Consider the following 57671-nt stretch of genomic DNA (forward strand, 5'->3'; position numbering starts at 1 on the left):
AAACTCAGAGTAGCCATCACAGTTCAGTTTGCGGCAGAAGCGCAGCACCGTGGTGGTCGAAACCCCTGCAGCATCAGCCAGTTCGCGAATGGTCATGTAGACGACGTTATCGCGGTTTTTGATGACATAGTTGTAGACCAACATCTCAAGATTGTTGAGACTGGCGATGGCAGCGTGGGAGAACATACTCACAATGGCAATACTCACTCATCAGACTTCATCTTCAGGAAATAATAACATGCAGCCAAACGACATGACTTTTTTTCAGCGCTTTCAGGATGACATTTTGGCAGGGCGGAAAACCATTACCCTGCGGGACGCCTCAGAGTCTCATTTTAACGTGGGGGATGTTCTGCGTGTGGGACGCTTTGAAGATGACGGCTATTTCTGCACGATAAAAGTCACAGGAACCTCTACTGTGACTCTGGACACGCTCAGTGAAAAACATGCGCAACAAGAAAACATGTCTCTTGATGAGTTGAAGCAGGTGATTACGGAAATTTACCCTGGGCAGTCACAATTTTATGTGATTGATTTTAAATGTCTTTAATTATTGAGAACAACTGTTAGTTGAAAATTTTAATTTAATTGCATGATTTATAATGATTATTTTAAATCAGATATTTATTTGAGCTAACAGGTGTTCACTGGAACCATTCTCAGTTACGCTAAAGAGGCAATCACGAACGTGAACGTTTCTCCGGAGTAGCTCATGGTTGAAAAACCTTCAATAAAACAGGGATATTCTCTGGCAGAAGAAATTGCCAACAGTGTCAGCCACGGTATTGGGTTGGTATTCGGCATTGTGGGTCTGGTTCTGCTGCTGGTACAGGCTGCAGACAGCCATGCCAGCGTCACGGCGATTACCAGCTATAGCCTGTACGGCGGCAGCATGATTCTGCTGTTTCTCGCCTCTACGTTGTATCACGCTATCCCACATCAGCGAGCGAAAGTGTGGTTGAAAAAATTCGACCATTGCGCGATTTACCTGTTGATTGCGGGGACTTACACACCGTTTCTGCTGGTAGGGTTGGATTCACCGCTGGCGCACGGACTGATGATCGTTATCTGGAGCCTGGCGCTGCTGGGAATTCTGTTCAAGCTGACCATCGCGCACCGGTTTAAAGTGCTCTCGCTGGTGACGTATCTGACGATGGGGTGGCTGTCGCTGATTGTGGTGTATCAACTTGCGGTCAAACTGGCGGCGGGTGGCGTGACATTGCTGGCGGTCGGCGGCGTGATTTATTCGCTGGGGGTGATTTTCTATGTCTGTAAACGCATTCCCTATAACCATGCAATCTGGCACGGTTTTGTGCTGGGAGGCAGCGTCTGCCATTTTCTGGCGATTTATCTGTATGTCGGACAGGCATGAGTCGTTTTTGCCGGATAGAGTTTGCGCTTATCCGGCCTATAAAAGCGCATCGTTGGCCGGATAAGGCGTAAGCCGCTATCCGGCATTAATGTTTTACTCTTCCAGCGAATATGGCAGCGGTTCAATGTGCAATGTGTTGGCATCGTCGCGGACGCGAAATACGCTGTCAGCTTCCATGTCGTTATTCATCACGACTTGTACCCGCAACCGGCCATCGTCTAACTGTACCGCAGCGAGAACCGTACCGGTACGACGCCAGTTTTCACCCATCTGCAGTTCAAGATCTTCTCCCGCTTCCGGCACCCGACTGGCAATACCCACCAGAGACCACAGCGCGCGTTTGTTCGCGCCACGGAATTTCGCACGAGCAACCATCTCCTGACCGGTATAGCAGCCTTTCTTAAAGCTAATTCCCCCCAGCGCCTGAAGATTGGTTGCCTGTGGAATAAACTGTCCGCTATTTACCGTGTCAATGATCGGGATACCGGCTTCAATATCCAGAGCAAGCCACTGCTGGCTGTTGTTGAGTGCTGCTTCGCCACGTAACTTTTCGGTCAGCGTTTCTGCCGTGGCGACATCGGTCACCAGCAGGAAGCGCTCCGCCGGATGTTCAAACCACAGTAAAGTAGACGCATCTTTCGTCACCACCGGGTTTTCGGCATCCGGCAGTTCGCTAAAAAGAGGCGCCAGCGCTGCGCGTGCCTGAAACCCCGCAACGCCAAGCAGAACGCGTTCATCATCAGGCGCAATGACGACTTTAGAGAACACGGCGTACTTTTTCAGTTCAGTCAGTTGGGCATCGCGCAGACTGCGGCGCTCAATCCAGGCAAATCCTTCGCCATCACGGAACAAACGAAGATTGCTCCACATCTTTCCTTTGGCATCGCAATGAGCGGCCAGGATATGGTGATGCTCTGTCAGTTGACTTACGTCGGCAGTGACCTGCCCCTGGATATATTTTTCGCAGTCTGCGCCGGTAATGGTGGCCAGCGCCCAGTCATCTAATGTGATCAACGTCAGAGGCAAACGCGCCGACGTTGAAGGCTGACGAGGAGGAAAAGGTGTAAACGCCATAATAATGTCCTGATTTGCTTAACGCCGTAATAATGACTAATGGTAAAAGAGCTATTGCCCATTGCAAGCGCTTTAGACATTCCATTTGTGCCCTTTCGTCTGCTTTGCGAAGCGCCATGCAAAATGGATGAAGCATTTGACTCAATGTCTTTATATTTAGCGATCGTGCTTCCGATGATGGAGATTCCCGCAAAATAACATGAAAAACACGTTACAATAGCCGGGTACTTCATTTTCGCGAGACAGGAAGAAGAACATGGATATTAACAACAAAGCACGTATTCACTGGGCATGCCGTCGTGGTATGCGTGAGCTCGACATTTCCATCATGCCGTTTTTCGAACATGAGTACGATAGTCTCAGTGATGATGAAAAACGCATTTTTATTCGTTTGCTGGAATGCGATGATCCGGATTTATTCAACTGGTTAATGAATCATGGTAAGCCGGCAGATGCAGAACTGGAACAGATGGTGAGACTCATCCAGACACGGAATCGGGAACGTGGTCCTGTGGCAATCTGATTTACGCGTCTCCTGGCGCGCACAGTGGCTGTCCTTGCTTCTTCATGGGTTGGTCGCCGCATTGATTTTGTTGATGCCCTGGCCATTGAGCTATACCCCTCTGTGGCTGATATTGCTCTCACTGGTGGTGTTCGATTGCGTACGCAGTCAGCGACGCATCAATACCCGTCAGGGCGAGATTAAATTGCTGATGGATGGGCGTTTGCGCTGGCAGGGGCTGGAGTGGGCGATTCTGAGCGCACCCTGGATGCTCAAGACGGGCATGATGATGCGTTTGCGTTCGGATAGCGGTCGACGTCAACACTTATGGTTGGCGGCGGATAGTATGGACGAAAAAGAATGGCGTGAGTTACGTCGGGTAATGTTGCAGCAAACGGAACAAGAGAAGCACTGACGAACGGGCGGAATGCCTGATTCGTCAGTGAGAAGCGTCAGAAAGCGCTCTTTTAACCGCGCTCGTTTCAGGAGTAGTGTTCGGCCATCTCACTGAGAATTTGCTCGCACCAGACCTGAATACGTTCGTCGCTAAGATCGTACTGATTGGTTTCATCCAGCGCCAGGCCGACAAACAGTTGCCCGTCGGCAATCACCGGTTTAGGGCTGGTAAACTCGTATCCTTCCGTTGGCCAGTAACCGACAAATGTCACCCCTTTGGTGGCGAGTTTGTCGTGCAGCATGCCAAGCGCATCAAGGAACCATTCACCGTATCCCAACTGGTCGCCCATACCGTAAAGCGCGACGATTTTACCTTCCAGATTGAGAGAGTCCAGCTGTTCCCAGACGGCTTCCCAGTCCTCCTGAATTTCACCGAAATCCCAGGTAGGGATACCTAAAATGAGCACATCGTACTGCTCCATTAAGGTGGGGGCGTCATCCTTGAGGTTGTGCAATGTCACCAGCTCGGGTCCCAGAATATCGCGGATTTTTTCTGCCGCCATTTCGGTGTAACACGTGCTGGAACCGTAAAAAAGACCCATGTTCATTACGTAACATCTCGATTCTGCTGTAGCGTTGCGGGTAGTGTACCAGAATCGCTGCATTCACGGCACAATGAGGCATAATGCATCAAAAATGAGAACGGAATAAGGGGCGAAAGTGGAACAGGATCTGGCACGCATCGAGCAGTTTCTTGATGCCCTGTGGCTGGAGCGAAATCTGGCGGAAAATACGTTAAGCGCGTATCGTCGCGACCTGTCGATGGTGGTTGAATGGTTGCATCATCGCGGGGCATCGCTGGCGACGGTGCAAAGCGACGATCTGCAAGCCTTACTGGCGGAACGGATGGATGGCGGCTATAAAGCCACCAGTTCTGCGCGTTTGCTAAGCGCCATGCGACGTTTTTTTCAGCATCTTTATCGTGAAAAATTTCGTGAAGACGATCCGAGCGCGCAACTGGCGTCACCTAAACTTCCGCAGCGTTTGCCAAAAGATCTCAGTGAAGCGCAGGTAGAGCGTTTGCTACAAGCGCCGCTGATTGAACAACCGCTGGAGCTACGCGACAAAGCCATGCTGGAAGTGCTTTACGCAACGGGGCTACGTGTCTCTGAGCTGGTGGGGCTAACGATGAGCGACATCAGCCTGCGTCAGGGGGTTGTGCGGGTCATCGGTAAGGGAAACAAAGAACGGCTGGTTCCGCTGGGCGAAGAGGCGGTGTACTGGCTGGAAACGTATCTCGAACACGGCCGTCCTTGGTTGTTGAACGGTGTGTCGATTGATGTGTTGTTTCCCAGTCAGCGCGCGCAGCAGATGACACGCCAGACGTTCTGGCACCGAATTAAACACTATGCCGTGCTGGCGGGGATCGACAGCGAGAAATTGTCGCCACACGTGTTGCGTCACGCCTTTGCCACGCATTTGCTCAATCATGGCGCAGATTTACGCGTTGTGCAGATGTTGCTCGGGCATAGCGATCTCTCGACGACGCAAATTTATACTCATGTCGCGACCGAGCGCTTGCGTCAACTTCATCAACAGCATCACCCCAGAGCGTGAATGCTGACAGGAAAGGATAGGCTATGAAAAAAAGTATTATGATGTTCACCCTACTGGCGACGGCGTTTGCGGGTATGGCCCACGCCGATGATGCAGCGATTCGCCAGTCGCTGGCTAAACTGGGTGTTCAGAGTTCGGAGATTCAGTCGGCGCCGGTTGCCGGAATGAAAACGGTGATGACCAATAGCGGCGTGCTGTACGTTACCGAAGACGGAAAACACATTATCCAGGGGCCGATGTATGACGTCAGCGGCGCCCATCCGGTAAACGTCACCAATAAATTGCTGATGAATCACCTGAACGCGCTGGAAAAAGAGATGATCGTCTATAAAGCGGCGCAGGAAAAACACGTCATCACCGTTTTCACCGACATCACCTGCGGCTACTGTCACAAGCTGCATGAAGAGATGAAAGACTATAACGCGCTGGGGATCACCGTGCGTTATCTGGCTTTTCCACGCCAGGGGCTGGCAAGCCAGGCTGAGCAAGATATGAAGTCTATCTGGTGTGCAAAAGACAAAAATAAAGCCTTTGACGATGCGATGGCGGGTAAGAGCGTCACTGCCGCCAGCTGCGATGTGAATATCGCTGACCATTATGCGCTGGGCGTGCAGTTTGGCGTCAGCGGTACGCCGGCAATCGTGTTAAGCAACGGCTATGTCGTTCCCGGATATCAGGGCCCGAAAGAGATGAAAGCGTTTCTTGACGAGCATCAGAAACAGACCAGCGGTAAATAATTCGCGTGAAACAACAGATACAACTGCGTCGGCGTGAAGCCGATGAGACGGCGGACCTTCCAGGCGATTTGCCGCCTTTGCTGCGACGTTTGTACGCCAGTCGGGGAGTGCGCTGCGCGCAGGATCTTGAGCGTAGCGTTAAAGGCATGCTGCCGTGGCAGCAACTGAGTGGCGTCGAAAAGGCCGTTGAGATCCTCTATAACGCCTTTCGCGAGGGAACCCGCATTATCGTCGTGGGCGACTTTGATGCGGACGGGGCGACCAGTACCGCGCTCAGCGTGCTCGGAATGCGCGCGCTGGGCTGTGACAACATCAGCTATCTGGTGCCTAATCGCTTTGAAGATGGTTATGGTTTAAGTCCAGAGGTGGTGGATCAGGCGCATGCCCGTGGCGCGCAACTGATCGTGACCGTGGATAACGGCATCTCCTCCCATGCGGGTGTGGAACATGCGAAAGCGCTGGGTATCCCTGTCGTCGTCACCGATCACCACCTGCCGGGCGACACACTGCCTGCCGCAGAGGCCATCATTAACCCGAATTTGCGGGAGTGTACATTTCCGTCTAAGTCACTGGCGGGCGTCGGCGTTGCGTTTTATTTGATGCTGGCGCTGCGGACTTTCCTGCGTGATAAAGGGTGGTTTGACGAGCGCGGCATTGCGCCGCCGAATCTGGCGGATCTGCTTGATCTGGTCGCGTTAGGAACGGTGGCGGACGTGGTGCCGCTCGATGTGAATAACCGAATCCTGACATGGCAGGGGTTGAGCCGTATTCGGGCGGGCAAGTGCCGTCCGGGTATTAAAGCGCTGCTGGAGATCTCAAATCGCGATCCGCAAAAACTGGCTGCCAGCGACCTGGGTTTTGCCCTGGGACCGCGACTCAATGCGGCAGGCCGACTGGACGATATGTCCGTTGGCGTGGCGTTGTTGCTGTGTGACAACATTGGTGAAGCGCGCGTACTGGCCAACGAACTCGATGCGCTGAATCAGACCCGCAAAGAAATAGAGCAGGGCATGCAGGCGGAAGCGCTGACGCTGTGCGAAAAGCTGGAGCGCAGCGGCGAAACGCTTCCCGGTGGTCTGGCGATGTACCATCCCGAGTGGCACCAGGGGGTCGTTGGGATTCTGGCCTCTCGCATTAAAGAGCGTTTTCACCGTCCGGTGATTGCTTTTGCCCCCGCGGGCGACGGTACCCTAAAGGGGTCAGGTCGTTCGATTCAGGGACTGCATATGCGTGATGCGCTGGAGCGTTTAGACACGCTCTATCCGGGCATGATGCTGAAGTTTGGCGGCCATGCGATGGCGGCAGGATTATCCCTCGAGGAAGCCCAGTTTGAACACTTCCAGCAACGTTTCGGCGAGCTGGTCACCGAGTGGCTGGATCCGGCGCTCTTGCAGGGTGAAGTGGTATCCGATGGCCCACTGAGCGCGGATGAGATGACGATGGAAGTGGCGCAACTGTTGCGCGATGCCGGACCATGGGGACAAATGTTCCCTGAACCGTTGTTTGACGGACGTTTTCGCCTGTTGCAGCAACGGCTGGTGGGTGAGCGCCATCTGAAGGTGATGGTCGAACCCGTCGGCGGCGGCCCGCTGCTTGACGGTATCGCGTTTAACGTCGACACGACGTGCTGGCCGGACAACGGTGTACGCGAAGTGGAACTGGCCTACAAGCTGGATATTAACGAGTTCCGCGGCAATCGCAGTTTACAGATTATCATTGATAACATCTGGCCGATTTAGCATCACTTTCACTGTAATTAAAGGGCGAAATCCGCTAATATTCCGCCCTTATAACCGCATTTTGACTCGTCCAATAAAAGAAATCAGACCATGTTTGAAATTAATCCGGTAAATAACCGCATTCAGGACCTCACGGAACGCTCCGACGTTCTTAGGGGGTATCTTTGACTACGATGCCAAGAAAGAGCGTCTGGAAGAAGTAAACGCCGAGCTGGAACAGCCGGACGTCTGGAACGAACCCGAACGCGCTCAGGCGCTGGGAAAAGAACGTTCTTCCCTTGAAGCCATTGTCGATACGCTCGATCAAATGTTGCAGGGACTGGAAGATGTTTCCGGCTTGCTGGAACTGGCTGTAGAAGCCGACGACGAAGAAACCTTTAACGAAGCCGTTGCTGAACTTGATACGCTGGAAGACAAACTGGCGCAGCTGGAATTCCGTCGTATGTTCTCCGGTGAGTATGACAGCGCGGATTGCTACCTCGACATTCAGGCGGGCTCCGGCGGTACTGAAGCGCAGGACTGGGCAAGCATGCTGGAGCGTATGTATCTGCGCTGGGCAGAAGCTCGCGGCTTTAAAACAGAAATTATCGAAGAGTCGGAAGGCGAAGTGGCAGGGATCAAATCCGTGACCATTAAGATCTCTGGCGATTACGCGTATGGCTGGCTGCGTACCGAAACAGGCGTTCACCGTCTGGTGCGTAAGAGCCCGTTCGACTCCGGCGGTCGTCGCCATACGTCGTTTAGTTCTGCGTTTGTTTACCCGGAAGTGGACGATGATATCGATATCGATATCAACCCGGCTGACCTGCGTATCGACGTCTATCGCGCATCCGGCGCGGGCGGACAGCACGTTAACCGTACGGAATCCGCGGTGCGTATTACCCACATTCCGACCGGGACGGTCACCCAGTGCCAGAACGACCGTTCTCAGCACAAAAACAAAGACCAGGCCATGAAGCAGATGAAAGCGAAGCTTTATGAACTGGAAATGCAGAAGAAGAATGCCGAGAAACAGGCGATGGAAGACAATAAATCTGACATCGGCTGGGGTAGCCAGATTCGTTCATATGTCCTTGATGACTCCCGCATTAAAGACTTGCGTACCGGGGTTGAAACCCGTAACACGCAGGCGGTGCTGGATGGCAGCCTGGATCAATTTATCGAAGCAAGTTTGAAAGCAGGGTTATGAGGAACCAACATGTCTGAACAACACGCACAGGGCGCTGACGCGGTAGCCGATCTTAATAATGAACTGAAAACGCGCCGCGAGAAGCTGGCTGGCCTGCGCGAGCAGGGTATCCCGTTCCCGAATGATTTCCGTCGCGATCACACCTCAGACCAACTGCATGCTGACTTCGACGCGAAAGAAAACGAAGAACTGGAAGCGCTGAACATCGAAGTGTCTGTAGCGGGTCGTATGATGACACGCCGCATCATGGGTAAAGCGTCTTTTGTTACGCTGCAAGACGTCGGCGGCCGCATTCAGCTGTACGTTTCCCGTGACGATCTGCCGGAAGGCATCTACAACGAGCAGTTCAAAAAATGGGATCTCGGTGACATCCTTGGCGCGAAAGGTAAGCTGTTCAAAACCAAAACGGGTGAACTGTCTATCCATTGCACCGAGCTGCGTCTGTTAACCAAAGCGCTGCGTCCGCTGCCGGATAAATTCCACGGTCTGCAGGATCAGGAAGCGCGTTACCGTCAGCGTTATCTGGATCTCATCTCTAACGATGAATCCCGCAACACCTTTAAAGTGCGTTCACAGATCATGGCGGGTATCCGTCAGTTCATGGTGGGTCGTGGCTTTATGGAAGTTGAAACCCCGATGATGCAGGTGATCCCTGGCGGTGCCGCAGCACGCCCGTTCATCACCCATCATAATGCGCTGGATCTGGATATGTACCTGCGTATCGCGCCGGAACTGTATCTGAAGCGTCTGGTGGTCGGTGGTTTCGAACGTGTATTCGAGATCAACCGTAACTTCCGTAACGAAGGGATCTCCGTTCGTCATAACCCAGAGTTCACTATGATGGAACTCTATATGGCGTATGCGGACTACAAAGACCTGATCGAACTCACCGAATCTCTGTTCCGTACGCTGGCGCAGGACGTTCTGGGTACCACTGAAGTGCCTTACGGTGATGAAGTCTTCGACTTTGGTAAACCGTTCGAAAAACTGACCATGCGTGAAGCCATCAAGAAATATCGTCCAGAGACGAATATGGCGGATCTGGACAGTTTTGATTCAGCTAAAGCGATTGCGGAAAGTATCGGTATTAAGATCGAGAAGAGCTGGGGTCAGGGTCGTATCGTGACCGAGATCTTCGAAGAAGTGGCGGAAGCGCATCTGATTCAGCCGACCTTCATCACTGAATATCCGGCAGAAGTTTCTCCTCTGGCGCGTCGTAACGATGAAAATCCAGAAATTACTGACCGCTTCGAATTCTTCATCGGGGGCCGCGAAATCGGTAATGGCTTTAGCGAGTTGAACGACGCCGAAGATCAGGCTCAGCGTTTCCTGGATCAGGTTAACGCGAAAGATGCGGGTGATGACGAAGCGATGTTCTACGACGAAGACTATGTGACGGCGCTGGAACACGGTTTGCCGCCGACTGCGGGTCTGGGCATTGGTATCGACCGTATGGTTATGCTGTTCACCAACAGCCACACTATCCGCGACGTGATCCTGTTCCCGGCGATGCGTCCGGTTAAATAAGCCTCACGCGGTCAGATAAAACCAACCCCGGCAAATGCGTCGGGGTTTTTTATTTTTGGCGGCTGTAATTTAACAATGCTTCACGCGCTGTATTGTCCGATGCCTGCATCACCATCCACGGACTGAAAGCCCACGGCGCGGCGCTAATCCCACCCAGAACACCCTCCAGATCGCTCCACTGGTACTCCATCACCTCATCGTTATTCACGCTGAGCTCGCTGACCATCCGTGCGGCATAGACCGGGCAAACTTCGTTCTCCACGATCCCGTTTGGATCGGTAGCGCGGTAACGAAAGGCAGAATAGACGGGGGTCAGGCTGGAAATCTCCACGCCCAACTCAAAACGGCAGCGTCGGATAATGGCGTCTTCAGTGCTTTCTCCTTGCTGTGGATGACCACAAACCGAATTCGTCCAGACGCCTGGCCACGCTTTTTTTGATAGCGAGCGGCGGGTGACCAGAAACTGCCCTTTCTTGTTGAAGAGCCAACAAGAGAAAGCGAGATGTAAAGGGGTATTGAAGGTGTGGGCCGCATACTTTTCCAGTGTTCCGGAAGGCCGATCCTGCTCATCCAATAAAATAATGTGTTCCTGTTGCATAATGTCTCGTCGTGAATGTTAAGCACACACCATTATAGGGCATGAAATATCGCGACAGAATGATTTCTCAAGAATGTATGTGATGGCGAGGGATTCGACACCAGCGTCATTTGACGCGGGTGTCGGGAGAAAAAGAGGATTTAGAAAAACAGCAGCATGAAATTGAACCGACTTTCAATACCCAGAGCAATACTGTCAGAAATGGCGGGTATCGAGATCAGCATGAGCAGCAGAATACTCAGAATACAGCGCAATAAAATATGCATTTTATTCATCCTGCTGGTTTTTTTTCAGTTTGCGCATCAGCAACCACATACGGACGGTTCTGACCTTTAATTTTTTATCGGAGATCGATTCTTGCGCCAGCTCGGTGTGATGCTGATAGCCGTTAAAGAAAACATTCAGTACGACGGCGCTGACCGTTGCCAGCATAATGCCGCTGTGTAGTAGCGGCTGGAGAACGGCGGGTAACTGGGAGAAAAAGTTATGGGACAGCGTGGGTGTCATGCCGACGCCAAGACTAATCGCCACAATGTAGAGGTTGTAACGATTGGTGGTGTAGTTACAGCGTGACAGAATGCGAATCCCGGTTGCCAGCACCATGCCAAACATCACCAGACCCGCGCCGCCGAGGACAAATTGCGGAATTGAGGCGACCAGTACTGCCATTTTAGGCACCATGCCGAACAGAATTAAAATGATACCGGAAGCAATGCAAACCCAACGGCTGTGCACGCGCGTCACGCTGACCAGACCGACGTTTTGTGAAAATGAGGTATGAGGGAAGCTGTTAAAAAGCCCGCCAATCATCGTTCCTACGCCGTCCACGCGCAGCCCGCGAATAATGTCTTGTGAGGAGAGTTTACGACCAACAATTTCCCCGAGCGCGAGGAACATCCCCATCGATTCAATAAAAACAATGATCAGGACTGCCGTCATTGTCAGAATTGAGACCGGATCAAATACCGGTGTACCAAAGGCCAGCGGCGTCACAATGGCGAACCATGAGGCATCGTGCAGGCCTGACAGATTAACTTCATTCATCATCCACGATAACGCAAAGCCAAATACAATGCCGAGTAAAACGGCAACGTTGGACATAAAACCTTTGGCATAACGGGTAATGAGTAAAATAAAAATTAATACGGCAAAAGAAATGCCTAAATATATCGGGTTGCCATATTCAGGATTTCCTTTTCCTCCCGCCGCCCAGTCGATGCCGACCTGAATAATACTCAGACCAATAGAGGTAATCACCACGCCGGTGACCAGGGGGGGGAATAATGGCATTAAACGCCCGATAAGTGGTGCTAATAGCGTTGTGATAAAACCCGCAGCAATTGTCGCGCCAAAAATACCCAGCAAACCGATATCTGGATTCATACCGATAGCAATCATTGGCGTAACGGCGGCAAACGTCACCGACATAATCACCGGCAGGCGAATTCCCATAAAGCGACCGATGCCGATACATTGCAGAAGCGTGACGACACCACAGCAAAAAAGATCGGAGCTAATGAGCAGAGCGATCTCCGCTTTGCTGAGCCCGAGTCTGTCGCCAATCATCAACGGTACCGCGACCGCGCCAGCGTACATGACAAGGACATGCTGGAGACCGAGTATGACAAGCTTTCCTGGAGATAATATGCGGTCAACCTCATCGCCAGGGCGGTTTTGACCCGAGGAAGAGGGCAATTGAGAATCTATGGCGCTCATGCGTTTTTCTCCTTTAACTCGCCTGAGTAAAAAGCAACCGTTTACGTTTGCTAAAACAGTAAAAGGACATGCTCGTGGAATGCCAGTTTTAGTCTGTGTGGAAAGGTATAGGGTGGAAATGCGGAAGAAATCACACAATTGCTAATTTGGGGAACACCAGGTAAAGAGAGGTGGCCTGGATTTTATCTTTTGTTTTCTCATATTGATAAGTGTTTAATCATTATGGAATGGAGTGATTCATTTTTTATTACCCTGTAAGCATATATTGTTCAGGTTCATTGCTATGAAATTTGAAGAATCCGTAATGAGGTTAATTAAAGAAAAACTCACAGGTGTTCATTTTTTAGTTTGATGTAAGTCGCAAAGTTATAAATAAACTTTCCTGCGCGCAAAGATATGCCCGTTTATTGCATCGCGATATCTGAAAAAAATAACTAACCAGATGAAAAGGACGCAAATGAACACTTTTATTGTTGCCGATGCGATGGAATGTATAGGCTGCCATGCTTGCGAAATCGCCTGCGTTTTGGCTCATCATCAGGAAAACTGGCCACAAAATCGTAGTGACTTTTTACCCCGAATCCATCTTGTGGGGAAAGGAGAGATCGCCCGTACTGTCACATGCCATCACTGTAGTAACGCGCCCTGTGTTGCTTCTTGCCCGGTGGATGCGCTCACCTTTCACTCTGATAGCGTACAACTGGACGAGCGGCGCTGTATCGGTTGTAAAAGCTGCGCAATCGCTTGCCCATTTGGGGTTATCGAGATGGTCGATGCTGTTGCGCAGAAATGTGACCTTTGCCATCAACGTGTTTCGGGTGGACAAGCCTGTGTTGAGGCATGCCCCACAAAGGCGCTGCGCTTGATGGATGACAAGGGCTTGCTGCAATTGCAAAAGGTTCGGCAGCGCAGGAGTGCAGAAGGTGATGCAGCGGGAGGCAGCAGGCTTTCCCGTCGTGAAATGTTACTTTCCGCTGAGCCACGTAAGGGGGCGGAGAAACGTTCCGCTGCGGAGCGGAAAACACATTTTGGCGAAATTTATCTCGGTCTGGATCGGCAGCAGAGCGTTTATGAAAGCGGGCGCTGTGTCTATTGTGCGGAAAACGCGAATTGTAACTGGCACTGCCCCCTGCATAACGCGATTCCCGATTATGTGCGCCTTGTCCGTGAGGGACGCATCATTGAGGCGGCGGAACTCTGCCACCAGACCAGTTCTCTGCCGGAGATCTGTGGTCGGGTTTGCCCGCAGGATCGTCTCTGCGAAGGCGCCTGCACGTTGAAGGATCTCTCTGGCGCGGTATCAATAGGCAACCTTGAGCGATACATTACTGACACCGCACTGGCAATGGGCTGGCGCCCCGATCTTAGCCGCGTCGCTTCTCGCCCGCAGCGTGTGGCGGTGATTGGCGCAGGACCCGCAGGTCTCGGCTGTGCAGACGTATTGACGCGTGCGGGCGTGCAGGTCGATGTTTATGATCGCCATCCGGAAATTGGCGGCATGCTGACCTTTGGTATCCCGCCTTTTAAGCTGGAAAAAAGCGTTCTGAGCCAGCGGCGGGAGATCTTTAGTGCGATGGGGATCGATTTTCACCTGAACTGCGAAATTGGTCGTGACATTCCCTTCCATTTTCTCACTGAAAAGTACGATGCCGTTTTTATCGGGGTGGGAGCTTACGGACTTATGCAGGCCAATTTGGCGCAGGAAGATGCCCCGGGCGTGATCCAGGCGCTGCCCTTCCTGACCGCGCATACCCGACAGCTTATGGGATTGCCCGAGGTTGCGGAGTATCCGCTTACCCCTGTCGACGGGAAACGGGTTGTGGTGCTGGGAGGCGGCGACACCACCATGGATTGCCTGCGTACCTCTATACGGCTGAACGCTGCCAGCGTGACCTGCGCCTACCGTCGGGATGAAGTCAGCATGCCAGGCTCGCGTAAAGAGGTGGTCAATGCCCGCGAGGAAGGCGTCGAATTTTTGTTTAATGTTCAGCCGCAATATATCGCGTGTGATGATGACGGACGGGTCGCCGCGGTGGGGTTGATTCGTACTGCAATGGGGGAGCCAGGTCCGGATGGCCGTCGTCGACCGCGCCCTGTGGCGGGCTCTGAGTTCGAACTGCCAGCCGACGTTCTCATTATGGCGTTTGGTTTTCAGCCGCATGCCATGCCCTGGTTGCAGGGGAGCGGCGTTGAGCTGGATAAATATGGCCTTATCAAAACGGGTGACGCAGGGCGTTTATCCACCCAGACGCATCTGGAAAAAGTGTTTGCTGGCGGTGATGCGGTTCATGGTGCGGATCTGGTTGTCACGGCGATGGCTGCCGGGCGACAGGCTGCACGCGATATGCTGGTCATATTCGAGCAAAAGGAGGCGCGATGAAGGCGTCTATTGTCGTCAATCCGGTTGATTGTATAGGTTGTCGTACCTGTGAAGCTGTCTGTGCGTTGGCGAACTTACCGGCTACGGAGGTGAAGACCCGCATTTCCCTTCCCCGGCTAAAAGTGCGACGCCTGAACCCGGCCAGCGCCGCGAATCCTGTCTGAAATCACTCCGCGCCTTCCGGCGCGGAGCATCTCCTATATCGCCCATCCACCAGCATAAAATGCGACCAGCGCGACGGTGATGATGATGGTTCCGATATTTAGCTTCTGCCACTCACGTGCGAAAACGCGACCCACAACCAGGGTGACAAAACCGAGCATAATCCCCGTGACGATGTTGCACGTCAGAACGATAAAGACGGCGCAAACCAGTCCGGACATGGCATCAATGAAGTCATTGAAATCCAGCTTCGATACGTTACTCAACATCAGTAACCCCACATACATCAGCGCAGGGGCAGTCGCGTAACCAGGGATCAAGTACGAGAGTGGTGATAAAAACAGAATCAGCAGGAACAGACAGCCGACGATAGTGGCGGTTAGCCCGGTTTTCCCACCTGCTGCGGTGCCCGCAGCGGATTCGATATACACGGCAGCAGGCGCCGCGCCCACCAGCCCGGAGAACACGGAGCTAATGGAGTCGCTGGTCAGCGCTTTGCCGCCATTGATTATCTGGTTGTCTTTATCTAACAGATTCGCCTGGCCGGCGACGGCGCGGATCGTACCGGTGGCATCAAACACCGCCGTCATGACCAGCGCCAGCACGCTGGGCAATACTGCTGGCTGTAATGCGCCCATGATATCAAGACTGAAAATCAGTGATTTTCCATCTGCATCGCTCAGACTGGGCATAGCGACCAGACCTTGGTATTTGACTGCAGGATCAAAAATCAGGCCGATAACGGAGATGGCGATAATGACCAGCAGGATCCCGCCAGGGACGCGACATTTCTCCAGACCGAAAATCACCGCCAGTCCCAGCAGACTCATCATGACCGGAAATGAGGTGAATGCACCGAGCGCCACCGGCAGCCCTTCCAGCGGATTTTTAATGACCATGCCGACACCGTTAGCCGCGATGAGCAGCAGGAACAGCCCAATGCCGATCCCCGTACCATGGGCGATCCCCATCGGCAAATTACGCAGGATCCAGGTACGTATGCCGGTTACGGATATGGCGGTAAAAATAACGCCCATCAGGAAGACGGCGCCAAGGGCGACAGGAATACTGATATGTTGTCCCAGTACCAGACTAAACGCGGTAAATGCGGTCAGAGAGATCGCGCAGCCGATCGCCATCGGCAGGTTTGCCCATAGCCCCATCAGCAATGATCCGAAGCCCGCGACCAGACAGGTGGCGACGAAGACTGCGGCAGGCGGGAAACCCGCTTTACCCAGCATTCCGGGGACAACGATGACGGAATACACCATGGCAAGAAATGTGGTTAATCCGGCCAGCACCTCCTGGCGAACCGTGCTGCCCCGGGCTGAAATTTTGAAATAAGCATCCAACGCGCCGTGAGATTTCGGTGAGTCGGTGTTTTGTAGTAGATCTCCAGACATAATAATGTCCTCAGCAGAGAGTAAGTGTTAAATCAGGTCCGTTCGTAAACCAGACGACCGTCGACGTAGGTGCGATAAATTGAGCGGTCGTCGCCCAACGTCATCATCACGAACAATTTGTCGACCAGGGATACCGAGTTGTCATAGCGCAGTTGTTGGAGAGGCGTCGCCGTAGGCTCCAGCACCACGAAGTCCGCCTCTTTGCCCGGCATAAAATTGCCGATAAGGTTGTCGAGCCCCAGCGCTTTCGCCCCGCCCAGCGTGGCAAGGTAGAACGCTTCATAGGCCGAGAGTCGATATCCCTGCAATTGCACGACCTTGTAGGCTTCGTTCAGAGTCTGCAGCATGTTGAATGTTGTTCCTGCACCAATGTCAGTGCCCATGCCGACTTTAATTTTCTTACGCCAGGCTTTTTGCAGATTAAATAAACCGCTGCCGAGGTAGAGGTTGGAGGTCGGGCAGAAGGCGATGCTGGAGCCGGTTTCACTCAGGCGATCCCACTCTTTTTCCTCCAGATGTATGCAGTGGGCAAAAACACAATTTTTACCGGTCAACCCGTACTGGTGATACACATCCAGATAGCCGTCATGGTCAGGATAGAGCGCTTTCACCCAGGCAATTTCGTCTTTGTTTTCACATAAATGCGTATGCACCCAGGTATCGGGATACTCTTCCCGAAGGCGCTGAGCCATCGCCATCTGCTGCGGGGAGGAGGTCGGTGCGAAGCGCGGCGTGATGGCATAGAGCAGGCGACCATTTTTGTGCCAGCGTTCAATCAGCGCCTTACTTTGCAGGTAGCTGCTTTCTGCATCATCCAGCAGATAATCCGGCGCGTTGCGATCCATCATCACTTTGCCGGCAATCATGCGCATATTGATATGACTTGCGGCTTCAAACAGCGCATCGACCGATTGCGGATGGACCGTACCGAAGACCAGAGCGCTGGTGGTACCGTTACGTAATAGCTGCTTGATGAAAAAAGAGGACATCTCGCGGGCATATTCCAGATCCTCATAGCGCCGCTCTGTGGGGAAAGTGTGTTTATTCAACCACTCCAGCAATTGCTCGCCATAAGCGCCCACCATTTCGCTCTGTGGATAGTGGATATGGGTATCGACAAACCCCGGCACGACCAGTTTCCCACGATAGTCGCGGATGCGAATGGAGTCAGGAACCTGGTGTTTTCCCTTTTCCCATTCGCCAAACCACTCGACTTTCCCCTGTCGAATCAGCAACAGTCCGTCTTCAATAAACCGCAGCGCCGACGCTATCTCTTCGGGGTCTTCAACGGTACGGGCGACATCAATAAAGCTGCCTCGTACTGCTTTTAACGTGTGTTCTCCTGACATCGTATACTCCTTTACAGTTAATCCGTCTCTTCCACAGCGGCGATGCCCGATAAGACTTCTTCTTGTCGGTAGCCGCCGGGGAGGATGATATTCAGTAGAATGGCTGTCAGCCCGCCAGCGCAGATGGGGTTTTCCACTAACACGTAAATGGAGGCAGGCAATATTTTGAAAATTTCTGGGTCATAGGAGACACCAAGCCCAAGCCCTAGCGAGGTGGCGACAATGAGCGTTTCGCGGCGTTTGAGCCCGTTGGTGATAATGATGCGGATCCCGGCGATCGCAATCATCGAAAACATCAACGTCATTGCACCGCCAAGCACCGCCGAAGGGATGGTGGTAAAGAACCCGCCGATCATCGGAAATAGCCCGAGGATCACCAGCATCACGGCGATCGCGCGTCCGATATAGCGCGAGGCGACGCCAGTCATCTGAATCACCCCGTTGTTCTGTGCAAAGGTCGTTAACGGCAGAGAACCTACCGCCGAGGCGATGACCGATACCAGACCGTCTGCCAGTACGCCTCCCTTCAGGCGCGACTGATACTCTTCTCCCTGAATAGGGCGTCTGGAAACCATCGCTGTCGCGGTGATATCGCCCACCGCCTCCAGCACGCTCAGTAAGTAGATGGTGCCGACGACCAGGAAGTGATGAAAATTGAACTGAAAACCATATTTGAAGGGGATCGGTATGGTTACCAGCGGCAGGTTCCGCATACTGCTGAAGTCCACCATGCCAAGGCATAAGGAGACGATATATCCAACGCACAGCCCGATCGCGATACCGCCCATGCGCAGTAGCGGGCTGCGACAGCAGTTGAATCCGATGACCACGACCAGTACCAGCAAGCCGACGCCAATATTTTCGTAATTCCCGTAGGTGCCGCTGCTTTTTGCCGCGAAACCGCCGCCAAAATCGATAATGCCAACTTTAATCAGGCTCAGGCCAATCATTAGCACCACAATACCGCTGACGGTTGGGGTAATCACTCTGCGCAAATAAGGCAGGATAAAAGAGGAACCCACCACCAGAAATGCGCCGACGAAGGAAACGCCGAGCAGAGATGACATGATCAACTCTTCATGAAAACCGTCGCTTTTCATACCGCTGCCAAGAGCAATCATGACAGTCACAAACGAAAAATTAACGGATTGAATGGAGAGTAAGCCGGAACCGACAATACCGTAACGGTTTACCTGTAGCCATGTACCGATGCCGGAGGCGATCATCGCCATTGAGACCAGATAGGCGGTTGTTTCCGCAGAGAGCTGTAGCGCGGTGCCTACGATTAATGCTGGCGTGACCATCGGCACGAAGATGGCCAGCAGATGGGTGATAGCGGCAATAATGGCCTGGTGAAAGGGAGGGCGATCCTCCAGTTCGTAAATAAGATCGGAGCCTGCACGAGTTAAATCAGACATCCCTTCACTCCTTATAAGCAAATTTGATCATCTGAATCAGCAGGATTAAATTCTGCGAATTTAAGGCGCAGGACGCCCTGAGAACGGCTTATCTCATTTCCGCAGACGGCATTTAATCGTTATTGAATCATGGAAACGGGCCGCCGAAGCGGCCCGCGTTGTTACATTTTTTTCAGTGCGGTCAGTATTTTCTCTGGTGTGAAATGCCATTCCCGCAACCAGACGCCACAGGCATCATGAATCGCGGTAGCGATGGCGGGTGCTGCACCGTTAACACCGATTTCAGAGATGGATTTGGCGCCAAAGGGTCCGACTTTATCGTCACTCGGCACCAGGACGGCACGAAAATCACGCGGAATATCACCTATTTTGGGTGCGCCGTAGCTGCGCAGATCGCGGGTCAGCGGATGACCTTGTGCATCATAGATAATTTCTTCGGTCAGGCTATGGCCGATAGCTCGCATCGACGCCCCGTAAATCTGCCCCAGCGCTAGCTCTGGGTTCACCGGTGTGCCGCAGTCCAGCAGTGCGTAGAATTTATCCAGGCGAATTTCACCAGTACGCGTATTGACTGCCACTTCGGCAAAGTTTGCGCCATACGGGAAGGCGAAATCGGGGGTGATATAGCTGGCGGTGGCAACCAGGGTACCAAAGCCGGTGCCGGTCTCCGCCTTATGGGCGATTTCACCGTAGCTGACCTCTCCTTGTTTACCGCGTACGACGCCTGGCGCAGCCAGTTGAACGTCGGCCAGAGGCTCTCCCAGCATTTGCGCACCGTGGAAGAGGATTTTTTCCCGCAGATTCTCCGCCGCTTTACGCGCTGCATTACCCGAGAAGCAGGTACCGGACGAGGCGTAGGCACCTTTGTCGAACAGCGCATGGTCGGTGTCGCCTGAGATGACGTGAACCTCTTGCGGCGCGCAGCGCAGCACTTCCGCCGTCAGTTTCGTCACCACGGTATCGAGTCCGGTTCCAATATCAGCGCCACCGGAGTGAACGATAAAGGTGCCATCCGACTCCAGTTTGATCATGCAGTTGGCCTGATCGATATCCGGAATCCCCGACTTCTGCATAATAATGGCGACCCCTCGGCCTGTGCGCCAGTCACCGTCCTGCGGTTTGGGGGAAGACCAATTGATCATTTCACGTCCCTGACGCAGGATCTCCTCCAGCGCGCAGCTGGCGGCGGAAGGGACAGAGGTCGGGGCTTTACCTTCACCGATTGCGCCGAGTATTTTCAGTTCCTGTCCTTCGTGAACCCTGTTGCGCTCAATAATCTCCAGTTGGTCTATTTGCAACTGCTCGGCCAGTTCTGCCAGCGCCATGGTCATGGCAAACGTGCCTTTTGGCGCGCCGTACCCCTGATAAGCACCGGTGGGGCAAATGTTGCTGTAGTAGGTGGTGACCTGGAAATCGACGTTGTCACAGGGGTACAGCGGCAGCGAAAGCGCAGGACCGTTACACGGTACGGTGAGCGAATGGTTGCCGTAAGGCCCTGTATTAGCGCGGAAATCCATTTTTACCGCCGTCAGACGACCGTCTTTCTTCGCACCCAGTTTCACCGTCACTTTCGCGACGTGGCGGGAAGTATTGGCAATAAACTCCTCTTCACGGGTATAGCGGAAATAAACCGGGCGTCCGGTCACGCAGGTGGCCCAGGCGCAGACCTCTTCCAGCAGGATGTCCTGCTTGGAGCCAAAGCCGCCGCCCACGCGTTCCTTAATGACATGCACCTTGTGCTGCTTCAAGCCGACAAGACGCGCAACCTGACGGCGAAGGTGCCATGGAACCTGGGTTGAAGCGTGAATCACCAGGCGATCGCCGTCCATGCGTGTAAAGCAGATATGAGTTTCTGCCGGGCACTGTTGCGCCTGAGTGGAGGAATAGGTGCGTTCGATAATGACATCAGCATCAGCAAAGCCCTTTTCCATATCGCCGATATGACCGTGGATGCTGGCAGCAATATTTTTCCGGGGGCGTGAGCCAATCGGGAAGTTGATGATCATGTGCTCGCCGCGCTGCGCCGCGTGGCGGTTATCTTCTTCCAGCGTGTCCGGCGCACCGGCGACATACACGACCGGTTCATCGTGAACCACCGGCGCGTCTTCCGCCATGGCTTCATCAATCGACATGACCGGCTTGAGCACTTCATACTCGACGTGGATGAGTTTCAATGCCGCCAGCGCAATCTCTTCGCTTTCCGCGACCACTGCGGCAACACGATCGCCGACGTGACGCAGTTTCTTACCAAACATACGGCGGTCGAGCGGAGAAGGTTCCGGTGCGCTCTGGCCGCCAGGTGTGTAATAGATGTCCGGGCAGTTAAGATGGGTGATTACGTGAACCACGCCGGGCAGCGCTTGTGCTTTACTGACGTCCAGATGCGTAATGAGCGCGTGAGCGTGTGGGCTACGCAACATTTTGATGGTGCAAGCGTCTGGCGTAATGCGGTCTTCCACATAACAGGGTTTGGCCTGCACCATTTTAGCGGCATCTGTTTTCGGCAAGAGCTTGCCAACCACAGCGAGGTCATCACGGAAAGTGGGTGCAATATTGATACTGGCCTGCGGGTCGTTTTTACGCGCTACTGCCAGTTCTATCACCTGATAGTATTGTTGCCAGCCCGCATCGCGGCTGAATAAACCGGAGAGCGCATCGTCGATCTCTTCACGGGTGGGGATGGCGATACGATCGAGCAGATCGCTGATAATCAGGGCGGCGGCCGGATCGTTGTATCCGGATTGCACTACGCCGGTATCCACCATTGCCTGCTGTACCAGGCTCAGTTCATTCCATTTACCCAATGATTCAGAGGTGCGGATCTCTGCCTGATCTAACTGAGCCGCTATCAGCAGGGAGGCGTTGACGATGCGACCGTTATAAAGAATCGCGTCGGAACCGGCGAAGCCGAAGCCGTCGTCACTGTTGCGTACTGAGTGCATACCCAGGTTGAACAGCAGTGCTTGCGCGTTTTCGCCAGGATTCACTTTCATCTCCTGCGCCGCGCCGTTTAACGTAAAGTGAATCATCATACGGCTTCCTCCCCGGCCTGTTGGCAGTCGGCAAACAGATCGGCCACCAGGACTCCTGTGATATAGCGCTTATAGGCCACGCTGCCCCGAACATCGTCCTGTGGGAAAATAGCGTTTGCGACGGCCTGTTCCAGCACGCTGCCTTCCAGTTTTTGCGTTTCCACATCGCGTAACCTTAGCGCTTTGTCCGCCACGCCATCCAGCGCGATGCGCATGCTGTCGTGCTCTGTCAGCGCAACGGCAGCGGTCACGACGGTTAATCCTGCCTGCGAACGGCTGATTTTGCGGGTAGCGCAGGGGAGGTAAGGATCTTTAATGATAATTTCAGTCAGCAGGCGATCGCGCGGATCGGCCAGATAGCTCTCCAGTGACAGGTTTTCGCCGTTACCAAAAACCAACTGCGTATCCAGCGCCAGCAGCACGGGGAGTAAAACGGATTCTTCCTGCAAGGCGGCGATCTCACCGCCGATTGTTGACTGGTTGCGTAAATGGCGGGAGTAGATAAAACCTAACGCTTCCCGTAGCGCTGCCGGGAGGTAGCGGGCATCACGTAAGGGTTGCAGGCGAGTCATCGCCCCGATACGCAATGCACCGTTGTCCCAGTCCACCCAATCCAGTTCCAGATCCTGCAAGGAAATGGCAATACGTTTCTCGGTACGTGTTGGCGTGGCGTTGAGTTTGCTGCCCCCGGCAAACCAGATGGCATCATCCTGATAGCGGCGCTTAAGTTCCAGCGCCTGTTCTACGGAGTCGGGCCTGAAAAATTGATCAATCATCATCTTTCCTCATCAATCCCTCTCCTCAGAAGGAGAGGGCGTGGGCTATGCCAGTGCATCCATCCGGCGCCACATACTGGCGGCGGCTTTTCTGGCCTGCGCATAAATTGAATCGCAATCGAAAGTGAACTGGCGGTCCTCATACACCATCACGCCATTTACCATGACGCTATGCACGCTGCCTGAACCGAGACCGAAAGCGATATGCCCGGCGACGTTCTCCGCCACCAGCGGGGTGGGCGCTGAATAATCGAAGAGGGTTAAGTCAGCTTTGTACCCTGCTTCCAGTCGACCAAAGTTCGCCCCGAAGTTACGACTCAACAGTTCGTTACCGTTAGCCAGCGCTTTAGCAAAACTGTCTGGCCAGAGCGGTCCGCCCGCGTCGCGATGCTTGAAGAAGGCAAACTTCATCTCTTCAAGCATGTCGGAGCCGATACCGTCAGTACCCAGCGCCAGATTACGGATGTGGGTAAGGTGATGGTTGTAGCCGACATGGTTATTCATGTTCGAGCGGGCGTTATGCACCAGGAAGGCATCCTGCTGATTCAGCAGAGCGATATCCTCTGCAGACAGATACAGGCCGTGCGCCACCAGCGTTTTACTGTCGATAAGGTCGTATTCAGCCAGCCTGACCAGCAAATCTTTGCCGTACAGGTGGTGGCTGTGGGAAACGTCATAAAGGTCTTCTGCGGCATGGATATGTAACCCACGCTTCGTCGCTTTAACCGCCTCGCGTAGCATCTCCAGTCCGGCGTCCGGTACCGTAAAGGGGGCATGAGCGCCAATATGCGCTTCCACCAGATACGGCTCGGTTCCGGTTTTACGTGCGTCGTCTATCTGGCGAGCGAAACGAATATTTTCTTCGACACCTTCCTGTAACTCTTTGATTCCATTGTTACGGTCAGTGGTTTCAAAGCAGGTCATGGCGCGCAGGCCAACGTTTAAAAATGCGCTGCGCAGCGTGGAGAGCGACCCGGCAATATATGCCGGGGACGCATGGTGATCGATGACCGCTGTGCATCCGCTCTTAATGGCCTCCATCGAGCAAATCAGCCCGCTGTAGTAGAGCGACTCCTCATCCAGCGCACGATCCAGTCGCCACCAGAGGTTTTTCAGCGTCGAGATAAAATCCGGGCTAGGGGCGATTTGCGCCATGATCCCGCGTGATAAACCGGAGTAAAAATGGTTATGCGCGCAGACCAGTCCCGGCATCACAATCCGACCATGCATCTCTTTCCACTGCGCTGCAGGGTAGCGCTGCGTCAGTGCATCGCCGATATCGACGATAACGTCTTTTTCGATGGCAATATCAACGCCTTCCTGCACTTTTGCCGGGTGGAGCTGTACGGCGGTGACATTTTTCAGAATCAACATGATTACGCCTCCACGCGACCCAGCAGGTAATGATGATGCTGGTGGACATAGCTGATGATGCGACACATTTCATCCAGCTCTGGCGGTATGCTGGCGAACTGACCTTCGCTGTTCATGTTTAATACCCAGTTTTGACTATTCAGCCGTACCCGTACCTGGTCATCTACCACCAGGAATCCCGGGTTGCTGCTGTTGTCGAAATCCTGTGGCAGACTGAAGACAGTGACCTTGTCTTTGTACGGTTTCCCTTGCCACGGGCAGAATTGAGCGCAGTTACCGCATTCGTTGCAATACGCGTCCAGGTGCAGTGTCTGGAAGCGGTTCTGGAAGCCGGGAACGGGGATCGAAACGTTGGCGCGGTTCGGGCAAACGTCAACGCACTTGCTGCAGACGTAGTTGCATTCAAGGCAGCGCGCCGCTTCCTGCGCAACAAACGCGTCGCGATCGTCTTTGTCGACCATCGCAACGGATATTGCGCCTTTGCGTTGATAGATCTCTGCGGGACTGACGTTGTTCCAGCGCTTATCTCCGTGGTGGGAACGAATATTTTCCCGGTAGAGGATGGTATCCGCAGCCCGACGTGCAGAGCCGATGGCCGCAACGATGGAAGAGGGACCGCGCTGGACGTCGCCGATCATAAAGACGTTGGTAAGAAGTGTTTCACCGCTATTGTTGATCTCCGGCCAGCCATTCTTATCCAGCGGTACACCCATTGCATTCAGCGCCTCAGTATCCTGCTGTTCGCCAATGGCAGTGATCAGGCTATCAGCATGAAGGGTCAGGGTTTCGCCGGTTTCAACGGGACGGCGTCGACCTTTCTCATCGGGTTCGCCAAGTGACATCACACGCAGCGTTAACGTGCCGTCGGCATCAAAACGTTCCGGATTGTTCAGGAAGCGGAATTCAACGCCATCATGCAGCGCTTCTTCGTACTCTTCGCGCCAGGCGGGCATTTCCTGTAAAGAGCGACGATAAACGACGGTGGCTTTTTCCACGCCGGGTACGCGTAGCGCGGCACGAGCGCAATCCATCGCGGTGTTACCTGCGCCGACGATCACCACATGTTTGCCCAGCGTCAGGTCTGCTCCCTGGTTGTATTCGCGCAGGAAGGGGAGTGATTTCCAGATGTGTGGATTATCACCCTCCAGCTTCACGCCGCTGTTTTTATCCGTACCGGTCGCGATCAGGACATACTGGTAGCCCTGATTTTTTAACTGTTCAACGGTCAGATCCGGCGCGCAGCCATACTCAAACTTCACGCCGTGAGCGGCGACAAAGTCGATATCGTGTTGAATTAACTCCGCCGGAATACGGAACTGAGGAATGATATTTTTCACCACGCCGCCCGCGTTTGCTTCACGTTCGAACAGGGTGACTGAATGCCCTGCCCGGGCGAGGAAGTAACCTGCAGCAAGCCCCGCAGGACCTGCGCCAATCACCGCGACAGGATGACGGGAACCGGAACCGGCCGGTTTATGCCAGCGTTGTTTGTACTCTTCCCAGCCTTTCTCCAGCGCGACTTTTTTAAGTTCGCGGATATTCAGCGCGCTGTCATAGTCCAGTCGGGTACAGTTGTACTGACACTGGTGATCGCAGATATGGCCCGTGATGGCGGGGAGGGCGTTGCGTTGATAGATGAGTTCCAGCGCGTCGGCATAGCGGTGCTCGCCGAGCAGGCGAATGTACTCCGGAATATCCTGTTTGATGGCGCAGGCTGTAATGCATGGCGCGACATAGCAGTCGGTAAGCGGTAAACCTTCAGCAACGTCGATACGCTCTTCCGGCTTCCAGTGTTTCTGCGTGTACTCCATGGTAATGGCGTCTTCCGCCAGCTTGTTCAGGCGTGCGACGTCGACGTGTTTCATCTCCCACGCATCTGATAATTCCAGTTCCCGCATGCATGCGCTCAGGCGCAGGTAACCGCCGGGTTTCAGCAGGTCGGTTGCCATGGTGATAGGGCGAATACCGGTATCAAAGATATCGCGGATCGTCAGTTGACTTGCTCCGCCGGAATAGGAGATCGGCAATTTGCCGTCGAAGGCGCGGGAAAGTACGGCGGCCACATTGATGGAGAGTGGGAACAGCGCCCGACCAGACATGTACATCTCTTCGCCGGGAAGTGCGCCTTTGTTATTGATAGTCCCCAGCGTGTTAGTCAGTTTTACGCCGAAACCGAGAGATTTTTCTTTTGCCAGCACCATCAGCCGTTGCAGCATTTCCAGGGCCTGAGCCAGCTTAAGATCGTGCTCGAACGACTCCTCTTTCAGTCCAATGTACCCGAAGCCGCAGTTATCAAGAATTTCACGCACTCTCTCGTAGCCCAGTAGCGTGGGGTTGAGCTTCACGAAGGTATTCAGCCCTTTCTCTTCTAACATGTAGCGGCAGATGGCTTCGATTTCGTGCGGTGGACAACCGTGCATAGTCGAAAGCGTGACCCCTTGCACCATGTTGGCAGGGATGCGGGCTGGTAATGCCTGCAGGTTTTCTCGTTGTTGGGTCAGGTCGTGACGCGCCAAAAATGCGTCATCATGCAGCCACTGGTGGAGCGTGTCGCGGTATTGCGCAAACTTAGGATGCGCCGATGCGTCCATCATATTGTCGATGAACTGTTGCATCGGCGGCTGTTTAATTCCGTCAAGGTTGTAGCCGACGCTCATATTAAAGATAAATGACTTACCCGCGTCGGAGTCGGAAGGCTGCAGTAACTGTTCCAGCAAGTGCAGGGCAAACCAGGCTTTGAGGTATTCATCCCAGGCTTTCAGCAGCGTGAACTCGGTGGACCATTCGGTGTTGAAGCACTCATCTTCAGCATCAATGCAGGGTTTTTCCAGCTCCAGACGATCCAGAATCTGGACTGTTTTGAGTTCAATGAAACGACCACCGGTTAGCCAGGAGGTGACGATGTTTTGGGCAAGCTGAGTGTGCGGGCCGGCGGCGGGGCCGACGGGAGTGGCACAGGTTTCACCAAACACGCTGACCGACTTCCCTTTTTCTGGCGAGTAAAACTGTTGTTCGGGAATACCAAAGATAGAGCGTTGTTGTTGGTATTCATCAAATATGCGCGTCAAAAGCTCCTCAAACGGAATGGGACGCATAATATCCCCCATAACCCTCTCCTTAGCTTATACAGATATCATTGATTGACCGGTATAGATAAATCCGGCGGTTTGGGGATATAGAGCAACATTCGCACCACTCTTACGAGCCAACGGCATAAAAATAAAATTTTGTGAGGGGGTTCTAATCTTGGTCGTGCTTTGTGAAATATCTCACAGATACCAAATGAGAATTAAAATCAGTCTGAGCGGATATTGGCAAGGGGTGTTTCATGAGGTTGCTTATTTTTCTCAAAATTAGCGAATTCTTATCATTATGATAAGGAGGGAGGATGCGGTTAAAATATTTGAACGCAATCGTTTAACTCAGTCGGTTGATTTTTTATATTACTTTTTCTGTGCATTAATAAAATCCTCGGGAGTATCGATATCTAAAGTAATGCCAGCATCTGTCATTTCAATCGTATAATGTTCGCCCATCAGTAATGCCTGGCGCATACTGCTGACATTCGGTTGAGATATAGCCTGTATCAGACACGATTTTGGCAATAAAACAGGGTGTCCTGGCATTCCTTTATAGCATGGAATGAGGGCACCATTGTTACGTAACGACCAGAGTTTGCTAAAGATATTCACATTCAGACTGGGCATATCGCCATGAGTGATAAAGCAGAATTCGCTGCTCACTGCGGTCGCTGCCGTTTGTATTGACGAAAATAATCCATGGGCATACTCTGAGTTGTGGATAATAATGATATTCGACTGGCCTGCATAACGGCGATGAAGTTCATCGGCGCGATAACCGGTGACTAAAATAATTCTGCTGCAAAATTGCAATGCGTTTTTGATACTTGCATCAAGAATTGTTCCCTCTTGCCAGGGTAACATCATTTTCCATTTTCCCATTCTTGATGATAATCCGGCAGCAGTAATTATGCAGTCGATATCTGGCATAGTGATCCCTTTATTTGGTTGTTATGGCGTGACCAGAGAATGTCGTCACCAAAGAGGCTCATGAAGGATAGTGAAGAGTATAATAACCCCCACATCTTTATTCTTTGATTTGGGTGTGCAGAACCACCCGTCGATTATTTCGGTTGTCGGAGCCGGGGGAAAAACCAGCACCCTTTTCTGGTTGGCTCAACTTTTTCACGCCTGTGGCCGACGGGTGTTGATCACGACCACTACGCATATGTTTCTGCCTGAAACGCCCTGGCCGATCATCTTCTGCCACGAACCCGCGAAATTACCTCGTCAACAACTCATGCAACCCATACAGGTTTGTTTCCACGCGTGGAAAGCGCCGTTGGGGAAAGCCCGCGGCTTTCAGCCCGCGGTGATTGACGCGTTGGTTGAACGGCCAGAATGTGACGTGATTCTCGTCGAGGCTGATGGCGCCCGTGGATTCCCACTGAAAGCGCCGGATGAGCACGAACCTTGCATACCTGAATGCAGTTGCAGTGTGATTGCCGTTATGGGCGGGCATACCCTGGGGGAAAAAACAGGGGCAGACAATGTGCATCGATGGCCACAGTTTGCTGGGATCACTGGCCTGAGGGCAGAGGTTCCCCTACAGCTGAGGGATCTTATCCGGCTGGTTCAACATCCGCAGGGCGCATTTAAGAACGCACCGCCAACCAGTCGGCGGATCTGGTTCATCAACCGTTTTTCTCAATGTGAGAATAACGTTGATGAAAATGAACTGATTCAACCGCTATTACAGGGAGATGTTGATGCCGTCTGGTTGGGGGATGCTCAGGAACGCCCTGCAATCACACGCAGATTTGTGAGATAGCGACCCCGGGAAACCGGGTTACCGAAAGGATATCCATTGAGGTTTTTATGAATATTTTCACAGAGGCTGCAAGACTTGAAGTGCTAAATTGTCCGTTTGCGCTGGCGCAAATTGTTGATAGCCGGGGTTCAACGCCCCGCCATTCCGCACAAATGCTGGTACGTCAGGATGGGTCTATCATCGGTACCATTGGCGGTGGGATGGTAGAACGTAAAGTTATTGATGAATCGCTACAGGCGTTGCAAGAAAGAAAACCGCGTCTGTTTCATGGGCGGATGGCGCGTAACGGGGCTGATGCTGTGGGATCGGATTGCGGGGGCGCGATGTCAGTGTTTATTAGTGTGCACGGTCTGCGACCTCGTCTGGTATTAATTGGTGCCGGGCATGTGAATCGCGCAATCGCGCAGGGCGCAGCGCTGCTGGGGTTTGATATTGCCGTGGCGGATATCTATCGCGACAGTTTAAACCCTGAATCCTTTCCTCCGTCTGTCCACTTGTTGCATGCCGACTCCTTTGCCGCCGCAGTGGATGCACTGGAGATCCGGGAAGATAATTTTGTACTCATCGCGACGAACAATCAGGATCGGGAAGCGTTGGACAAGCTGATCGAACGACCCATTGCATGGCTCGGCTTGTTGGCGAGTCGCCGTAAGGTCCAGCTTTTCATGCGTCAATTGCGGGAAAAAGGCGTCTGTGAAGAACACATTGCCCGCCTGCATGCTCCGGTGGGTTATAACATTGGTGCTGAAACGCCGCAGGAGATTGCAGTAAGCGTGCTGGCGGAGATCCTACAGGTTAAAAACAATGCTCCTGGTGGATTGATGATGCGAGCGGCACATCCGTCCGGACATCAACGTGTGGTGATTCGTGGCGCGGGGGATATCGCCAGTGGTGTGGCGTTGCGTTTGTTCCATGCCGGATTCAAAGTGATCATGCTGGAGGTGGAAAAACCGACAGTGATCCGCCGTAGCGTGGCATTTGCACAGGCCGTATTCGATGGTGAGATGACGGTAGAAGGCGTGACGGCGCGACTGGCAACCACCTCAGAGGACGCGGTCACGCTGTCGGATCGCGGTTTTATTCCCGTATTGATTGATCCTGCGTGTACGCTGGTTGATTCGCTGAAACCTGTTTGCGTGGTGGATGCTATTCTGGCAAAACAAAACCTGGGGACACGCTCCGGTATGGCGCCAGTGACCATTGCCCTTGGGCCTGGATTTACTGCGGGTGAAGACTGTCATGCGGTGATTGAAACAAATCGCGGGCACTGGCTCGGACAAGTCATTTACTCCGGTTGCGCACAGGAGAATACCGGTGTTCCTGGAAATATTATGGGGCATACTTCGCGGCGCGTGATCCGCGCGCCAGCTGCGGGCATCATGCGGACCAACGTTAAATTGGGCGACCTGGTGGAAGAGGGCGACGTGATTGCCTGGGTTGGCGAAAGTGAAATTAAAGCGCCGCTGTCGGGAATGGTGCGCGGATTGTTAAATGACGGGCTGGCGGTCGTGGGCGGTTTTAAAATCGGCGATATTGACCCCCGTGGCGAGACGGCTGATTTTACCAGCGTATCTGACAAAGCAAGAGCAATTGGCGGCGGTGTACTGGAGGCCTTAATGATGCTGATGCATCAGGGCGTGAAAGCGACGAAGGACGTATTAGAGGTTGCCTGAAGTCGAATCGCTGGCTGGTTTTGTGCTTATCTTATCGGACCTACAACTCATACTCGCAATGTAGGCTCGATAAGATGTGTTAGAGTCGCCACCGGGCGAACGGGTTACTGGCAAATAACAGTGCCAGTTTTTCCTTCAATCCCTTCTTTCGCCTTGCTCAGCACCGTAATTAAGGCTTCGCGTCCTGGACGGGAACGGGCAAATGAGGCGGCAGCCTCGACCTTTGGCAGCATTGATCCTTTGGCAAAATGGCCTTCGTTGATAAAGCGCTCTGCATCGTTTAACGACAGGCGATCCAGCCACTGTTCATTTTGTTTACCAAAGTTAATTGCCACTTTTTCAACTGCGGTCAGGATGATGAGCATATCCGCATCGATGATCTCCGCCAGTCGGGCGCTGGCCCAGTCCTTGTCGATGACTGCGCTGGCACCACGTAGATGATGGCCTTCACGGATCACCGGAATACCACCACCGCCAACGGTGATGACAATCTGACCCGCCTCAACCAACGCTTTGACCGTCTCTTTTTCGATAATGTCTACCGGTTTAGGTGATGCGACAACGCGGCGGTAACCACGTCCAGCATCTTCTTTCAACGTATAACCTTGCTTCTCCAGTTGTTCTGCTTCCTGCTGAGTAAAGAACGAACCGATCGGTTTGGTCGGATTGAGGAAGGCAGGATCGTTGGCGTCGACTTCTACCTGAGTCACCAGCGTTGCAACCGGGTTGTGCATACCGCGAGAGAGCAACTCTTCGCGTAGCGCGTTTTGCAGATCGTAGCCGATATAGCCCTGGCTCAACGCCACGCAGACGGACATCGGCAGCATGGGGGAATGCGCTTCAGTTTTTGCTGCGGCTTCAAAAGCCTGGTTGATCATTCCTACCTGAGGTCCGTTGCCGTGGGTGACAATCACCTGATGGCCTTGCGCAATTAAATCCACAATGGCCTGGGAGGTAATTTTAACCGCCTGCATCTGCCCCGCCAGATCTTCTCCCAGCGCATTCCCACCCAGCGCGAGAACAATTTTCTTACTCATTTTTCCTCACTCATTTTATTCCGTTGTCTGTTTCATGAATCCCGGGCTGTGATGACATCGCGGGAGGCGTAAATGGTTTGCGTCGCAGGAATCGCCCGCGACCCGCTTTACCTGTAAAAACACCATCGCAGAAGAGGGTTTCGCCACGGGAGAGTGTTCTGACAATCGTTCCCTGACAGTGGAACCCCTCCCAGGGGGAGTAACCGGCGTTATCGTGCAGGTTGGTATGGCGAATCTCCTGGCGCTGTCGCGGATCGATAATGACCACATCGCCATCAGAACCTGGCGCCAGCCGCCCTTTCTGCGGCCACAGACCGAACAGTTTGGCGGGCATCGCGCTGGTTAAATCGACAAAACGCTCGGGCGTAATACGCCCGCTCATAACGCCGTGGGAGAAGAGGAGCTGCATACGGTTTTCCACACCGGGTAACCCATTGGGGCAACGGCTGAAATCTCCGCCGGAGATCTGCTGGCGTTGTGCCATCGAAAATGTACAGTGATCGGTTGCCACCACATCGATCGCGCCGTCGCTGATGCCGCACCAGAGTTTGTCCTGCTCGCGGATATTGCGTAATGGCGGGCTGAGAATGAACTTCATGCCGTCTTCTGCGTCATAACGCCGCTCATCGAGCAGGAGATACTGCGGGCAAGTCTCTACCCACACAGGCTGATGGTTGGCTCTGGCCAGGCGTAAATAGTCCAGCCCTAATCCGTTGGATAAGTGGACGATATACAGCGGTGCGTTGCCGGCGAGCTGCGCAAGATTGATCATCCTGGCGATAGCTTCAGCTTCACACTCCAGCGGTCGACTCAGAGCGTGATAGCGTGGGGACGTTAACCCCGCAGCAATAAATTCCGCGCGTTTACTGGCGATAGCGGCGTCATTTTCCGGATGTACGGTGGTCAGCGCGCCGGACTCATGCAAACGGCGCAGCGCCTGCAGCGTTTCGTCATCGTTGAGTTTGTACTGATAGGTCAGATACAGTTTGAAACTGCTGATCCCCTCATCAACCATCATCGGGATCTCATCGAGGATGGCGTGATTGATATGCTGAATGACGCCGTGGAAGCTGTAATCGATCACCGCTTTGTGCGCGGCATAACCGTGATAAACCTCCAGTTGATGACGCAACCGGCATCCTGTCGGCCCAAATCCCATATGGTCGATAATGGTTGTTGTACCGCCACACGCCGCCGCGCGGGTACCGGTAAAAAAATCATCACAGCTACGGGCAAGTCCTACGTCAATATTGAAATGTGTATGCACATCCACGCCACCGGGGAAAACGTAACAGCCTGCAGCGTCAATAACTTCACAGGGGAGCTGCGGCGTAATTTCTGTGTCCAGTTGGCGTACGATGCCGCTCTCAATCAGTAAATCTTGCTTTGCTTGTCCGTCAGCGTTAACGACAGTGCCATTTTTGATTAATACGCGCATAGCAGACTCCATGTTCCCTCCGGCAAACCGGAGGGAGACGAGTGAAGGATAATTATTGTGTTGCCAGCCAGCTCAGCGGAATAGCCGCGTACATTGCGGCACAGGTGACCAGATGAGATTTCCAGGTTTTCTCGTTCGGCGCATGGGCTTCTGGTTCTTTGCCTGGTCCAAAGCCGATGACCGGGATACCGTGACGCCCCATGATCGAAACACCGTTGGTGGAGAAGGTCCATTTATCAACGACCGGCGTTTTACCAAACAGCCCTTCATAGGCGCTGACAAGCGCTTTAACGGTGAAATGATCTTCTTCTACTTTCCAGGTCGGGAAGTAGCATTCGGTTGGGTAAACCAGCCCGGTCCAGGATGGACGGTCGTAGTTGTACATGGAGACTACGGCGTTTGCATTCTTGACGGCAGGCAGGGCGCGGATTTCTTCCAGCGCGCCTTCCCAGGTTTCACCCCAGGTCAGGCGGCGGTCGATAGAAACTGCGCAGCTGTCTGCAACGGCGCAGCGACTTGGCGAGGTGAAGAAGATTTCAGAAACGGTCAGGGTGCCTTTACCGAGGAATTCGTCATAGCCCAGATGTTGTGAGAGTCCCTGTAATTCGTTGAGGATCGGGCCCATTTTGAAGATGGCGTTATCTCCGCGTTCCGGCGCCGAACCGTGGCAACTGACACCCTGCACATCGATGCGAATTTCCATACGGCCACGTTGTCCGCGATACACCTGGCAGTCGGTAGGTTCGGTACTCACGACGAATTCTGGACGGATGCCTGACTGCTCAATAATGTACTGCCAGCACAGGCCATCGCAGTCCTCTTCTTGCACCGTACCGGTGACCAGCAGCGTGTATTCATCTTCCAGACCGAGATCTTTAATGATCTTGCCAGCGTAAACCATTGACGCCATACCGCCTTCCTGGTCAGACGTACCGCGTCCGCCGATCAGTTCATCGGTTTCCATGCCTTTATAGGGATCGAATTCCCAGTTTTTGATATTACCGATACCCACGGTATCAATATGGGCGTCCATCGCGACCAGACGTGGGCCGTGACCGATATAGCCGAGGATGTTGCCCATCGGATCGATTTCTACTTTATCGAAGCCGACTTTTTCCATCTCCTCTTTAATACGATGTATGACGCGTTTTTCATCGCAGCTTTCGCTGGGGATGGCGACCATATCGCGCAGGAAGCGCGTCATATCGGCCTGGTAATCTTTTGCTTTTTCCAGAATCAATTTGAATGGAATGTGCTTAGCCATTATTTTTCTCCAGTATTTAACCCCGTATCTCCTACGGAGTCGGTTCCAATAGGATGATTACGGTGCGACCGGATGTTTGCCTTCCCAGACGACTTCACGATAGTGCTTCACATCGGTATCGCCTTCGGTACTGATGACCAGCACGACGGAGTCTTTATTCAACGCCAGTTTTTCCATCAAGGTCAGACGCTGCGGGTGATGGTGGACAGCCGCCAGAACGCCTAAGCCCACGGCGCCTGACTCGCCAGAGATGACTCGCGGATCGTTGCCCAATGGATTGCCCAACACGCGCATCCCCAGCGCGGCAACGCTGTCCTGGCAGGAGATAAATTGTGTTGAGCAGTTACGCAAAATTTCCCAACCGAGCGGGTTCGGTTCACCACAGGCCAGACCGGCCATGATGGTGGCCATATCGCCGCCGACATTAACGATGTCACCTTTTACGCCTGAACGATAAATGCAGTCGGCTTTATCCGGCTCGACGATGATGCTGTGTAGCTGTTGTGGGGTGTAGACATCCACCAGGTAGCCCAGTACGCCGCCAGCCATTGCGCCAACGCCCGCTTGCAGCAGAACGTGAGTAGGCGTGACGCCCATTTCACGCATCTGTTCTACCGCTTCATCAGCCAGAGTGGCGTAGCCCTGCATAATCCAGGTGGGAATTTTGGTGTAGCCTTCCCAGGCGGTATCCTGCACCACTTCCCAGCCATTTTGTTGGGCATGCTGCATGGTCAGGCGAACGGTATCGTCATAGTTCATGTCGGTGACAATACACTCTGCGCCGAGGTTGAGAATGGCATCAACCCGTTCCTGGGCGGAGCCTTTAGGCATGTAAATAACCGCATTTTGCCCGAGTTGTTGGGCTGCCCATGCGATGCCACGACCATGGTTACCGTCAGTGGTTGTGGCGAACGTCATTTTTTCGCCAATGGTTTTTTTAAGTTGCTCGAAGGACAGCGTCTCTATATCAAGATGATATTTTTCGCAGAGCAATCGGGCGATGGCGTAGGCGCCGCCGAGCATCTTGAATGCGTTAAGTCCAAAACGTTGTGATTCATCTTTGACGAGGATTTTTTTCACGCCAAAGAGGTTGGCAAGACCGTCCAGCGCGCGGAGCGGCGTCGGATGATATCCTGCGATTTTTTGGTGGAACTGGCGCGCCACTCGGGCTTGTTTTTGCGAAAAGAGCGGTGATGTTTCGCCAGTATAAAAATGGTTGTCGGCAATATCGATCTTCAATGAGAACACGGACATATCCTATCCTTTTGGCCTCCAGGAATGGAGAGCCGACCGCCAGGTCGGCTCGAGGTTTTATTTCATGCGTTCTTGCGCTTCTTTCAGCAATTGCTCAAGCAATGCGCCTGGTTTTGAATATTTACGGGACAGGATCATCGCGGCGATGATGTACGGTTTCCAACTGGCTTCTTTGTAGGTGGCGATGCGGTATTTTTCGAACACTTCTTCGGTGACTTCACCCTCTTTGCAGGAGACACCGCTGATATCTGCTGGCAGGCAGTGCATGTAAAGTGCCTCGCCATCGCGGGTGAGCTTCATCATCTCTTCAGTGCAGTGCCAGTCTTTATGCTTCGCGTTTTGTTCCAGACACTGTTTTTCCAGATCTTTCAGGGCTGCGTGATCGTCAGCGCGCAGAAGTTCCGTGCGTTTTTCCATCACTTTGTACGGGGCCCATGACTTCGGATAAACGATGTCAGCGTCCTTGAATGCCTCTTCCATACTGGTGACCTGGCGGAAGCTGCCGCCTGAGGCATTGGCGTTGTTTTTAGCGACTTCGATAACATCTGGGATCAGGTCATAGCCTTCAGGGTGCGCCAGCGTGACGTCCATGCCGAAGCGGGTCATCAGACCGATAATGCCCTGCGGCACAGAAAGGGGTTTACCGTAGCTGGGTGAGTAAGCCCAGGTCATGGCGATTTTTTTACCTTTCAGGTTTTCCAGCGAGCCAAAGTGTTCGCGCAGCCAGGCAAGGTCTGCCATCGCTTGCGTCGGGTGGTCGATGTCGCACTGCAGGTTGACCAGCGCTGGACGTTGCGGCAGTACGCCCTGTTTGTAACCATCATCAAGCGCGGCGCCGACTTCGCGCATATAGGCGTTGCCTGCGCCAAGATACATGTCATCGCGAATGCCGATCGCATCAGCACAGAAAGAGATCATGTTGGCCGTTTCACGCACGGTTTCGCCGTGAGCGATTTGTGATTTTCCTTCGTCGAGATCCTGCTGAGCCAGACCGAGCAGGTTGAGGGCGGAAGCATAAGAGAAGCGAGTGCGGGTGGAGTTATCGCGGAAAACAGAGATACCTAATCCACTATTGAAGACTTTCGTCGCGATATTCTCGGCACGCAGTATTTTCAGCGCCGCAGCAACATCCAGTACTTGTTTTAGTTCGTCCGGCGTCTGCTCCCACGTTAACAAAAAGTCCTTCTCATGAAGGTGTGAGGTCAGCGAATTGATATCCTTTATCAGCTCATTAACAGTTTTCATCGTAAGGTCCCGGTAGTGGAATGACAGGCAAAAAGCGGTTTATTTTGTTTCACTGTGACTAAGCCTCCTGATTGGGGTTATCACAGCCATACCTGGGACTAACAATAAGTGTGCCAGAATTATATAAATGGTGGTGAAAGGGTATTTTGTCAGGTGATATGTGTTCTTGATCACAAATTAAGCTGGCGTACTCTAAAGATGTGAATAAACGAAAACGTTTGGCTTTTTAAATATTGTATTTATCACTATGAACAGTCGTCAGGATTAATGCTGGCACGAGCGCTAAAACTCGTCAGTTTGATAAACTAATGCCGGTAATTCTCATATTGATATGGAAATGTGATATCTCTTCCATAATTTCATTAGAAAATGATAAACAGCCCGTGTTTCTATCAAAGTAAATTCTGCCTGAGTTAATATTATTATATTTTACGAACCATAAATGTCCTAAATGATCAGTCATTTAAGCGATTTCGGAAGGTAAAGCATGGTGCTCGCAACTACACAGTCCGTTTTGATGCATATTCAACCGACAATTCAGCGTTTCGCCAGAATGCTTGCCAGCGTTTTGCAACTCGAGGTTGAGATCGTTGATGAAAACCTGTGCCGCGTCGCAGGTACTGGCGCGTATGGAAAATTTCTCGGCCGTCAATTGAGCGGCAATTCAAGACTGCTGAGCTATGTACTCGAAACAAAAAAAGAAAAAGTGGTGACGCATTCCCGATTTGATCCGCTGTGCGAAGGGTGTGACAGCAAAGAAAATTGTCGTGAGAAGGCCTTCCTGGGAACGCCGGTTATTTTACAGGATCGTTGTGTGGGAGTGATAAGTCTGATTGCAGTAACGCATGAGCAACAAGAACATATCAATGACAACCTACGGGAATTTTCAGATTACGTTCGCCATATATCCACGATTTTCGTTTCGAAACTTCTGGAAGATCAAGGGGGGAGTGACAGTATCAGTAAAATATTCTCAACGATGATTGAGAATATGGACCAGGGCGTGTTGGTTATTGATGAAGATAACCGTGTGCAGTTTGCTAATCAAACGGCGTTAAAAATACTCGGCATTGCGCAGAATAATATGATGGGCAAATCAGTCAGGTTCAGACCGTTAACGTTTGAAAGTAATTTCACCCATGGGCATATGCAACATATTGTCTCCTGGGATGATAAAAGTGAGCTGATCATCGGCCAGTTACATAGCGTTCAGGGGCGGCAATTATTCCTGATGGCATTCCACCAGTCGCATACCAGCTCGTCCGTGGCAATTGCTACGGACGAGCCGCATATTGAGCAACTGGTTGGCGAATGTCGGGTTATGCGCCAGCTTAAGCGGTTGATTGGCCGCATTGCCCCCAGTCCTTCCAGCATCATGATTGTGGGGGAAAGCGGCACAGGGAAGGAGGTTGTTGCCCGAGCGATCCACAAACTGAGTGAACGACGAAATAAACCGTTTATCGCTATTAACTGTGCCGCCATTCCGGAGCAGTTGCTGGAAAGTGAACTGTTTGGTTATGTGAAAGGTGCGTTTACCGGCGCGTCAGTTAACGGAAAAACAGGGCTGATTCAGGCGGCTAACACCGGGACGCTGTTTCTTGATGAGATTGGCGATATGCCGCTAATGTTGCAGGCTAAACTGCTAAGGGCTATTGAGGCGAGGGAGGTTTTGCCCATTGGCGCCAGCAGCCCCGTGCAGGTAGATATCCGTATTATCTCGGCCACGAACCAGAACCTTGGGCAGTTTATTGCTGAGGGTAAATTTCGCGAAGATCTCTTCTACCGCCTGAACGTCATTCCGCTCACATTACCGCCCCTACGCGAACGCCAGGAGGATATCGAACTGCTGGTGCATTACTTCCTGCATCTGCATACTCGCCGTTTAGGGCTGGTTTATCCGGGTATCGCGCCTGATGTTGTGGCTCTGCTCAGGCGCCATCGTTGGCCGGGTAACCTGCGCGAGTTGAGTAATCTGATGGAGTATCTGGTTAACGTTGTTCCCTCTGGTGAAGTGATAGACAGTACGCTTTTACCGCCGAATCTTACCAGTAATGGCAAAGCGCCGGATTCCGATGGGATTGTCACCAGCGCCACGCATCTGCTGTCTGATGATGCCGGAGGTACTGCGCTGGAGGAGATGGAAAAACAGATGATCCGCGAAGCGCTGTCTCGTCACTCAAATAAAAAGCAGGTGGCGGATGAGTTGGGCATCGGTATCGCCACGCTGTATCGCAAGATCAAAAAGTATGAGCTGTTGAACGTGTAAATCTTTGAATATCCGGCCTGAGTTCAGGCCGGATATTCTCTTATTTCTGCTCTTCACAGCGTTGCACGGTATCGACGATCATCTGATAACCGGTACAACGACACAGATTTCCTGCCAGGCCGCGGCGGATCTCAAGAATGGTGAGCGGCTGGTTACGCGGTTTGGCCAGCATTGCGGTTGTTGCCATGATCAGACCTGGCGTACAAAAGCCGCACTGTACGGCGCCGGATTTCGCGTAGGCCATTTGAACGTGGGAAAGCTGCCCCCCTACTGATTCGCCTTCCAGAGTGCGGATATGCTTTCCCTCCACCCATGCGGCCAGATACAGACAGCTGTCGATGGCGGTTCCGTCGACCAGTACCGTACAGGCGCCGCACTCACCCACACAGCACCCTTGCTTCACGCTGAGCAATCCCTGTTCGCGTAACAGTTCGGAGAGCGGCATCCCCGGCATGATGCTTAGCTGAAAAGGTACGCCATTGATTTCGCATTCGATTGCGATTCTGTCGGTGTGATTCATTGCAGTACTCCCCCCGCCGCGACGACGGCTTCACTGATCACTTTTTTCGTCATCGTTTGGATGAGATGTAGACGAAACTCCTTACTGGCACGCCAGGAAGAGCGCGGGGCGACGTCTTGTATGACGGCTTCGCTGATGGCGTCCAGCGTTTGCTGGGTCAATGGTGCATTTTGCGCTGTCTGTTCGGCATGCTGACAGCGGATTGGCGTTGGCGCGGCGACGCCAAAAGCCAGTCGTAACTCACTGAAATTACTGTTGTCCAGTCGACAGAAGGCTGCACAACCGATCGTAGCTATATCCATGGCGTCACGCATTGCATATTTAAAATGCGCGCTGCCGCTATGGGTTGTGGGCTGCGGTGGGAAGTGAAAGGCGACCAGTATTTCATCATGCTCAAGAGAAACCTTGCCAGGACCGGTGTGAAAACCGTTAATCGCGGCGAAACGCACCCCCTTTGGTGAATGAATCTCAAGTGTGGCGTTATAGATTAAGGTTGGCGTCGCAGAGTCTGCGCTGGTCGCGCCGTTGCATATATTGCCGCCGTAGGTGGCGACGTTACGGATTTGCGGTCCGGCGATGGAGGCGGCAGCGGCGCACAACGCAGGGAGATGGCGTTGCGTTAAGGGGTGTTCAATCAGTTCGTTAAAGGTGGTGGCGGAGCCTATTCGCAGTGCGCCATCGTCGGTAAGCGTAATCCCCTTCAGTTCCGCCAGATTGTGAATATCGACAATATGGCGATAGCGGTCATTGTGATGATGAAGTTGAATCAGCACGTCGGTCCCACCTGCGAGCAGTTTCGCTTGCGGATAGCATGTCAGCAGACTGATGGCATCGGAAATAGCCGAAGCGCGGTGGTAAGAAGCAAAATCAAACATGGTGTTATCCTCAAATCAAAGCTGCCAGATGGAACTCCTCAAACAGACGTTTCGGCGTCAGGGGCAGCGTATCTATCGCTACGCCTGTCGCCATCCTTACCGCGTTGCGAATGGCCGCGGCGACGGGAATGATGGGGGGTTCACCCAGCGATTTATGTCCGTAAGCGGATTGCGGCTCCTGCGTTTCGACAAAGGCGCTTTCCAGCTGTGGGAGGTCGGGCATGGTGGGCATTTTGTAATCCAGAAGGTTGGGATTACGCACAATGCCGCTGTCTGCATCGATGATCATCTCTTCAAACAGCGACCAGCCAATGCCCATCCCCATACCGCCGTGTACCTGACCTTTTGCCAGTAACGGGTTCAGGATGTGCCCGGAATCGTGGACGTTAAGGATTCGGTTGATGGTGACCTTGCACAACGCGATATCGACAGTCAGATCGACAAACGTGCAGCCAAACGCGGGCGGATTCGTGGTTGTCTTCACCGAGCATTCCGCTGACAGTTGACCGCCGCGTTCCGGATGATAAAACGCATCCATGGCCAGATCTTTTAATGACAATAACGGATCTTCTGGACGGTCGGAGAGGACGATATTGCCTCCCGTCAGCGTCAGACTCATGGCTGACTGGTGCAATATTTCAGCGGCGTGCTCCAGGATCTTCGCCCGCAGCTGCAATGCCGCTTTGCGCAGTGCCGGAGCGGCAACATAGCTCTGGCGAGAGGCGAATGCGCCAGGGTCGAACGGCGTAATATCGGTGTCCTGGGTTGAAATGACGTGCACATCGCTGACCGGCACGCCGACGGTTTCAGCCACCATCTGCGAGAACACGGTATCGGCCCCCTGGCCAATTTCGGTGGCGCCGCTCTGTACGTTGATCGTTCCATCCTGATTCATCAACAGACGGGCGCCGGAGATCTCGACCCCGACTGGCCAGGTGTTGGACGTATAACTAAAGCAGGCGACACCAATTCCCCGACGGATATTGCCCTGCTGGTGATTCTGACATTCAGCGCGGCGCGTATCCCACTCGAACAGTTCGCGGCCTTTTTCCAGACATTCCGGTAGGCCTGCACTGTAGATGCGTTTGCCCGTTATTGGGTTCGAATCCCCCTCACGGGCAGCATTACGTAAACGGATGTCCACCGGATCGATGCCCAGATCGGCGGCGGCGTCATCCAACATTGATTCTACGGCGAACACCACCTGTGGCGCGCCATATCCGCGCATCGCGCCTGCGGAGGGGAGATTGGTGTAACACGTTGTGGAGCGGTAGGCATAAGCGCTGCGAGGATAAAGATAAGCGACTTTATTACCACCGGCGGAAGCGATGGAGTGGCCGTGCGAGGCGTAAGCACCGGTATTTGACAGGACATCAAGACTGTAGCCTTTCAGCGTGCCGTCGCGGTTAATGCCCAGTTGTCCGCTAATCGTAAACGCATGGCGGGTGCGGGAAGCGAGGAAACACTCTTCGCGGCTGAGAGACACTTTCACAGGAATGCCGCCGAGTTTGCTGGTCAGAAATGCTGCCATTGGTTCTTCCAGCACATCCTGTTTGTTGCCAAAACCACCGCCGACATACGGTTTGATAACCCGAACGCACGACCACGGAATACCAAGCGCCTGACCGACCACCCGACGCACAATATGGGGGATCTGCGTGCTGGAGACGATTGAAATCCGGGAATCCTCTTCCATCCAGGCAAAAGAGGTCACGCTTTCCATATGACAATGCTGTATGACGGGAGTCTGATAGCGGCCCTGAATCTTATAGTCCGCCGCATCAATCTCTTGCTGTACATTACCGGTCGTCATTTCGCTCTGTTTAAGCAGATTTCCACCGGCATGAATCTCGACGGCGTCAGGCGCCAGAGCCGCTTCCGGCGTGGTAATCACAGGTAACGATTGCCATTCGACGCTGACCAGCAGCGCCGCTTTTTCTGCGGTTAATTCATCTCTTGCCACGACGATAGCGACAGCATCTCCGTGATGGCGGACGTGGCGGGTCAGCAGATAACGGTCGGCAACATCACGTTTCTTGTCATCCAGGCTCCAGGCATGGCCTGCTGTCGCAAACGGAATATCAGGCACATCTTCCCAGGTAAAGACTGCCAGGACCCCTGGCAGGTTTTTGGCCTGGTCGCAGTTGATGTTGGCGGCATAACCATGGGCAATTGGGCTACGAACGTATTTCGCGTAGCACATGCCCGCCATAACATAATCATCAGTGTATCGAGCCCGCCCGGTGACTTTCGCAATGGCATCCACGCGCATGCACGATTCTCCGGTTGCGGTTGCTTCCCGCGCTTCCATAGACGTCCCCTTGATTTGAACATTCGGTTCTTAAGGCAATGTATTCGTCAAATCAGGCAAGAATTACGCCAGAAGCGGAAATTGGTGGCAGGAGGTCAGGGAAGTGTGATGATGTTAAAAATATAACCCTGCCATGATGGTAATAACCGCAGGATTCTGCCTACTCCACTTATCATTATGAGTTTAATCAAATCATTGTGATACACGTGCGTAACGTCGTGATACCGTTCATTGAAGATCCTTTCCGGACGCAATACATTGGGCATCCGGCTTCTGGCTGTTATTATATGGCGTCTGGAAATATTGCGAGGAATGGTTTTGAGTGCGGGATGCCTGAACAAAAATAGCCTGAGTATTGCGATGTTACTGTGTGCGGGGCTGCTATTAGCAGGCTGCTCCAGCGATCAATCCTCTGATGCAGGCAGCTATTCTGGCTCTGTTTATACCGTGAAGCGAGGGGACACGCTGTACCGCATTTCGCGTGTGACGGGTACCAGCGTTAAGGAAATCGCGCGTCTTAACGGCATTTCACCGCCTTATACCATCGAAGTAGGGCAAAAACTGAAAGTCAGCGGCGGGGCTAAAACCAGCACTGCATCCCGCAAAACGGCGACGAAATCCTCGACGAAAACGGCTGCGGTTACCCCGTCTTCAGCGGTGCCACAGTCTTCCTGGCCTCCGGTGGGGCAACGTTGCTGGGTATGGCCTGCCAACGGTAAAGTTATTCTGCGGTATTCGACAGCGGATGGCGGTAATAAAGGGATTGATATTTCCGCCGCGTCTGGAACCCCGATCTATGCGGCAGGCGCAGGGAAGGTGGTGTATGTCGGCAACCAATTGCGTGGCTACGGCAACCTCATCATGATCAAGCACAATGAGGAATACATCACTGCGTATGCGCATAACGACACGATGCTGGTGAATAACGGGCAAAGCGTGAAAGCCGGGCAGAAAATCGCCACGATGGGGAGCTCTGACGCCGCCTCCGTGCGGTTGCACTTCCAGATTCGCTACCGTGCAACCGCGATCGATCCTCTGCGGTATTTACCGCCGCAAGGGAGTAAACCAAAATGCTGACGGCGAATTAATCGCCAGTCAGTGTGCGAGTCTCTTGCTAACAAGAGCGTAAGGTTTATAATGCCTTACGCAATTCAAAGCGGGCGTAGTTCAATGGTAGAACGAGAGCTTCCCAAGCTCTATACGAGGGTTCGATTCCCTTCGCCCGCTCCATAATCTCCCCTTGTGGCAAACCTTCGTTAAAACTCGTTTTTCTTTCAACAGATTACTTAACATAAGTTATCGTGAACGTTCGACCAATGAACGACGATTTACCAGCACAAGGTACACTGTTAGTTGTCACGGATAGTTACTCTGAAAGTAAGGGTATAACTATTCGGCGGTAGCAGTTCCAACCCTCACACCGCGACAGCACAACGTTCAGAGCATATACTCGTGTCAATTATATTTTGATATATTAGGCAGTTACTACACTAATGTACGTTTCCGTTCCATTGGACCTCAGACCCCTTTGACGTCAACCGAACCTTTGATATCCGCACCGCCGTCATCCTTTAGCCACAGATAAACCGGAATTGCCATGTGAAAACGCCTTCTCTACTTTTTAAATGGTGCCGCAACTTACAGCGATGCTGTGAATACCCAACGCCAGACAGGTGTCAGGTTGATTACCACTCAACAGTTAATCACTGAGAGATAAAAATAATATTGATATTGCTGAAAATATATTTACATCTATTTTAGTTCTAAAAAAGTTGTTTAAGTGATTGCATTAATTATTCAACAGTCATTTGAATTGACGTATGAAAATATATCCAGGTTTAGCTGGTGGGTAGTTTTTTGGTGTATGTTTTATGCCAACATGTATAATGTAACAATTTAATTTCAGATGTATTATGGTTGTAAAATTAATACCATTACCTCGGTAAAAGCAATCTCAAATCTGGCAAGCACTGCATTAAGTCTCAAATAAGACGAAACTGTTCTGCATAAAAACACAGCCAATCGGGCTAAACCACCGAACGGCGCTCCTGTATCAGCAGGGTTTAGGCTTAATCGCATCGACAGGTAAATTCAATAGCCTGGCGGAACGATTTCTCTCCGTTTTTCATTCCCTGCAAAACTTAGCGCAGCCATAGACTTACAGTCAATTTTCCGCGATATGTTGTAGCTAATCGCCTGATGTCCGAGAGTTTTTGTGCAGACCCAGGGCATCTCACTCTTCCTCATCGCTATAAAAAGTCCATTATCGGATTGATATTTTTCTGTGATTCTCTCAGCACAGAATGTAGATTAATAGAATTCTTCAGTGTCATTCTGCAAAATATCAAAAATACACCAGGTTAGAAAATAATCGAGAATCATTATCAAATTCCAATAATTTATTCAGCACGCACAATGCGTTATTTGATAGCAGAGCTCAGGCTTTTAGCCCCGGTCTTGCGCTCAGTGACGTCTCTCGTTTTGCGCGCGCCCAGCCTTATTTATGAAAAATTGTTTATTGCTGCAACATTTTATTACAGATAGACTACATTTTGCTCATACCGTACAGGATTTCGGAAGAATTAAGAATGAATCAACTTTCAGTCACTGACAGAAGCAGACGTTTCCGCTTCCTGGTGTGGTTACAAATCTTTTTACAGGTATTGTTCCCGCTGGTTTCAGCCATGCCGCACGGCGCCCTGGCGCAGAGTCCGCCTGATTCGGCATCCGTATCTTCGCCTTTTTCCGTTGACCGCAGCAAGCCGTCAGCCGACGCTTCACTGCCCTACGCCGGAACATTAGGCTCCGTCGCCAGCTCGCTCTCTTCCGGCGGAACGAGCGGCGTGGCCGACAGCGCCAAATCCGCTGCCACCGGCTATGCCTCTTCAACGGCTCAGCAGTGGCTCAGCCAGTTCGGCACCGCACGCGTTCAGCTCAACGTTGACGACAGCGGCAACTGGGACGACAGCGCCGTCGATTTCCTCGCCCCTCTTTATGATAATAAAAAAGCGGTACTGTTTACCCAGCTCGGCCTGCGCGCCCCCGATGGTCGCACCACCGGCAACGTTGGCATGGGCGTGCGCACCTTCTATACCGAAAACTGGATGTTCGGCGGCAACGTCTTTTTTGACGACGATTTCACCGGCAAAAACCGCCGCGTCGGTTTCGGCGCGGAGGCCTGGACTAACTACCTGAAACTGTCGGCCAACACCTATGTCGGCACCACCGAATGGCACAGCTCGCGCGACTTCGACGACTACAATGAAAAACCGGCGGACGGCTACGATGTGCGTGCCGAAGGCTATCTGCCCGCATACCCGCAGCTCGGGGCGAAGCTGATTTACGAACAGTACTATGGCGATAAGGTTGCCCTCTTCGACACCGATCACCTGCAGAGCAATCCCTCAGCCGTGACCACCGGCATCAGCTATACGCCGGTTCCTCTGGTGCAGTTGGCGGTGAACTACAAACGCGGTCAGGATTCGATGGACGACACCCAGTTCCAGGCGAATTTTCGCTATGACTTTGGTCATGACTGGCGTTATCAGGTTGACCCGGAAAATGTGCGGGCTGAGCGCAGCCTGGCAGGCAGCCGCTATGACCTGGTCGAGCGTAACAACCAGATTATTTTGCAGTATAAAAAGAAACCAGATGAAGGGGTGAGTAAACTTAACCTGCAGGTTATTACTGATAATTCACCGGCCGATGGTTTTACGCCAAATACATTACAGGTACTGGCCACCAACAGCAGTAATGAGCCGGTTCGAAACGCAGCCATTGCATGGTCGGCCTCCGGTGAAGCTAAACTCAGCGCTCCTGCAGCAGTCACTAACGCCGAAGGTATCGCCGTTGTTAACCTGACCAACACCAGCGCAGCGACAGTCCAGGTGAGCGCAAAAAGTGGTAACGTAACGGCCATGCAGGACAGCCATTTCAATACTGTGATGGTCAGCCATCTGATCCTGGCTTTAGAAAAAGATGGCAGCGTAGCCGATGGCGTCACGCCCAATAGCGCTATCGCCACGGTCACGGATATCAATAATCGCCCTATTGCCAACAGTAAAATTGCGTGGTCCGTAACAACGCCGGCAAAACTCAAAAACACCGAAACAACAACGGATGCTAACGGACAGGCGCGGACGCAATATGTTTCGACTCAGGCTGGAGCCGTCACCATTAAGGCGAGTGCCGGAGATCTGAACGCCACCCAGCAAGGCACCTTTGTTTCTAATGCCGCCAATGCGCAGATAACTGATTTTACAATAACGACCAATAATAGCCCTGCCGACGGGGCGACGCCCAATAAAGCGCTGGTGACCGTAAAGGATCAGAATGGCAATCCAGCCAACGGCGTCAACGTCACGGTCAGTGCGGATAAAAACACGGTGGCGTTTGCTGCCTTAAAGAGCGCCAGAGCAAGCTCAGCAGCGCAGACCGATGCCAATGGTCAGTTGGTTATCTCGTTTACCGATACCGTGGTAGAAACCGCGACGTTAACCGCAAAACTTGATAACAACAGCACAAAAACGGCGAATGCCCAGTTCACCGCCAATAGCGCCACGGCGCAATTGCAGGATTTAACCCTCACCAAAGACAGCAGCTATGCCGACGGAGTCACCGCCAACACGGCAGAAGTCACGGTCAAAGATGCTAACGGCAATCCGGTGAGCGCAGTAGATGTCATCTGGAGTGCGGATAAGAGCAGCGTTAAGTTTTCGTCCTCCGCGACGGATAGCACTGGCAAAGCCACGGTCTCTTTCACCGACACCATTGCCGAAACGTTGACGCTAAAAGCCCAGTTAGCTAACGGCAACAATCTGACCGTTCAGAGCCACTTTGTTGCAAACGCGGGTACCGCGACCTTACAAAATCTGAAGGTTACGAAGGATGGCAGCGCCGCAGACGGCAGCGATGCGAATACCGCAGAGGTGTATGTCAAAGACGCGACGGGCAATCCCATTGTCGGTGAAGATGTCGTATGGTCGTCCGATAAAACGGATGTCGCGTTCACGCCAGGGGGAAAAACAGACAGTACCGGCAAAACAACCGTGAGCTACACCAGTACGGTTGCCCAGAACCTCCAGTTGACCGCTAAACTCAGCAATGGGCAAAGCGCCAGCGCATCTTCTTTGTTTGTTCCTGATACGGCAAGCGAGAAAATTAGCGCCTTCACCGTCACCAGTGGAGCCATTGCCAACGGTACGGCGACAAACACCGCCACGGTGACAGTCGTTGATGCCCAAAACAACCGGGTGCCCAATGCAGACATATCGTGGAGCGTGGACGGCACGGCAAAACTTGCCAGCGCAACGGGGAAAACCGGCCCGGATGGACAGCTGAGCGTCACCTTTACGGATCTCAAGGCCGAAACGGTAAACGTTAAAGTTCAGCTATCATCGGGAACCAGCGAGACGCATTCCAGCACCTTTGTGGCTGACGCCACTACCGCCAAAATTGGCGACTACACCGTAACAACGGGCGCCGTCGCCAACGGTATCGCAACCAACTCCGGCAGCGTTACGGTTGTCGATGCCAATGGCAATCCTCTCAACGGTGTGAATGTCGGATGGACCGTCACCGGTACTGCGCAACTGGCCAGCCAGACGGGAACCACGGGAAGCGATGGCATCGCCACCGTCAACCTTACCAATGTCACGGCGCAGGAGGTCACTCTTACCGTCACGGTTGGCAGCGAAAGCCAGGGGCTACCGACACGGTTTGTGGCCGATGCGGGTACGGCAGTGATTCAGACACTGACGCTTGACACCACCGGCAGCCTTGCCAACGGTAGCGCATCCAACAAAGTGACGGCAACCGTGGTCGATGGCCAGGGCAATCTGCTGGCCGATCAGGCCATCACCTGGACAGCCGATAAGAGTACCGTGCAGCTCTCACCGTCGGGTAATACGGGAAGCAATGGGAAGGCGTCGGTGAGTTTCACCGATACCGTCGCGGAAACGGTGATCCTGAAAGCCCAGCTTGCCAATGGCGACAACAAAACTCAGTCCAGCCAGTTTATTGCTAACGAATCAACCGCCGTTATTACCGATATGGTGGTTTCCCCGGACAACAGCAGAGCGGATAGCGTTCAGGCAAACATCGTCACCGTGACAGTCAAAGATGGAACAGGCAACCTATTACCGAATCAAAACGTTCAATGGACTGCCAGCCGGGGAGCGGTCGTCCTGACGCCGTCAGGCGCCACCGATACCAGCGGTAACGCCAGCGTCAGCATGACGGATACCCAGGGCGGCCCCGTGGATATCACTGCTAAACTGGATAATGGCAGTTCGATGGTGCGCACGTCGACGTTTCTGAGCCTGAATGTTGTATCGCTACAGCAGGACATAACCAGCCAAAAAGCGAACGGCACCGACGTTATTACCTTTACGGCTACCGTAAAAGACAGTAGCGGCGCCGTTGTGTCTGATACGGCGGTGAATTTCTCGACAACCGGCAGCGCCACCCTCAGCGCAAGTTCTGTTCAGACCGACAGCAGCGGCCAGGCGATCGTTACTCTGAAGGATGAATTTGGAGAGGACGTGACGGTTAAGGCAACATCGGCAATAAACGCGGCGGATACCGGGCAGAGTAAATCCGCCACTTTTGTTGCCGCCAAAATAACCGCGGTCATCGCTGGCGGGCATACTTTTGCTCCCGATATTGGATTCCCTCAGACAGGGTTCTATTCAGCCGAATTCCAGCTTGTCGTTGATGGTGATGCGGCTAATGCCAGTAATTACACCTGGACCTATAATCAGGAAGCCAGTGATTGGATCCGTATATTTTCGCCCGGTGTCGTATCAATCCGGTCAACCCCCCCTGACCCCAATAGTACCGTCACCATCACGGCGACGCCGACAGGGGGAGGACAGCCGCTAACCTACACATTTACCATAAATCACTGGTTTGTTTCAGAAGCACAGGCCTCGGCTGACCCCGCCGAAGGCGACGCTACCTGCCAGTCCAGAGGGCGCGAAACGCCGAGCTATGCCGATCTCTCAAACGGAGCGCCCAGCAGCAATGGGACTCGCGCACTCGGCACGCTTTTGGGAGAATGGGGAGATCCGAGACAATATCCTTCCTGGAGTAGTTCTGGCAATGTGCAAGGATCGTGGGCCAAAGAAACAGCGACAACCGGCACAGGGCAAAGAATTTATGTACTGTGGAATAGTAGCTTCGTTGATGAGCAGGTCTTAACAGCGCCATTTAACGTAGTAAATGTTGTCTGTAAGGCCTATTAAAGGCACTCAGGCCCATATTTAAGCGAGTTTTAAATATCATCAGGAGGCGATACTTGCCTCCTGATTTTTTTTAAGGCATCAGCCCATCGGGGGGGCTCGTCTCAATACCCGCCATCAGATTTGCCAACACGAGCTTAACAGGAACCAGGAATGATTCCTCCCGCTGTTGAATACGGAGGATTTACACAGTACAAATTCACAGTTCAAAAGGAGTGCTATGATGTTCGTCGAGCTTGCTGATGGGTATAGGTGGCGGTATTGGCGCAAATACCGCGCAAACTACCGCGGTGATCGACTTTACCGGTGAACATTTGTCCCGGGCCAGCACTGTCTGGAACCTCAACCGGCAGATGTCATTTAGCGTTGGTGCTGCGCTTTTCACACTGCTGTTTAATCTGTTGCAGCAACTCACCACGACAACATCCGCTTATCACTCGGCCTTCCTTATTGCTGCGCTGCCTGGCCTGCTGCCCCTGCTTACCCTTATGTCACTCAATAAACAACCGGAGTCGTTATGCAATCAAAAAGAGAATTAATTGCACATCAAAGCGTAGTAGACCTGCATCGATGGATTGAAGAGGTGTTCGCGGGGCGTTCTGATTATCCCGCCGCGTTGAATCACCTGCTCGGCAGTTTCAGCCCGTCGTTCAAAATGGTGACCATGAAAGGGCAGAGTATTGGTTTTGCAGAGGTGGAAAACCTGTTTCGCAATAACACCGGTGATCGCCCGAACCTCCAAATTGACATTGATAGCTTTGAAACCCTGCAGTTGTCGGATTCTTCAGTCATTTGCCGTTACCGTGAAACTCACCGTAATGAAGGCAATGTGCACTCTCGCTGGTCGGTTGCCGTAATTGATATCCAGAATGAGCAACCCCGCTGGCATTACCTGCATGAAACAGCGATTGCGGACTGATGATGAAGTCATATTACATGGAACAGATCCGAAATCTGACTGACCACATACAGGAAGGGGTGCCCATCACATCACTAGATACGATGTTTCAAGGGTCACTGTAGCTGCGATTTTTGAATGATATTATGCGGCGAGCATTAATGCCGTTAGATTGCAGGGTGAGGTTAATTATCAGAAGACCTCATCTTCGAATAACTCAGCATTCCGTCGCTATGTCAGTATGAACTTAATTGCTGACAGGATGAAATACATTGCGCATGCGATCTGTATTACCCGGAACCCCCATCTGACATAGCGCCATTGATGCCGTTCTCGGGCATCAGCCTCTGCAATAGCAGGGTCGCTATGTTCTTTTTTTCGCTTTGTCCTCAGAGCATCAACGGCCCACAGGACAAGGATCGCGGCAACAATTGTTTTCAGGAGGAGGCTGATATCCACGGTAAATAGATCCCGCTTATTTGTTTAAGAAACCAGACTAACCAAAAGACCCTATTATAACTATGGTTAAATGTGATATTAGTTCATTGCAATTTTAATCAGTCCGGTTATTAGTTTAGGTCAGAAGGGGAAAGCCCCTGCCTCTGGGCGAATACACGACTCTATCAGGAATGACGCGCTTAAACTGATCAGCGCAATGGCGTCTTTTATATTCGTCTCAGGATGAAGTCCACCAATCGCCTGACCGTTTCATTTCCTTCTCATCGCCGTAATAAAGTAGCGTGTAGCGGTCAACCAAACCCAGCCACAGAACAATCAGACTGTCGCATTTAAGTCAGGGGAGAATAAGGTCGCCATTAAGGATAAGGAACTGGCACCTTACGGGCGATAGTGGAAGAAGGATTGAGCGATTGTGCCAGCGAGTCCCTCATCAACCGAGTAATGATCTAATCACAAATTTGCTGAGTACGTTACGATTTCCCTGATGCAGGAGTGACATATCATCATGACTATCGTTGACCATACCATTGCTGGTTATCCCGATTTCGAGCTAGGTCTGAGCCCCCAGCGCGCTGTGCCTTATCGAATCTACCAACCCGAACGGGGAAGTCATGGGCTCGTCGTCTATTTACCTGGTTTTGGTGCTGATCTTGGCGGTTATACCCAGTCCTTCTGCGAAAAGGTTGCCGAGCGTCACGGCTGTGCGGCTCTGAGCGTCGAATATTTTTGCATGCGTTCACGTCCTCAGGTCGGAGCTAAAGTCACGTTTGAACCTGAAGACCGCCGTCAACTCGAAGCTCATTTGCCTCTCAAAATTGCCCGTTATGGCACAGATGAACAGGTGTTAAAGGCTGTTTGCGCCCTCAAACCAGATGTGCCTCTTACGCTTACCGCCTCGTTGACGCCACCGGATGGTTCCTACCAAAACTTTGGCATCATGGCCGCACTGGACATTGTGGCTGCCATTAATGATGTCCTGACTCGTTATCCGATCAACCGTGACAACATCATATTGGTGGGCGCGTCCTATGGGGGGTATCTCGCACAATTGGTGAATAAACTCAGGCCTGGTCTGGTGCGCGCGCTGTTTGATAACTCCTCCTGGGCGGAGCCCAACCTCACCTATGTCTTCGGGCGCGAAATAGGGGCATGTGAGTACTCCGCCGGGGCCAACGAACGGGTGATGCTGGCGATGTGCGTAAATTCTCCCTGGCGCAAAACCGCGGGGCACCCCCATTACTTCGGTCCGAGTGAATTCCTGATCCGGGGTTTTAGTCGTTCACAACTGGAGCAGATGGTCAGCCAGGGGGCCAATCAGACCTTCTGTCTGATGGTTCATTCTGCTGAAGATCGCAATATCGCCCCGCTGGCGGCTAAAGTGGAAATGGCGCAGACCATGCTGGAGCTGGGCTGGCCTGTCGAAATGTTGATCTTTGATGCCAGCGATATTGATGGTAGCTACATCAAAAATACCGATCATGGCATGGGTCTTTCTATGTTTACCTTTTTCGAGCGCGGCTGTGAGATGCTTCACACCATGGCCCGCCCTTTCAAATACGCCGCCGCTGAGCACGTTATCTATCACGCCGGAAAGTATCGGTACGAATTTGACTATCGCCATGGCGATATTCGGGCCAACCGCTGTTTACTTGACTGATCCTCCGTGCCCGATAAGGCCAGTGATGAGATCCTGTCAATCCATCACCAGCCCGGCAGCGTCTCCTCCATCTTCCTGGAACACCAGAATACAATGGCAACCGCGCCTTCCGGAGAATCGAGTATTGTTCATGGCTATTAACAGCCAGGGTACTCGATTCTGTTCCTGAAGCCACTACGTCACGGCAGACCGCCTGGTCAAAACTGCAGTTGACGCAGATAAGCCACGCTGTCACTCAGCGCTTCTCCCTGCAACTCCTCAACGATGATTGGGACCTGAGTGAGTCCGTGACTTGCCAGCATCGTAAGCACTTTCTGATAATCAATAAGGCCCTCATTCAGACGAACTGGGATTTTTTGCCCCCCTTCGAGGACGAAATTTTTAAAGTGGAACAGACGAATGCGTGGTCCGTGCTGGTTAAGGAAATCTTCGAAAATGGACTCCCATGACGCCGCATTGTCAGCATTGAGCAAATTGGCAATATCGAAGGTCACGCAGAAGTGTTCGCCGAGTTGAGTATTCAGGCGCATCAGGCTGTCGGCATCATAAATGACATGATCGTATACAGGCTCAACCAGGAAACGACATTGCGCACGTTCCAGATTGGGCTGTAACTGCTGGAAACTGGCCAATACGTGTTGAAAGGCGGGTTCTGAGTGGTTTTCCGGATGCCATGTCCATGCATCGTCATTCAGAGAGCCCGTTTCGCTACCGATGAGCCCGATACCGCAGCGCAGACCCATGTCGATATTGAACCGCGCGCGCTCTATCTCACTGGCCAAAAATGAGGTGTTTGAATGGACCGGGTTGAAGTAACTGGCGAGCAGGAACACCGATATCCCAGCGTCCTGAATCTGCTTAATATTGCCGACAATCGTCTCAATATCGCGGGCTTTGTATGCCTCTTCCCAGCTTTTGTGGATTGCCAGCTGCAGACCGTCAATGCCCAGTTCACGGGAAAAGGCCACCATTTCTGCCGGGGTCTGCCCACTGAGGTCATGTCCCCGGGCGCCAATGTTCAATTTACGCATAACGACTCCGTTAAAGTCCCATGGAAAAATGCCAGACAGTGATGTCGTTAGCGTCTTTATCCACAGATGAATAAGGGGGGTGATACTGATATGTTGATGCTATGGCAATGGTATCAGCCGTTTTCATCGCTGAATAGCCACAGGTTTAACAGACACTTTAGAGTCATTAAAGATGGTTAATGAGAGGTACCTATGCTGCCTTTCGCCATACTGTCTTTACTCATGGGGGGCTGCCAGTACGTTGGCCATATACTGAGCTGAAAGCACGGGTCAGCTTGATACGCAGAGTATGCGTTATGTCACACACCTGAACTTATGGAGGAATGCTGGTTTTCATATCTGTTTTAGCGAACGTGTGTTTGATTTTATTTTTGAGCGGCGTATCCTGTCTTTACATTGAACAGGAGGAATGATGTCTCTGACTTCCCTACAACTCTTCAAAACTCTCTCCGATGAAACTCGTCTGGGCATCGTTTTACTGCTCAGAGAGATGGGCGAACTGTGCGTGTGCGATCTCTGCACGGCGCTGGATCAGTCTCAACCCAAGATCTCCCGTCATCTGGCAATGCTACGGGAAAGCGGTTTATTGCTGGATCGTAAGCAGGGGAAATGGGTTCATTACCGCTTATCTCCACATATTCCTTCCTGGTCTGCTCAGGTTATAGAGCAGGCCTGGTTAAGCCAACAGGACGACGTTCAGGCCATCGCCCGTAAGCTGGCATCGGCAAACTGTTCTGGCAGCGGTAAAGCGGTTTGCATCTAAAAAATTTGCCTGAACACATATGATTTTTCGAATGTGAGGTATTGAAATGAAAACGTTAACGGTATTTGACCCTGCGCTGTGTTGCAGCACCGGCGTCTGCGGTACAGATGTTGATCAGGTGCTGGTCGATTTTTCTGCGGATGTGCAATGGCTGAAAGGGCGTGGTGTTCAGGTCGAACGTTACAACCTGGCACAACAGCCGATGCGTTTTGTTCAGAACGAGAAAGCGAAAGCATTTCTTGAGGCTTCTGGGGCAGAAGGGCTTCCACTGTTGTTGCTGGACGGCGAAACGGTGATGGCAGGGCGTTACCCAAAACGCGCTGAACTGGCTCGCTGGTTTGGTATTCCACTGGAGAAGGTGGGATTAGCGCCGACACGTTGCTGTGGTGGTGATACGTCCTGTTGTTGAAAATGTCAGGAGGACAGATGAAATTCTTACAGAATATCCCTCCCTACCTGTTTTTTACCGGTAAGGGGGGCGTGGGTAAAACCTCTATTTCCTGCGCCACGGCAATTCGTCTGGCAGAGCAGGGCAAACGGGTGCTGCTGGTCAGTACCGACCCGGCCTCAAACGTAGGTCAGGTCTTTGGCCAGGCTATTGGCAATACTATTCAGCCAATAGCCACCGTGCCTGGATTGTCGGCACTTGAGATCGATCCACAGGCCGCCGCGCAGGAATACCGGGCCAGAATCGTTGACCCCATCAAAGGTCTTTTGCCGGAAGACGTTATCAAAAGCATCAATGAGCAGCTTTCGGGAGCCTGCACGACAGAGATTGCCGCTTTTGATGAGTTTACCGGATTGCTGACTGACGTCTCTCTGCTGACCCGGTTTGACCATATCATTTTTGATACCGCACCGACTGGTCATACTATTCGCCTTCTCCAGTTGCCAGGTGCCTGGAGCAGCTTTATTGAGAGCAATCCCGATGGTGCTTCCTGTCTCGGGCCGATGGCCGGACTGGAGAAACAGCGTGAGCAGTATGCTCATGCCGTTGAGGCGCTTTCTGATCCGAAACGTACCCGACTGGTGTTAGTCGCCCGGCTGCAAAAATCCACATTGCAGGAAGTTGCGCGTACGCATGACGAACTTGCGGCGATTGGACTTAAAAACCAGTCTCTGGTCATTAACGGCGTTCTGCCAGAAACCGACGCGGCAAGCGACACATTAACTGCTGCAATAGGGCAGCGAGAGCAGGAGGCGCTGGCAAATCTTCCCGCAGGTTTGTCGGCGCTCCCCACGGACACGTTATTCCTTCAACCGGTCAATATGGTCGGCGTATCGGCACTGAGAGGGCTTCTCGGCCCACAACCTGAGACGGCGTCATTTTCTGAAGAATACATTCAGCAACGCCCTGAAATTCCTTCGCTTTCTGCATTGATTGATGAAATCGCCCGCAATGAACATGGCCTGATCATGCTGATGGGCAAAGGCGGTGTGGGGAAAACCACGATGGCGGCTGCCATTGCCGTCAGACTGGCCAAAATGGGATTTGATGTACACCTGACAACATCAGACCCTGCGGCGCATCTCAGCACGACCCTTAACGGTAGTCTCAACAATCTGCAGGTCAGCAGGATCGATCCTCACGAGGAAACGGAACGCTATCGTCAGCATGTCCTTGAGACGAAGGGAAAAGCGCTGGACGACGCGGGGAAACGCCTGCTGGAAGAAGATTTACGCTCTCCCTGCACCGAGGAGATTGCGGTTTTCCAGGCCTTTTCACGGGTAATTCGTGAAGCGGGTAAGCGTTTCGTGGTCATGGATACGGCACCCACCGGGCATACGCTACTGCTGCTGGATGCCACGGGTGCGTATCACCGCGAAATTGCTAAGAAAATGGGCGATAAGGGCCATTTCACCACGCCGATGATGCAGCTTCAGGATCCGGAGCGAACCAAAGTGTTACTGGTCACGCTGCCGGAAACCACACCTGTGCTTGAGGCGGCAAATTTGCAGGCCGACCTTGAACGCGCGGGGATTCATCCCTGGGGCTGGATTATCAATAATAGCCTTTCCATTGCGGATACCCGTTCGCCGTTGCTTCGTCTGCGTGCGCAACAGGAACTCCCGCAAATAGAGGCAGTTAAACACCAGCACGCCTCTCGTGTCGCGCTGGTCCCGCTACTGGCGTCAGAGCCCACGGGCATCGAAAAACTCAAACAGCTCGCAGGTTAATTTTTTACGCATACAGGGTGGCGTTGCTGCCCTGTCAGGAGGTTTTATGTTACTGGCAGGAGCCATTTTCATCCTGACCATCGTGTTGGTTATCTGGCAGCCAAAGGGATTAGGCATTGGCTGGAGCGCCACGCTGGGTGCCGTACTGGCTCTGGCATCGGGTGTGATACACATTGCTGATATTCCGGTGGTGTGGAATATCGTCTGGAACGCCACGGCCACCTTTATTGCCGTCATTATCATCAGTCTGTTGCTGGATGAGTCCGGCTTTTTTGAATGGGCCGCACTGCACGTTTCCCGCTGGGGAAATGGGCGTGGGCGTCTGCTGTTTACGTATATTGTTCTGCTC

46 protein-coding genes, 1 tRNA gene and 2 pseudogenes (2 of these 49 only partly in view) are annotated in these 57671 nt (G+C 52.6%); 25 read left to right on the plus strand and 24 right to left on the minus strand.

Annotation, left to right across the window (positions count from 1 at the left end; genetic code table 11):
- On the minus strand, positions 1-186 hold the 5' end (the start) of the coding sequence (locus tag P2W74_RS03940) for a MurR/RpiR family transcriptional regulator (RefSeq protein WP_276295123.1). 543 nt of this gene lie to the left of the window's left edge; the window shows 186 of its 729 coding nt (coding positions 1-186); its start codon is at positions 184-186; its stop codon lies off the left edge, out of view.
- Between the two features lie 52 nt (positions 187-238).
- On the opposite strand from P2W74_RS03940, the gene yqfB reads away from it, so the two are divergent.
- Both yqfB and trhA read left to right on the plus strand, forming a co-directional pair.
- On the plus strand, positions 239-550 hold the full coding sequence (gene yqfB / locus P2W74_RS03945; RefSeq protein ID WP_276295124.1) for a N(4)-acetylcytidine aminohydrolase: 312 nt from the start codon (positions 239-241) through the stop codon (positions 548-550).
- 162 nt (positions 551-712) lie between these two features.
- Entirely contained in the window at positions 713-1372 is a 660-nt protein-coding gene (gene trhA, locus P2W74_RS03950; RefSeq protein ID WP_276293974.1) for a PAQR family membrane homeostasis protein TrhA, read from the plus strand.
- A gap of 93 nt (positions 1373-1465) precedes the next feature.
- Here trhA and ygfZ read toward each other — a convergent pair whose 3' ends face one another.
- Positions 1466-2446 carry a tRNA-modifying protein YgfZ gene (gene ygfZ, locus P2W74_RS03955; protein ID WP_276293975.1) on the minus strand — a complete coding sequence of 327 codons (981 nt, stop codon included), beginning with the start codon at positions 2444-2446 and terminating at the stop codon, positions 1466-1468.
- 256 nt (positions 2447-2702) lie between these two features.
- On the opposite strand from ygfZ, the gene sdhE reads away from it, so the two are divergent.
- Positions 2703-2969, plus strand: coding sequence for an FAD assembly factor SdhE (sdhE, locus tag P2W74_RS03960; protein WP_162380161.1), 267 nt, complete (start codon positions 2703-2705; stop codon positions 2967-2969).
- Positions 2950-3363, plus strand: a complete 414-nt coding sequence (locus P2W74_RS03965; protein ID WP_276293976.1) for a protein YgfX — start codon at positions 2950-2952, stop codon at positions 3361-3363. Before sdhE ends, P2W74_RS03965 begins: the two co-directional genes overlap by 20 nt.
- Positions 3364-3430: 67 nt before the next feature.
- Here P2W74_RS03965 and fldB read toward each other — a convergent pair whose 3' ends face one another.
- Entirely contained in the window at positions 3431-3952 is a 522-nt protein-coding gene (gene fldB, locus P2W74_RS03970; RefSeq protein WP_276293977.1) for a flavodoxin FldB, read from the minus strand.
- Between the two features lie 112 nt (positions 3953-4064).
- On the opposite strand from fldB, the gene xerD reads away from it, so the two are divergent.
- The 5 genes from xerD to lysS all read left to right on the plus strand — a co-directional run bounded on the left by xerD (position 4065) and on the right by lysS (position 10153).
- Positions 4065-4961, plus strand: a complete 897-nt coding sequence (gene xerD / locus P2W74_RS03975) for a site-specific tyrosine recombinase XerD (protein ID WP_276293978.1) — start codon at positions 4065-4067, stop codon at positions 4959-4961.
- Positions 4962-4984: 23 nt separating this feature from the next.
- On the plus strand, positions 4985-5698 hold the full coding sequence (gene dsbC / locus P2W74_RS03980; RefSeq protein WP_276293979.1) for a bifunctional protein-disulfide isomerase/oxidoreductase DsbC: 714 nt from the start codon (positions 4985-4987) through the stop codon (positions 5696-5698).
- A 5-nt stretch (positions 5699-5703) separates the two neighbouring features.
- Positions 5704-7437, plus strand: a complete 1734-nt coding sequence (gene recJ / locus P2W74_RS03985; RefSeq protein ID WP_276293980.1) for a single-stranded-DNA-specific exonuclease RecJ — start codon at positions 5704-5706, stop codon at positions 7435-7437.
- A gap of 90 nt (positions 7438-7527) precedes the next feature.
- A protein-coding gene (gene prfB, locus P2W74_RS03990; protein WP_203360068.1) for a peptide chain release factor 2 occupies positions 7528-8626 on the plus strand; the annotation gives its coding sequence in 2 pieces (ribosomal slippage) (positions 7528-7602 and positions 7604-8626; 1098 coding nt in all).
- A 9-nt stretch (positions 8627-8635) separates the two neighbouring features.
- Positions 8636-10153 (plus strand): lysine--tRNA ligase, encoded by a 1518-nt coding sequence (gene lysS, locus P2W74_RS03995; RefSeq protein WP_276293981.1) that lies wholly within the window; start codon positions 8636-8638, stop codon positions 10151-10153.
- Positions 10154-10202: 49 nt separating this feature from the next.
- Here lysS and idi read toward each other — a convergent pair whose 3' ends face one another.
- The 3 genes from idi to P2W74_RS04010 all read right to left on the minus strand — a co-directional run bounded on the left by idi (position 10203) and on the right by P2W74_RS04010 (position 12467).
- Positions 10203-10751, minus strand: a complete 549-nt coding sequence (gene idi / locus P2W74_RS04000; RefSeq protein ID WP_276293982.1) for an isopentenyl-diphosphate Delta-isomerase — start codon at positions 10749-10751, stop codon at positions 10203-10205.
- A gap of 140 nt (positions 10752-10891) precedes the next feature.
- Complete coding sequence (locus P2W74_RS04005) at positions 10892-11017, minus strand: hypothetical protein (protein ID WP_276293983.1); 126 nt, start codon at positions 11015-11017, stop codon at positions 10892-10894.
- A 1-nt stretch (position 11018) separates the two neighbouring features.
- The gene (locus P2W74_RS04010; RefSeq protein ID WP_276293984.1) at positions 11019-12467 is read right to left on the minus strand and encodes a nucleobase:cation symporter-2 family protein; all 1449 of its coding nucleotides are present in this window, start codon (positions 12465-12467) and stop codon (positions 11019-11021) included.
- A 457-nt stretch (positions 12468-12924) separates the two neighbouring features.
- On the opposite strand from P2W74_RS04010, the gene ygfT reads away from it, so the two are divergent.
- Together ygfT and P2W74_RS04020 are read left to right on the plus strand one after the other, a co-directional pair.
- Entirely contained in the window at positions 12925-14847 is a 1923-nt protein-coding gene (gene ygfT / locus P2W74_RS04015; RefSeq protein WP_276293985.1) for a formate-dependent uric acid utilization protein YgfT, read from the plus strand.
- Positions 14844-15011, plus strand: a complete 168-nt coding sequence (locus P2W74_RS04020; RefSeq protein ID WP_276293986.1) for an effector protein — start codon at positions 14844-14846, stop codon at positions 15009-15011. The genes ygfT and P2W74_RS04020 overlap by 4 nt, the downstream gene beginning before the upstream one ends.
- A 33-nt stretch (positions 15012-15044) precedes the next feature.
- On the opposite strand, the gene ghxQ is transcribed toward P2W74_RS04020, so the two are convergent.
- The 8 genes from ghxQ to mocA all read right to left on the minus strand — a co-directional run bounded on the left by ghxQ (position 15045) and on the right by mocA (position 28371).
- Complete coding sequence (gene ghxQ, locus P2W74_RS04025; protein ID WP_276293987.1) at positions 15045-16412, minus strand: guanine/hypoxanthine transporter GhxQ; 1368 nt, start codon at positions 16410-16412, stop codon at positions 15045-15047.
- Between the two features lie 32 nt (positions 16413-16444).
- On the minus strand, positions 16445-17761 hold the full coding sequence (gene guaD, locus P2W74_RS04030) for a guanine deaminase (RefSeq protein WP_276293988.1): 1317 nt from the start codon (positions 17759-17761) through the stop codon (positions 16445-16447).
- A gap of 17 nt (positions 17762-17778) precedes the next feature.
- Positions 17779-19179: a xanthine/proton symporter XanQ gene (gene xanQ / locus P2W74_RS04035; protein WP_276293989.1), complete on the minus strand. Its 1401-nt coding sequence runs from the start codon at positions 19177-19179 to the stop codon at positions 17779-17781.
- 161 nt (positions 19180-19340) lie between these two features.
- Positions 19341-22211: a molybdopterin-dependent oxidoreductase Mo/Fe-S-binding subunit gene (locus P2W74_RS04040; protein ID WP_276293990.1), complete on the minus strand. Its 2871-nt coding sequence runs from the start codon at positions 22209-22211 to the stop codon at positions 19341-19343.
- Complete coding sequence (gene ygfM, locus P2W74_RS04045) at positions 22208-22987, minus strand: molybdopterin-dependent oxidoreductase FAD-binding subunit (protein WP_276295125.1); 780 nt, start codon at positions 22985-22987, stop codon at positions 22208-22210. Before ygfM ends, P2W74_RS04040 begins: the two co-directional genes overlap by 4 nt.
- A 45-nt stretch (positions 22988-23032) precedes the next feature.
- On the minus strand, positions 23033-24361 hold the full coding sequence (gene ssnA, locus P2W74_RS04050) for a putative aminohydrolase SsnA (protein ID WP_276293991.1): 1329 nt from the start codon (positions 24359-24361) through the stop codon (positions 23033-23035).
- A 2-nt stretch (positions 24362-24363) separates the two neighbouring features.
- Positions 24364-27468 carry a putative selenate reductase subunit YgfK gene (gene ygfK / locus P2W74_RS04055; RefSeq protein WP_276293992.1) on the minus strand — a complete coding sequence of 1035 codons (3105 nt, stop codon included), beginning with the start codon at positions 27466-27468 and terminating at the stop codon, positions 24364-24366.
- A gap of 336 nt (positions 27469-27804) precedes the next feature.
- Positions 27805-28371 carry a molybdenum cofactor cytidylyltransferase gene (gene mocA, locus P2W74_RS04060; RefSeq protein WP_276293993.1) on the minus strand — a complete coding sequence of 189 codons (567 nt, stop codon included), beginning with the start codon at positions 28369-28371 and terminating at the stop codon, positions 27805-27807.
- 70 nt (positions 28372-28441) lie between these two features.
- On the opposite strand from mocA, the gene yqeC reads away from it, so the two are divergent.
- Together yqeC and yqeB are read left to right on the plus strand one after the other, a co-directional pair.
- Complete coding sequence (gene yqeC / locus P2W74_RS04065) at positions 28442-29212, plus strand: selenium cofactor biosynthesis protein YqeC (protein ID WP_276293994.1); 771 nt, start codon at positions 28442-28444, stop codon at positions 29210-29212.
- 47 nt (positions 29213-29259) lie between these two features.
- The gene (gene yqeB, locus P2W74_RS04070) at positions 29260-30885 is read left to right on the plus strand and encodes a selenium-dependent molybdenum cofactor biosynthesis protein YqeB (RefSeq protein ID WP_276293995.1); all 1626 of its coding nucleotides are present in this window, start codon (positions 29260-29262) and stop codon (positions 30883-30885) included.
- Between the two features lie 104 nt (positions 30886-30989).
- Here the strand turns inward: yqeB and arcC are convergent, their stop codons facing one another.
- The 5 genes from arcC to ygeW are packed head-to-tail and all read right to left on the minus strand — an operon-like array spanning position 30990 to position 37123.
- The gene (arcC, locus tag P2W74_RS04075; RefSeq protein WP_276293996.1) at positions 30990-31922 is read right to left on the minus strand and encodes a carbamate kinase; all 933 of its coding nucleotides are present in this window, start codon (positions 31920-31922) and stop codon (positions 30990-30992) included.
- A 10-nt stretch (positions 31923-31932) separates the two neighbouring features.
- The gene (gene hydA, locus P2W74_RS04080) at positions 31933-33360 is read right to left on the minus strand and encodes a dihydropyrimidinase (RefSeq protein WP_276293997.1); all 1428 of its coding nucleotides are present in this window, start codon (positions 33358-33360) and stop codon (positions 31933-31935) included.
- A 52-nt stretch (positions 33361-33412) separates the two neighbouring features.
- Positions 33413-34624 carry a YgeY family selenium metabolism-linked hydrolase gene (locus tag P2W74_RS04085; RefSeq protein WP_276293998.1) on the minus strand — a complete coding sequence of 404 codons (1212 nt, stop codon included), beginning with the start codon at positions 34622-34624 and terminating at the stop codon, positions 33413-33415.
- Positions 34625-34681: 57 nt separating this feature from the next.
- A complete protein-coding gene (gene dpaL / locus P2W74_RS04090; RefSeq protein ID WP_276293999.1) occupies positions 34682-35878 on the minus strand; it encodes a diaminopropionate ammonia-lyase in 1197 nt (398 codons plus the stop codon).
- Positions 35879-35935: 57 nt separating this feature from the next.
- The gene (ygeW, locus tag P2W74_RS04095) at positions 35936-37123 is read right to left on the minus strand and encodes a knotted carbamoyltransferase YgeW (RefSeq protein WP_276294000.1); all 1188 of its coding nucleotides are present in this window, start codon (positions 37121-37123) and stop codon (positions 35936-35938) included.
- 487 nt (positions 37124-37610) lie between these two features.
- Here ygeW and P2W74_RS04100 point away from each other — a divergent pair, with 487 nt between their 5' ends.
- A complete protein-coding gene (locus P2W74_RS04100) occupies positions 37611-39389 on the plus strand; it encodes a sigma-54 interaction domain-containing protein (protein ID WP_276294001.1) in 1779 nt (592 codons plus the stop codon).
- A 40-nt stretch (positions 39390-39429) separates the two neighbouring features.
- On the opposite strand, the gene xdhC is transcribed toward P2W74_RS04100, so the two are convergent.
- Genes xdhC through xdhA form a run of 3 tightly spaced genes read right to left on the minus strand, consistent with a single transcriptional unit; the run spans position 39430 to position 43095 of the window.
- Entirely contained in the window at positions 39430-39909 is a 480-nt protein-coding gene (gene xdhC / locus P2W74_RS04105) for a xanthine dehydrogenase iron sulfur-binding subunit XdhC (RefSeq protein ID WP_276294002.1), read from the minus strand.
- Positions 39906-40784 (minus strand): xanthine dehydrogenase FAD-binding subunit XdhB, encoded by an 879-nt coding sequence (gene xdhB / locus P2W74_RS04110; RefSeq protein ID WP_276294003.1) that lies wholly within the window; start codon positions 40782-40784, stop codon positions 39906-39908. The genes xdhC and xdhB overlap by 4 nt, the downstream gene beginning before the upstream one ends.
- A gap of 10 nt (positions 40785-40794) precedes the next feature.
- Positions 40795-43095, minus strand: coding sequence for a xanthine dehydrogenase molybdenum-binding subunit XdhA (gene xdhA, locus P2W74_RS04115; RefSeq protein WP_276294004.1), 2301 nt, complete (start codon positions 43093-43095; stop codon positions 40795-40797).
- A 318-nt stretch (positions 43096-43413) separates the two neighbouring features.
- Between xdhA and actS the strand changes: the two genes are divergently transcribed.
- Together actS and P2W74_RS04125 are read left to right on the plus strand one after the other, a co-directional pair.
- On the plus strand, positions 43414-44172 hold the full coding sequence (gene actS / locus P2W74_RS04120) for an amidase activator ActS (RefSeq protein ID WP_276294005.1): 759 nt from the start codon (positions 43414-43416) through the stop codon (positions 44170-44172).
- A gap of 79 nt (positions 44173-44251) precedes the next feature.
- Positions 44252-44325, plus strand: a tRNA-Gly gene (locus P2W74_RS04125).
- A 297-nt stretch (positions 44326-44622) separates the two neighbouring features.
- Here P2W74_RS04125 and P2W74_RS04130 read toward each other — a convergent pair.
- Positions 44623-44694 (minus strand): annotated as a pseudogene (locus tag P2W74_RS04130) (type VI secretion system tube protein Hcp); the annotation flags it as partial.
- A 989-nt stretch (positions 44695-45683) separates the two neighbouring features.
- Between P2W74_RS04130 and P2W74_RS04135 the strand changes: the two are divergent.
- The 5 genes and pseudogenes from P2W74_RS04135 (at position 45684) to P2W74_RS04155 (ending at position 53350) form a co-directional block, all read left to right on the plus strand.
- Positions 45684-50339, plus strand: a complete 4656-nt coding sequence (locus P2W74_RS04135) for an Ig-like domain-containing protein (protein ID WP_276294006.1) — start codon at positions 45684-45686, stop codon at positions 50337-50339.
- A 239-nt stretch (positions 50340-50578) separates the two neighbouring features.
- Positions 50579-50875 carry a hypothetical protein gene (locus P2W74_RS04140; RefSeq protein WP_276294007.1) on the plus strand — a complete coding sequence of 99 codons (297 nt, stop codon included), beginning with the start codon at positions 50579-50581 and terminating at the stop codon, positions 50873-50875.
- On the plus strand, positions 50854-51255 hold the full coding sequence (locus P2W74_RS04145; protein ID WP_276294008.1) for a hypothetical protein: 402 nt from the start codon (positions 50854-50856) through the stop codon (positions 51253-51255). Before P2W74_RS04140 ends, P2W74_RS04145 begins: the two co-directional genes overlap by 22 nt.
- Positions 51256-51903: 648 nt before the next feature.
- Positions 51904-51975: pseudogene (locus P2W74_RS04150) on the plus strand (hypothetical protein); the annotation flags it as partial.
- Between the two features lie 223 nt (positions 51976-52198).
- The gene (locus P2W74_RS04155) at positions 52199-53350 is read left to right on the plus strand and encodes a DUF2920 family protein (protein ID WP_276294009.1); all 1152 of its coding nucleotides are present in this window, start codon (positions 52199-52201) and stop codon (positions 53348-53350) included.
- Between the two features lie 197 nt (positions 53351-53547).
- On the opposite strand, the gene P2W74_RS04160 is transcribed toward P2W74_RS04155, so the two are convergent.
- Complete coding sequence (locus P2W74_RS04160; RefSeq protein ID WP_276294010.1) at positions 53548-54381, minus strand: sugar phosphate isomerase/epimerase family protein; 834 nt, start codon at positions 54379-54381, stop codon at positions 53548-53550.
- A gap of 409 nt (positions 54382-54790) precedes the next feature.
- On the opposite strand from P2W74_RS04160, the gene arsR reads away from it, so the two are divergent.
- The 4 genes in view from arsR to arsB are tightly spaced (at most 46 nt apart) and all read left to right on the plus strand, a layout consistent with a single transcriptional unit that may run on beyond the window.
- Positions 54791-55144: an As(III)-sensing metalloregulatory transcriptional repressor ArsR gene (gene arsR / locus P2W74_RS04165; protein ID WP_192613370.1), complete on the plus strand. Its 354-nt coding sequence runs from the start codon at positions 54791-54793 to the stop codon at positions 55142-55144.
- A gap of 46 nt (positions 55145-55190) precedes the next feature.
- Positions 55191-55553, plus strand: coding sequence for an arsenite efflux transporter metallochaperone ArsD (gene arsD / locus P2W74_RS04170; RefSeq protein WP_276294011.1), 363 nt, complete (start codon positions 55191-55193; stop codon positions 55551-55553).
- 17 nt (positions 55554-55570) lie between these two features.
- Positions 55571-57322, plus strand: a complete 1752-nt coding sequence (gene arsA / locus P2W74_RS04175; RefSeq protein WP_276294012.1) for an arsenical pump-driving ATPase — start codon at positions 55571-55573, stop codon at positions 57320-57322.
- Positions 57323-57368: 46 nt separating this feature from the next.
- On the plus strand, positions 57369-57671 hold the 5' portion of the coding sequence (gene arsB, locus P2W74_RS04180) for an arsenite efflux transporter membrane subunit ArsB (RefSeq protein ID WP_276294013.1). Its footprint extends 987 nt past the window's final position; 303 of the gene's 1290 nt are visible here — the first part of the coding sequence; its start codon is at positions 57369-57371; the stop codon falls past the right edge of the window.

It is taken from the genome of Citrobacter enshiensis (assembly GCF_029338175.1).
Lineage (GTDB): Bacteria > Pseudomonadota > Gammaproteobacteria > Enterobacterales > Enterobacteriaceae > Citrobacter_D > Citrobacter_D enshiensis.

Bases quoted from the DNA above. Each gene is read 5' to 3' on its own strand.
- yqfB (WP_276295124.1), top strand. From the start codon at position 239: ATGCAGCCAAACGACATGACTTTTTTTCAGCGCTTTCAGGATGACATT.
- trhA (WP_276293974.1), top strand. From the start codon at position 713: ATGGTTGAAAAACCTTCAATAAAACAGGGATATTCTCTGGCAGAAGAA.
- ygfZ (WP_276293975.1), bottom strand. From the start codon at position 2,446: ATGGCGTTTACACCTTTTCCTCCTCGTCAGCCTTCAACGTCGGCGCGT.
- sdhE (WP_162380161.1), top strand. From the start codon at position 2,703: ATGGATATTAACAACAAAGCACGTATTCACTGGGCATGCCGTCGTGGT.
- fldB (WP_276293977.1), bottom strand. From the start codon at position 3,952: ATGAACATGGGTCTTTTTTACGGTTCCAGCACGTGTTACACCGAAATG.
- dsbC (WP_276293979.1), top strand. From the start codon at position 4,985: ATGAAAAAAAGTATTATGATGTTCACCCTACTGGCGACGGCGTTTGCG.
- lysS (WP_276293981.1), top strand. From the start codon at position 8,636: ATGTCTGAACAACACGCACAGGGCGCTGACGCGGTAGCCGATCTTAAT.
- idi (WP_276293982.1), bottom strand. From the start codon at position 10,751: ATGCAACAGGAACACATTATTTTATTGGATGAGCAGGATCGGCCTTCC.
- P2W74_RS04005 (WP_276293983.1), bottom strand. From the start codon at position 11,017: ATGCATATTTTATTGCGCTGTATTCTGAGTATTCTGCTGCTCATGCTG.
- P2W74_RS04010 (WP_276293984.1), bottom strand. From the start codon at position 12,467: ATGAGCGCCATAGATTCTCAATTGCCCTCTTCCTCGGGTCAAAACCGC.
- ygfT (WP_276293985.1), top strand. From the start codon at position 12,925: ATGAACACTTTTATTGTTGCCGATGCGATGGAATGTATAGGCTGCCAT.
- P2W74_RS04020 (WP_276293986.1), top strand. From the start codon at position 14,844: ATGAAGGCGTCTATTGTCGTCAATCCGGTTGATTGTATAGGTTGTCGT.
- ghxQ (WP_276293987.1), bottom strand. From the start codon at position 16,412: ATGTCTGGAGATCTACTACAAAACACCGACTCACCGAAATCTCACGGC.
- guaD (WP_276293988.1), bottom strand. From the start codon at position 17,761: ATGTCAGGAGAACACACGTTAAAAGCAGTACGAGGCAGCTTTATTGAT.
- xanQ (WP_276293989.1), bottom strand. From the start codon at position 19,179: ATGTCTGATTTAACTCGTGCAGGCTCCGATCTTATTTACGAACTGGAG.
- P2W74_RS04040 (WP_276293990.1), bottom strand. From the start codon at position 22,211: ATGATGATTCACTTTACGTTAAACGGCGCGGCGCAGGAGATGAAAGTG.
- ygfM (WP_276295125.1), bottom strand. From the start codon at position 22,987: ATGATTGATCAATTTTTCAGGCCCGACTCCGTAGAACAGGCGCTGGAA.
- ssnA (WP_276293991.1), bottom strand. From the start codon at position 24,361: ATGTTGATTCTGAAAAATGTCACCGCCGTACAGCTCCACCCGGCAAAA.
- ygfK (WP_276293992.1), bottom strand. From the start codon at position 27,468: ATGGGGGATATTATGCGTCCCATTCCGTTTGAGGAGCTTTTGACGCGC.
- mocA (WP_276293993.1), bottom strand. From the start codon at position 28,371: ATGCCAGATATCGACTGCATAATTACTGCTGCCGGATTATCATCAAGA.
- yqeB (WP_276293995.1), top strand. From the start codon at position 29,260: ATGAATATTTTCACAGAGGCTGCAAGACTTGAAGTGCTAAATTGTCCG.
- arcC (WP_276293996.1), bottom strand. From the start codon at position 31,922: ATGAGTAAGAAAATTGTTCTCGCGCTGGGTGGGAATGCGCTGGGAGAA.
- hydA (WP_276293997.1), bottom strand. From the start codon at position 33,360: ATGCGCGTATTAATCAAAAATGGCACTGTCGTTAACGCTGACGGACAA.
- P2W74_RS04085 (WP_276293998.1), bottom strand. From the start codon at position 34,624: ATGGCTAAGCACATTCCATTCAAATTGATTCTGGAAAAAGCAAAAGAT.
- dpaL (WP_276293999.1), bottom strand. From the start codon at position 35,878: ATGTCCGTGTTCTCATTGAAGATCGATATTGCCGACAACCATTTTTAT.
- ygeW (WP_276294000.1), bottom strand. From the start codon at position 37,123: ATGAAAACTGTTAATGAGCTGATAAAGGATATCAATTCGCTGACCTCA.
- P2W74_RS04100 (WP_276294001.1), top strand. From the start codon at position 37,611: ATGGTGCTCGCAACTACACAGTCCGTTTTGATGCATATTCAACCGACA.
- xdhC (WP_276294002.1), bottom strand. From the start codon at position 39,909: ATGAATCACACCGACAGAATCGCAATCGAATGCGAAATCAATGGCGTA.
- xdhB (WP_276294003.1), bottom strand. From the start codon at position 40,784: ATGTTTGATTTTGCTTCTTACCACCGCGCTTCGGCTATTTCCGATGCC.
- xdhA (WP_276294004.1), bottom strand. From the start codon at position 43,095: ATGGAAGCGCGGGAAGCAACCGCAACCGGAGAATCGTGCATGCGCGTG.
- P2W74_RS04135 (WP_276294006.1), top strand. From the start codon at position 45,684: ATGAATCAACTTTCAGTCACTGACAGAAGCAGACGTTTCCGCTTCCTG.
- P2W74_RS04140 (WP_276294007.1), top strand. From the start codon at position 50,579: ATGGGTATAGGTGGCGGTATTGGCGCAAATACCGCGCAAACTACCGCG.
- P2W74_RS04145 (WP_276294008.1), top strand. From the start codon at position 50,854: ATGCAATCAAAAAGAGAATTAATTGCACATCAAAGCGTAGTAGACCTG.
- P2W74_RS04155 (WP_276294009.1), top strand. From the start codon at position 52,199: ATGACTATCGTTGACCATACCATTGCTGGTTATCCCGATTTCGAGCTA.
- P2W74_RS04160 (WP_276294010.1), bottom strand. From the start codon at position 54,381: ATGCGTAAATTGAACATTGGCGCCCGGGGACATGACCTCAGTGGGCAG.
- arsR (WP_192613370.1), top strand. From the start codon at position 54,791: ATGATGTCTCTGACTTCCCTACAACTCTTCAAAACTCTCTCCGATGAA.
- arsD (WP_276294011.1), top strand. From the start codon at position 55,191: ATGAAAACGTTAACGGTATTTGACCCTGCGCTGTGTTGCAGCACCGGC.
- arsA (WP_276294012.1), top strand. From the start codon at position 55,571: ATGAAATTCTTACAGAATATCCCTCCCTACCTGTTTTTTACCGGTAAG.